The organism is Klebsiella sp. JB_Kp031, assembly GCF_040064295.1.
Taxonomy (GTDB): Bacteria; Pseudomonadota; Gammaproteobacteria; order Enterobacterales; family Enterobacteriaceae; genus Klebsiella; species Klebsiella quasipneumoniae.
Map to the genome: position 1 here is coordinate 1 of NZ_JBEAJW010000027.1, position 57,671 is coordinate 57,671.

The 57,671-nt window shown below is 56.4% G+C and carries 51 protein-coding genes, 1 rRNA gene and 1 pseudogene (1 of these 53 running past the window's edge); 29 read left to right on the top strand and 24 right to left on the bottom strand.

Going from position 1 to position 57,671, the window contains the following annotated elements; all coding sequences use genetic code 11:
* Positions 1–90 precede the first annotated feature (90 nt).
* Positions 91–206, top strand: a 5S ribosomal RNA gene (gene rrf / locus ABLV64_RS11740).
* Positions 207–432: 226 nt separating this feature from the next.
* On the opposite strand, the gene ABLV64_RS11745 is transcribed toward rrf, so the two are convergent.
* From ABLV64_RS11745 to ABLV64_RS11755, 3 genes are all read right to left on the bottom strand, one after another.
* Entirely contained in the window at positions 433–654 is a 222-nt protein-coding gene (locus ABLV64_RS11745; protein ID WP_004206262.1) for a membrane protein, read from the bottom strand.
* 293 nt (positions 655–947) lie between these two features.
* Positions 948–4,058 (bottom strand): efflux RND transporter permease subunit, encoded by a 3,111-nt coding sequence (locus ABLV64_RS11750; RefSeq protein ID WP_217324660.1) that lies wholly within the window; start codon positions 4,056–4,058, stop codon positions 948–950.
* Positions 4,059–4,070: 12 nt separating this feature from the next.
* Positions 4,071–5,210 carry an efflux RND transporter periplasmic adaptor subunit gene (locus ABLV64_RS11755; protein WP_017899939.1) on the bottom strand — a complete coding sequence of 380 codons (1,140 nt, stop codon included), beginning with the start codon at positions 5,208–5,210 and terminating at the stop codon, positions 4,071–4,073.
* Positions 5,211–5,585: 375 nt separating this feature from the next.
* On the opposite strand from ABLV64_RS11755, the gene envR reads away from it, so the two are divergent.
* Complete coding sequence (gene envR, locus ABLV64_RS11760) at positions 5,586–6,239, top strand: acrEF/envCD operon transcriptional regulator (RefSeq protein ID WP_004206257.1); 654 nt, start codon at positions 5,586–5,588, stop codon at positions 6,237–6,239.
* Between the two features lie 84 nt (positions 6,240–6,323).
* Here the strand turns inward: envR and fis are convergent, their stop codons facing one another.
* The 10 genes and pseudogenes from fis to msrP all read right to left on the bottom strand — a co-directional run bounded on the left by fis (position 6,324) and on the right by msrP (position 14,790).
* The gene (gene fis, locus ABLV64_RS11765; protein ID WP_000462905.1) at positions 6,324–6,620 is read right to left on the bottom strand and encodes a DNA-binding transcriptional regulator Fis; all 297 of its coding nucleotides are present in this window, start codon (positions 6,618–6,620) and stop codon (positions 6,324–6,326) included.
* Positions 6,602–7,610, bottom strand: a pseudogene (gene dusB / locus ABLV64_RS11770) (tRNA dihydrouridine synthase DusB). The gene fis and the pseudogene dusB overlap by 19 nt, the downstream one beginning before the upstream one ends.
* A 357-nt stretch (positions 7,611–7,967) precedes the next feature.
* Positions 7,968–8,849, bottom strand: a complete 882-nt coding sequence (gene prmA, locus ABLV64_RS11775; protein WP_004144971.1) for a 50S ribosomal protein L11 methyltransferase — start codon at positions 8,847–8,849, stop codon at positions 7,968–7,970.
* An 11-nt stretch (positions 8,850–8,860) separates the two neighbouring features.
* Positions 8,861–10,312, bottom strand: a complete 1,452-nt coding sequence (gene panF, locus ABLV64_RS11780; protein ID WP_004206255.1) for a sodium/pantothenate symporter — start codon at positions 10,310–10,312, stop codon at positions 8,861–8,863.
* Positions 10,302–10,544 carry a DUF997 family protein gene (locus tag ABLV64_RS11785; RefSeq protein ID WP_004206253.1) on the bottom strand — a complete coding sequence of 81 codons (243 nt, stop codon included), beginning with the start codon at positions 10,542–10,544 and terminating at the stop codon, positions 10,302–10,304. Before ABLV64_RS11785 ends, panF begins: the two co-directional genes overlap by 11 nt.
* A 110-nt stretch (positions 10,545–10,654) precedes the next feature.
* On the bottom strand, positions 10,655–12,004 hold the full coding sequence (gene accC / locus ABLV64_RS11790) for an acetyl-CoA carboxylase biotin carboxylase subunit (protein WP_004174096.1): 1,350 nt from the start codon (positions 12,002–12,004) through the stop codon (positions 10,655–10,657).
* A gap of 10 nt (positions 12,005–12,014) precedes the next feature.
* On the bottom strand, positions 12,015–12,482 hold the full coding sequence (accB, locus tag ABLV64_RS11795; protein WP_004206250.1) for an acetyl-CoA carboxylase biotin carboxyl carrier protein: 468 nt from the start codon (positions 12,480–12,482) through the stop codon (positions 12,015–12,017).
* A 22-nt stretch (positions 12,483–12,504) separates the two neighbouring features.
* Positions 12,505–12,957, bottom strand: a complete 453-nt coding sequence (gene aroQ / locus ABLV64_RS11800; RefSeq protein ID WP_004206246.1) for a type II 3-dehydroquinate dehydratase — start codon at positions 12,955–12,957, stop codon at positions 12,505–12,507.
* A gap of 232 nt (positions 12,958–13,189) precedes the next feature.
* Positions 13,190–13,789, bottom strand: coding sequence for a protein-methionine-sulfoxide reductase heme-binding subunit MsrQ (gene msrQ, locus ABLV64_RS11805; protein WP_004206245.1), 600 nt, complete (start codon positions 13,787–13,789; stop codon positions 13,190–13,192).
* A complete protein-coding gene (gene msrP, locus ABLV64_RS11810) occupies positions 13,789–14,790 on the bottom strand; it encodes a protein-methionine-sulfoxide reductase catalytic subunit MsrP (protein ID WP_217324661.1) in 1,002 nt (333 codons plus the stop codon). Before msrP ends, msrQ begins: the two co-directional genes overlap by 1 nt.
* Positions 14,791–15,021: 231 nt before the next feature.
* On the opposite strand from msrP, the gene ABLV64_RS11815 reads away from it, so the two are divergent.
* From ABLV64_RS11815 to tldD, 9 genes are all read left to right on the top strand, one after another.
* Positions 15,022–15,213 (top strand): hypothetical protein, encoded by a 192-nt coding sequence (locus ABLV64_RS11815; protein WP_017899936.1) that lies wholly within the window; start codon positions 15,022–15,024, stop codon positions 15,211–15,213.
* A gap of 79 nt (positions 15,214–15,292) precedes the next feature.
* Positions 15,293–17,233 (top strand): RNase E specificity factor CsrD, encoded by a 1,941-nt coding sequence (csrD, locus tag ABLV64_RS11820; RefSeq protein ID WP_004206243.1) that lies wholly within the window; start codon positions 15,293–15,295, stop codon positions 17,231–17,233.
* Positions 17,234–17,538: 305 nt separating this feature from the next.
* Complete coding sequence (mreB, locus tag ABLV64_RS11825; RefSeq protein ID WP_002918653.1) at positions 17,539–18,582, top strand: rod shape-determining protein MreB; 1,044 nt, start codon at positions 17,539–17,541, stop codon at positions 18,580–18,582.
* A 70-nt stretch (positions 18,583–18,652) separates the two neighbouring features.
* Positions 18,653–19,645, top strand: coding sequence for a rod shape-determining protein MreC (mreC, locus tag ABLV64_RS11830; protein ID WP_004206242.1), 993 nt, complete (start codon positions 18,653–18,655; stop codon positions 19,643–19,645).
* Positions 19,645–20,133: a rod shape-determining protein MreD gene (gene mreD, locus ABLV64_RS11835; protein WP_002918648.1), complete on the top strand. Its 489-nt coding sequence runs from the start codon at positions 19,645–19,647 to the stop codon at positions 20,131–20,133. Before mreC ends, mreD begins: the two co-directional genes overlap by 1 nt.
* Before the next feature lie 7 nt (positions 20,134–20,140).
* Positions 20,141–20,722 carry a nucleoside triphosphate pyrophosphatase gene (locus ABLV64_RS11840; RefSeq protein WP_004206240.1) on the top strand — a complete coding sequence of 194 codons (582 nt, stop codon included), beginning with the start codon at positions 20,141–20,143 and terminating at the stop codon, positions 20,720–20,722.
* Positions 20,723–20,724: 2 nt separating this feature from the next.
* Positions 20,725–22,194 carry a ribonuclease G gene (gene rng / locus ABLV64_RS11845; RefSeq protein ID WP_004206239.1) on the top strand — a complete coding sequence of 490 codons (1,470 nt, stop codon included), beginning with the start codon at positions 20,725–20,727 and terminating at the stop codon, positions 22,192–22,194.
* Between the two features lie 37 nt (positions 22,195–22,231).
* Entirely contained in the window at positions 22,232–26,029 is a 3,798-nt protein-coding gene (gene yhdP / locus ABLV64_RS11850; protein ID WP_062913572.1) for an AsmA2 domain-containing protein YhdP, read from the top strand.
* A gap of 88 nt (positions 26,030–26,117) precedes the next feature.
* Positions 26,118–27,563 (top strand): metalloprotease TldD, encoded by a 1,446-nt coding sequence (gene tldD, locus ABLV64_RS11855; RefSeq protein WP_065905115.1) that lies wholly within the window; start codon positions 26,118–26,120, stop codon positions 27,561–27,563.
* Between the two features lie 35 nt (positions 27,564–27,598).
* Here the strand turns inward: tldD and aaeR are convergent, their stop codons facing one another.
* Positions 27,599–28,528: an HTH-type transcriptional activator AaeR gene (gene aaeR / locus ABLV64_RS11860; RefSeq protein WP_004206235.1), complete on the bottom strand. Its 930-nt coding sequence runs from the start codon at positions 28,526–28,528 to the stop codon at positions 27,599–27,601.
* A gap of 131 nt (positions 28,529–28,659) precedes the next feature.
* Between aaeR and aaeX the strand changes: the two genes are divergently transcribed.
* The 4 genes from aaeX to ABLV64_RS11880 all read left to right on the top strand — a co-directional run bounded on the left by aaeX (position 28,660) and on the right by ABLV64_RS11880 (position 32,131).
* A complete protein-coding gene (gene aaeX, locus ABLV64_RS11865; protein ID WP_002918640.1) occupies positions 28,660–28,863 on the top strand; it encodes a p-hydroxybenzoic acid efflux pump operon protein AaeX in 204 nt (67 codons plus the stop codon).
* A 7-nt stretch (positions 28,864–28,870) separates the two neighbouring features.
* The gene (gene aaeA, locus ABLV64_RS11870; RefSeq protein ID WP_004206234.1) at positions 28,871–29,803 is read left to right on the top strand and encodes a p-hydroxybenzoic acid efflux pump subunit AaeA; all 933 of its coding nucleotides are present in this window, start codon (positions 28,871–28,873) and stop codon (positions 29,801–29,803) included.
* 5 nt (positions 29,804–29,808) lie between these two features.
* A complete protein-coding gene (gene aaeB / locus ABLV64_RS11875; RefSeq protein ID WP_032456666.1) occupies positions 29,809–31,776 on the top strand; it encodes a p-hydroxybenzoic acid efflux pump subunit AaeB in 1,968 nt (655 codons plus the stop codon).
* Between the two features lie 79 nt (positions 31,777–31,855).
* Entirely contained in the window at positions 31,856–32,131 is a 276-nt protein-coding gene (locus tag ABLV64_RS11880) for a barstar family protein (RefSeq protein WP_004206232.1), read from the top strand.
* A gap of 50 nt (positions 32,132–32,181) precedes the next feature.
* On the opposite strand, the gene yhcN-B is transcribed toward ABLV64_RS11880, so the two are convergent.
* The 3 genes from yhcN-B to argR form a co-directional block, all read right to left on the bottom strand.
* The gene (yhcN-B, locus tag ABLV64_RS11885; RefSeq protein ID WP_002918627.1) at positions 32,182–32,448 is read right to left on the bottom strand and encodes a DUF1471 family stress response protein YhcN-B; all 267 of its coding nucleotides are present in this window, start codon (positions 32,446–32,448) and stop codon (positions 32,182–32,184) included.
* Positions 32,449–32,547: 99 nt separating this feature from the next.
* The gene (gene yhcN / locus ABLV64_RS11890; protein ID WP_017899932.1) at positions 32,548–32,811 is read right to left on the bottom strand and encodes a peroxide/acid stress response protein YhcN; all 264 of its coding nucleotides are present in this window, start codon (positions 32,809–32,811) and stop codon (positions 32,548–32,550) included.
* A gap of 373 nt (positions 32,812–33,184) precedes the next feature.
* The gene (gene argR / locus ABLV64_RS11895; protein WP_002918625.1) at positions 33,185–33,655 is read right to left on the bottom strand and encodes a transcriptional regulator ArgR; all 471 of its coding nucleotides are present in this window, start codon (positions 33,653–33,655) and stop codon (positions 33,185–33,187) included.
* A gap of 414 nt (positions 33,656–34,069) precedes the next feature.
* Between argR and mdh the strand changes: the two genes are divergently transcribed.
* Positions 34,070–35,008: a malate dehydrogenase gene (gene mdh, locus ABLV64_RS11900; protein ID WP_004206230.1), complete on the top strand. Its 939-nt coding sequence runs from the start codon at positions 34,070–34,072 to the stop codon at positions 35,006–35,008.
* Between the two features lie 135 nt (positions 35,009–35,143).
* On the opposite strand, the gene degS is transcribed toward mdh, so the two are convergent.
* The 3 genes from degS to zapG all read right to left on the bottom strand — a co-directional run bounded on the left by degS (position 35,144) and on the right by zapG (position 38,230).
* Entirely contained in the window at positions 35,144–36,202 is a 1,059-nt protein-coding gene (gene degS, locus ABLV64_RS11905) for an outer membrane-stress sensor serine endopeptidase DegS (protein WP_002918568.1), read from the bottom strand.
* An 87-nt stretch (positions 36,203–36,289) separates the two neighbouring features.
* Positions 36,290–37,657, bottom strand: coding sequence for a serine endoprotease DegQ (degQ, locus tag ABLV64_RS11910; RefSeq protein WP_017899931.1), 1,368 nt, complete (start codon positions 37,655–37,657; stop codon positions 36,290–36,292).
* A gap of 174 nt (positions 37,658–37,831) precedes the next feature.
* Positions 37,832–38,230, bottom strand: a complete 399-nt coding sequence (zapG, locus tag ABLV64_RS11915; protein WP_004206227.1) for a Z-ring associated protein ZapG — start codon at positions 38,228–38,230, stop codon at positions 37,832–37,834.
* Between the two features lie 190 nt (positions 38,231–38,420).
* Between zapG and zapE the strand changes: the two genes are divergently transcribed.
* The 12 genes from zapE to nanQ all read left to right on the top strand — a co-directional run bounded on the left by zapE (position 38,421) and on the right by nanQ (position 47,679).
* Positions 38,421–39,548 (top strand): cell division protein ZapE, encoded by a 1,128-nt coding sequence (zapE, locus tag ABLV64_RS11920; protein ID WP_004206226.1) that lies wholly within the window; start codon positions 38,421–38,423, stop codon positions 39,546–39,548.
* A gap of 265 nt (positions 39,549–39,813) precedes the next feature.
* Positions 39,814–40,242: a 50S ribosomal protein L13 gene (gene rplM, locus ABLV64_RS11925; RefSeq protein WP_002918559.1), complete on the top strand. Its 429-nt coding sequence runs from the start codon at positions 39,814–39,816 to the stop codon at positions 40,240–40,242.
* 15 nt (positions 40,243–40,257) lie between these two features.
* On the top strand, positions 40,258–40,650 hold the full coding sequence (gene rpsI / locus ABLV64_RS11930) for a 30S ribosomal protein S9 (RefSeq protein ID WP_000829818.1): 393 nt from the start codon (positions 40,258–40,260) through the stop codon (positions 40,648–40,650).
* Between the two features lie 57 nt (positions 40,651–40,707).
* Positions 40,708–40,992, top strand: coding sequence for a hypothetical protein (locus ABLV64_RS11935; RefSeq protein WP_136023330.1), 285 nt, complete (start codon positions 40,708–40,710; stop codon positions 40,990–40,992).
* The gene (gene sspA / locus ABLV64_RS11940; protein ID WP_002918467.1) at positions 40,962–41,600 is read left to right on the top strand and encodes a stringent starvation protein SspA; all 639 of its coding nucleotides are present in this window, start codon (positions 40,962–40,964) and stop codon (positions 41,598–41,600) included. Before ABLV64_RS11935 ends, sspA begins: the two co-directional genes overlap by 31 nt.
* A gap of 3 nt (positions 41,601–41,603) precedes the next feature.
* The gene (gene sspB / locus ABLV64_RS11945) at positions 41,604–42,098 is read left to right on the top strand and encodes a ClpXP protease specificity-enhancing factor (RefSeq protein ID WP_002918465.1); all 495 of its coding nucleotides are present in this window, start codon (positions 41,604–41,606) and stop codon (positions 42,096–42,098) included.
* A gap of 93 nt (positions 42,099–42,191) precedes the next feature.
* The gene (gene nanR, locus ABLV64_RS11950) at positions 42,192–42,971 is read left to right on the top strand and encodes a transcriptional regulator NanR (protein WP_004206225.1); all 780 of its coding nucleotides are present in this window, start codon (positions 42,192–42,194) and stop codon (positions 42,969–42,971) included.
* Positions 42,972–43,119: 148 nt separating this feature from the next.
* Positions 43,120–44,013, top strand: a complete 894-nt coding sequence (nanA, locus tag ABLV64_RS11955; RefSeq protein WP_004206223.1) for an N-acetylneuraminate lyase — start codon at positions 43,120–43,122, stop codon at positions 44,011–44,013.
* Between the two features lie 104 nt (positions 44,014–44,117).
* The gene (locus ABLV64_RS11960) at positions 44,118–45,605 is read left to right on the top strand and encodes an MFS transporter (RefSeq protein ID WP_004206222.1); all 1,488 of its coding nucleotides are present in this window, start codon (positions 44,118–44,120) and stop codon (positions 45,603–45,605) included.
* Between the two features lie 49 nt (positions 45,606–45,654).
* Positions 45,655–46,344, top strand: a complete 690-nt coding sequence (locus ABLV64_RS11965; protein WP_004206221.1) for an N-acetylmannosamine-6-phosphate 2-epimerase — start codon at positions 45,655–45,657, stop codon at positions 46,342–46,344.
* Positions 46,341–47,225, top strand: a complete 885-nt coding sequence (locus ABLV64_RS11970; protein ID WP_023319220.1) for an N-acetylmannosamine kinase — start codon at positions 46,341–46,343, stop codon at positions 47,223–47,225. Before ABLV64_RS11965 ends, ABLV64_RS11970 begins: the two co-directional genes overlap by 4 nt.
* Positions 47,212–47,679 carry an N-acetylneuraminate anomerase gene (gene nanQ / locus ABLV64_RS11975; RefSeq protein ID WP_032431149.1) on the top strand — a complete coding sequence of 156 codons (468 nt, stop codon included), beginning with the start codon at positions 47,212–47,214 and terminating at the stop codon, positions 47,677–47,679. The genes ABLV64_RS11970 and nanQ overlap by 14 nt, the downstream gene beginning before the upstream one ends.
* 71 nt (positions 47,680–47,750) lie before the next feature.
* Here the strand turns inward: nanQ and gltD are convergent, their stop codons facing one another.
* Both gltD and gltB read right to left on the bottom strand, forming a co-directional pair.
* Positions 47,751–49,169, bottom strand: coding sequence for a glutamate synthase subunit GltD (gene gltD / locus ABLV64_RS11980; protein WP_004206218.1), 1,419 nt, complete (start codon positions 49,167–49,169; stop codon positions 47,751–47,753).
* A gap of 9 nt (positions 49,170–49,178) precedes the next feature.
* Complete coding sequence (gene gltB / locus ABLV64_RS11985) at positions 49,179–53,639, bottom strand: glutamate synthase large subunit (protein WP_017899925.1); 4,461 nt, start codon at positions 53,637–53,639, stop codon at positions 49,179–49,181.
* A gap of 673 nt (positions 53,640–54,312) precedes the next feature.
* Between gltB and ABLV64_RS11990 the strand changes: the two genes are divergently transcribed.
* Positions 54,313–55,248 carry a TIGR01212 family radical SAM protein gene (locus ABLV64_RS11990; RefSeq protein WP_004206216.1) on the top strand — a complete coding sequence of 312 codons (936 nt, stop codon included), beginning with the start codon at positions 54,313–54,315 and terminating at the stop codon, positions 55,246–55,248.
* A gap of 52 nt (positions 55,249–55,300) precedes the next feature.
* Here ABLV64_RS11990 and ABLV64_RS11995 read toward each other — a convergent pair whose 3' ends face one another.
* Positions 55,301–56,584, bottom strand: coding sequence for an MFS transporter (locus ABLV64_RS11995; RefSeq protein ID WP_004206215.1), 1,284 nt, complete (start codon positions 56,582–56,584; stop codon positions 55,301–55,303).
* Between the two features lie 76 nt (positions 56,585–56,660).
* Positions 56,661–57,671, bottom strand: the 3' portion of a protein-coding gene (locus ABLV64_RS12000) for a Zn-dependent oxidoreductase (RefSeq protein WP_080936108.1). It continues 6 nt past the right edge of the window; 1,011 of the gene's 1,017 nt are visible here — the last part of the coding sequence; the start codon falls outside the window, past its right edge; its stop codon occupies positions 56,661–56,663.

The window sequence follows — 57,671 nt, forward strand, 5'->3', positions numbered from 1 at the left end:
CGCACCCTTGGTAAGGGTGAGGTCCCCAGTTCGACTCTGGGTATCAGCACCACTTTTTAGGTTAAAGTTCGGCACGTTGTAAAGAATTTGCCTGGCGACAATAGCGCGGCGGTCCCACCTGACCCCATGCCGAACTCAGAAGTGAAACGTCGTAGCGCCGATGGTAGTGTGGGGTCTCCCCATGTGAGAGTAGGGAATCGCCAGGCATCAAATAAAGCAGAAGGCCCAGTCGAAAGACTGGGCCTTCTGCTTTTGTGTTATCTGTTATCTGTTGATAAACAGTCCTGCCACCAGGGGAAACCCGTCAAAGTCGATTTGCTCGTAATGCAGCAAGGGACAGAGAGTTTATTTGCCCGGTTGTCATGTGGATGATGCGCAGAAGAGCAGATACAGGTTCGACGCTAGCCCCAGTATCTGCTGGTCGGGGGTGAATTAGCGGGTCAACGCAACGATCCCTAACGTGAGACCGGCTACCGCGGCGGCCCCCCCGGCGATCGCGCCTGCCGTGTCCCAATTGTCTTCTGTTGTGCCCTTCATACAGGTATTGGTGTGGACTAAGCGGCCTTGCGAGTCATAAACCGGCACGCAGGGAGAGTCATGGGCACAGCCTGCCAGCAGAGAGGCCAGCAGCGCCACGATTAAATACTTTTTCATGATATTACCTCTGGATAATCCGCAGGGTTGTACTGAAAGCCAGTGCAGAACGGAATGGCTTATTTTATCACCGCGGATTGTCCGGCCCGGATGCCGAAATCATCTCAATATATGAGCCACGTAAATATCGTGAAGATAAGCAGGGGAATATGCAGAAAAGATGGAGAGAAAGATCGTCTCCCCGCGCTGCCGCACGCGATAGAGGTTGTCAGATAGCGGGAAGCTGAGCGGGTTGCTAATATGCCAGGCGAAAAAAAAGCGCCCGCAGGGGGCGCCTTTAAAACCAGGCCGGGTTATTCAGCGTGCCGGGTAAAACGTCGTCTGACGACCACAAAGAAGACCGGAACAAAGAAGATCGCCAGCAGTGTCGCGGTTAGCATCCCGCCCATGACGCCGGTACCTACCGCATTCTGCGCCCCGCTGCCGGCACCATGGCTAATCACCAGCGGCATGACTCCGAGAATAAAAGCCAGAGAGGTCATCAGAATGGGTCGCAGGCGCATCCGCGATGCCTCCAGGGTTGCTTCAATGCTCCCTTTCCCCTCTTTCTCCATCAGATCCTTGGCGAATTCGACGATCAGGATCGCGTTCTTCGCCGACAAACCGATCGTGGTCAGAAGGCCTACCTGAAAGTACACGTCATTATTCAGCCCACGCAGCGTGGCGGCTAACAGCGCGCCGATCACCCCCAGCGGAACCACTAACATGACTGAGAATGGAATCGACCAGCTCTCATACAGCGCCGCCAGGCACAGGAAGACGACAATCAGCGAGATGGCATAAAGCGCGGGAGCCTGGTTGCCGGAAAGGCGTTCCTGGTAAGACATCCCGGTCCAGTCGTAACCAATGCCGCCCGGCAGCTTACTGGCCAGCGCTTCCATCAGCGCCATGGCTTCCCCGGTACTTTTACCCGGCGAGGCTTCACCGAGGATTTCCATGGAGGGTAAACCGTTGTAGCGTTCCAGACGCGGCGAGCCATAAATCCAGCGCGAAGTGACGAAGGCGGAGAACGGGACCATTTCGCCATTGGCGCTACGAACATACATATTGTTAATGTCGCTCGGCAGCATACGGAAATGGGCATCAGCCTGGACGTACACTTTCTTGACGCGACCACGGTCAATAAAGTCATTGACGTAGTACCCGCCCAGCGCGGCTGATATCGTTTCATTGATATCGGAGAGCGATACGCCCAGCGCCTGCGCTTTTTCCTGGTCGACATCCAGTTTGAACTGCGGCGTATCTTCCAGCCCATTAGGCCGTACCCGCACCAGCTGATCCGGATGCTGTTTCACCATGCCCAGCAGTTGATTGCGCGCCTGCGTCAGGGCGGTATGACCTAGCCCGCCCTGGTCGATCAGCTCAAAGTCGAAGCCAGTGGCGGTACCCAGCTCAATAATGGCAGGCATGTTGAACGGGAAAACCATGGCGTCCTTGATCTGGCTGAAGGCCACAGTGGCTCGCTTGATGATGGACTCCACGCTGTTTTCATCACCGCTGCGCGCCTCCCAGGGTTTCAGGCTGACAAACGCCATGCCGGAGTTTTGCCCCTGGCCGCTGAAGCTGAAGCCGTTCACGGTAAAGACGCTTTCGACGTTAGCCTTCTCGTTATGCAGATAGTAGTCGGTCACGGTATCCAGCACTTTCTGTGTCCGCTCCTGGGTGGCGCCGGAGGGCAGCTGGATCATGGTCAGGAAGACCCCCTGGTCTTCATCGGGTAGAAAGGATGTCGGGAGACGCATAAACAGCACGGCCATTCCCACGACGATCAGCAGATAGATCACCAGGTAACGGCCGGTTCCACGCAAAATACCGCTGACGCTGTTGGTGTAGTGGTTAACGCTCTGGTCAAAGCGGGCGTTAAACCAGCCGAAGAAGCCTTTTTTCTCATGGTGTTCGACCGAGGACGGCTTTAACAACGTGGCGCAGAGCGCTGGCGTCAGGACCAGGGCAACCAGCACGGAGAGCGCCATGGCGGAAACGATGGTGATCGAAAACTGGCGATAAATCGCGCCGGTGGAACCGCCGAAGAAGGCCATCGGCACGAATACCGCAGAGAGCACCATGGCGATACCCACCAGCGCCCCCTGGATCTGCGACATCGACTTTTCCGTCGCTTCTTTTGGCGAGAGTTTTTCCTCAACCATCACGCGCTCAACGTTTTCCACTACGACGATAGCGTCATCGACCAGCAGACCTATCGCCAGCACCATGCCAAACATCGTCAGGGTGTTGATGGAGTAGCCAAACATCGACAGTACGGCGAAGGTGCCCAACAGCACGACGGGCACGGCAATGGTCGGAATGAGCGTTGCGCGCATGTTCTGCAGGAACAGATACATGACAAGGAAGACGAGAATAATCGCTTCAAATAGCGTTTTGACCACTTCGTGAATAGAGATTTTAACGAAAGGGGTCGTATCGTACGGATAGACCACCTTCATTCCCTGGGGGAAGTAAGGCTGCAGTTCGGCCAGCTTCGCTTTAATCGCCGTGGCGGTATCCAGCGCGTTGGCGCCGGTCGCAAGCTTAATACCCAGACCAGAGGCGGGCTTACCGTTAATTCTGGCGACGACGTTGTAGTTCTCTCCGCCCAGCTCAATGCGGGCGACATCTTTCAGATGGACGACAGAGCCATCGGCATTGACCCGCAGCGTGACCTTGCCAAACTCCTGCGGATCTTTAAGCCGCGTCTGGGCAATGATCGACGCATTGAGCTGCTGGCCTTTTAGCGCTGGCGTACCGCCCAGCTGGCCGGCGGCGATCTGATCGTTCTGAACCTGCAGCGCATTAATGACATCCACTGGCGTCAGGTTGTATTTGTTCAGCAGGTTGCCATCCAGCCAGATGCGCATGGCGTACTGTGCGCCAAACAGCTGGACATCGCCCACACCGTTGAGGCGGCTGATGGGATCTTTAACATTAGAGGCGACATAGTCGGAAATATCGTCCTGGGTAGTGACCGGGTTATCAGAGATAAAGCCGGCCACCAGCAGGAAGCTGCTGCTGGACTTTTCTACGCTAATTCCCTGCTGCTGCACTTCCTGAGGCAGCAGCGGGGTGGCCAGCTGCAGTTTGTTTTGCACCTGCACCTGGGCGATATCCGGATCGGTGCCGGACTTAAAGGTAAGCGTGATGGTTACTGAGCCGGCGGAATCGCTGGTCGACGACATATACATCAGGTTGTCGATACCGTTCATGTTCTGCTCAATAACCTGAGTGACCGTGTCCTGCACGGTCTGGGCATCCGCACCAGGATAGGTAGCGGAGATCGCCACCGCAGGGGGCGCTATCGTCGGATACTGCGCTATCGGCAACTGCAGAATGGCCAGACCTCCGGCAATCATCATGATGATCGCCAGCACCCAGGCAAAGACTGGTCGATGGATAAAAAACTTAGACATGGCTGGGTATCCTTATTGTGCGACCGGTGCCGCACGCTCCGCTTCTGCTTTCACGGTGACGCCTGGACGGACTTTCTGTAAGCCGCTGATAATCACCTTATCGCCCGGCTTCAGCCCGCTGGTGATAAGCCACTTATCGCCCACGGCCTGGGAAGCTACCACCTGACGGGTTTCAACCTGGTTTTTGTCATTCACCAGCATGACGGAGGCATCGCCCCGCGGCGTACGGGTCACCCCCTGCTGCGGCACCAGGATGGCCTGCGGATCGGTGCCTTCATCGATGCGGGCGCGAACGAACATTCCCGGCAGCAGGACATGCTGTGGGTTAGGGAAGATAGCGCGCAGGGTAATTGAGCCTGTACTTTCATCGACAGTCACGTCGGAGAACTGCAGCGAACCCTTAAGCGGATAGGCCTGACCGTTCTCCATCACCAGCTCAACGCTTTTGGTGTCGCCGCCGCGTTGCAGGCTTTCCTGCTTAAGGCGCATGAAGTCATTGCTGGATTCCGTCACGTCGACGTAGATCGGATCGAGCTGCTGGACGGTAGCCAGGGCATCCGACTGACCGTTGGTGACCAACGCTCCCTCGGTGACGCTCGATTTACCGATGCGTCCGCTAATGGGAGAAGTCACTTTGGTGTAGGCCAGGTTGATGCGGGCGCTTTCCACGGAGGCTTTGGTGGCGATGACGTCAGCGTCGGCCTGGCGGGCGGTGGCCACCGCCTGATCGTATTCCTGCTGACTGATATACTTGGTGCCCAGCAGCGGAACGTAGCGTTTCACCGTTAAGTGGGCGATGGCGGCTGCGGCTTCGGCTTTTGCCTCATCGCCCTTGGCGCTGTTCCACGCCGCCTGGTAGGTTGCCGGATCGATCTGATAGAGCGACTGGCCTGCTTCGACATCGCTTCCTTCAACAAAGTTACGCTTCAGGATGATACCGCTTACCTGAGGGCGGACTTCCGCCACGCGAAAAGCTGAAGTTCGGCCTGGCAGTTCGGTGGTGACCGACAGCGGCGCGCTGTTCACGACATGGACCGTCACCTGCGGCGCCTGGGCATGGGGTTGCGGGTTGTCCGAATTATCGCAGCCGGTAAGCAATAAGGCCGAGATAATTAAACCGGATAAAAGTGTCACTCTGGCGTGAGTTGTCATGGCGGTTCCTTATAGATTACGTGCCAAATTCGGCGGCGAATCTTTGAAAGAAAGAGGGAATTAAAAAGCAGTTTGCCATCCTACAAATAAACGCCGCTGGATGTAAGGGATACTTATTTTTGAGCAATCAGCAAGGCACGCAAAAACAAAAAAGCGCGCAGGATTTTTTTGCTATTTACCTCAATTGTAAAACTTAATAAATAGACATCAATTCAGTGAATGGGTTATTTATTAATATTGTTTTGGGTAATTTATTTGGCGGCAGCTTCAGAATTAACTTGTCTGCATTTTTGCTAAAAAATATTCCATGACAAATGTTAGGTTAAGCGATCTTCAGAAAATCCTGAATAACCTGTCTGACGGGAAGGGGCTTGTATGGCTAGAAAAACGAAAGAAGAGGCGCTACGCACGCGGCAGCTCCTGATTGAGTCCGCGATCCAGCAGTTCGCCCTGCGGGGGGTGACCAACACAACCCTGACGGATATTGCTGATGCGGCGGGAGTGACCCGCGGCGCCGTATACTGGCATTTTGCCAGTAAGACTGAGCTGTTTAATGAAATGTGGCAGCAGCAGCCACCGCTCAGGGATTTGATTCAGCATAGCCTCGTAACAGAGAATGAACAGGAGCCGTTAAATGCATTGCGCGAGCGGTTTATTACCGGGCTCCGCTATATTGCTGCGAATCCTCGCCAGCGCGCGCTGATGCAAATTCTTTATCAGCGCTGCGAGTTTGCCAATGATATGCTTTCGGAAAACGAAATTCGCCAGCGGATTGGTTTTAATTATTCGCTGATTGGCGGCATGCTTCAGCGCTGTGTGCGTAACAATATATTGCCAGCCGAAACAAATATTGAAGTGATATTAATTGTTTTACACAGCGCCTTTTCCGGGCTGATTAAAAACTGGCTGCTCGATCCGCAACGCTTCGATCTTTATCAGCAGGCGCCTGCGCTGGTGGATAATGTTATGGCGGTAGTCTGTGCTGCTCATGTATCGGAGGCGCCGGTACTGCGGGCGGTGAATCAGTGATGTGTCCCGCTGTCGCAGGTAATAAAAAAGGCGCTTCCCCATGCCGAAGAGCGCCTTTTATATCAAGCAAGCAACTGACTAGTATCAGTTCATGCCGTATTTTTTCAGTTTTTTACGCAGCGTACCGCGGTTGATGCCCATCATCAGGGCAGCGCGGGTCTGGTTACCACGGGTGTATTGCATCACCATGTCCAACAGGGGCTGTTCAACTTCAGCCAGTACCAGCTCATACAGGTCATTCACATCCTGACCGTTCAGTTGAGCAAAATAGTTCTTCAGTGCCTGTTTAACCGAGTCACGCAGGGGCTTTTGAGTTACCTGATCCTGAGAGTTAACGGTAGAAACGGTCAGTACGTCAGAATTTACGCGTTGTTCGAACATAGTTCTGTCAGCTCTTTATTTCTATTACGCAAAATTTTCGAAGTATGCCTCCAACGCCTCCAGCTGTTCGCTGGCATCCTCAATGGCGTTGAATGTGCGCCGAAACTGGTCATCTGGAGCATGTTCCTGAAGATACCAGGAGACGTGTTTACGCGCGATTCGGTACCCTTTTGCCTGACCATAAAAGTCATGCAATTCCCGAACGTGCGCACAAAGCAAGCGCTTGACCTCTGCCAGCGGCAGCGGGGGCAGCAGCTCTCCAGTGTCCAGATAATGCTGGATTTCCCGAAAGATCCAGGGTCTTCCCTGAGCTGCACGGCCTATCATCAGGGCATCAGCCCCTGTATAGTCGAGCACAGCTCTGGCTTTAAGCGGGTCAGTAATGTCGCCATTCGCGATAATCGGAATGGAAACTTTCTGCTTAACTGCCCGAATACTGTCGTACTCAGCGTCTCCGTTAAACAAGCAGGCGCGGGTGCGTCCGTGAATAGTCAGAGCCTGAATGCCACACTCTTCGGCCAGTTGGGCAATCTCTACGCAGTTACGGTGTTCCGGTTCCCAACCGGTGCGAATCTTGAGAGTCACAGGAACGTCCACCGCATTCACGACCGCCGTCAGGATCGACTTCACCTGGTCGGGGTACTGCAAGAGGGCTGAACCTGCAAGCTTGCGATTCACCTTTTTCGCCGGGCATCCCATATTGATATCAATAATCTGGGCGCCGCTTTCCACGTTAATCCGCGCGGCGGCAGCCATCTCTTCCGGCACGCTACCGGCGATTTGCACGGTACGAATACCGGGCTCATCAATATGCACCATCCGTAAACGGGACTTGTCGCTCTCCCACACCTGTGGGTTAGAGGACATCATCTCGGAAACGGTTAAACCCGCTCCCATCTCGTAGCACAGCGTCCGGAATGGTCTGTCAGTAATGCCAGCCATGGGCGCTGCGATCAGGCGATTTCTGAGCTGGTGGTGTCCGATGCGCATGAGTTAAGAAATGACCATACTGTGACTGCAAGGCGGCGTATATTACGCATTTTTTGCACGAGATGAAAGGCCAAACTTTGAGCAATCCTCTGTTGCAGATCAATGAATCCGGGACTAACGTAAAAGGGATGAATAAATACTTATATTAATCATTGATTTAATGGCTGATGGATAATTTGTGTCCATTTATAAAATCATAAAACTTCTCGATTTTTCTTAGACAAACTCGCTACCAGGCGATATAAAACGCTGTTTTTATAGTCAAAAAAGTGCTCTGTAGTGCGATCTGCCTCTCATTTCCTGGCATTATTTGGTGGCTACTGGAAACAAAAATGCGGCCCACAGGCCGCATTGCACTTAGTTTTTCCGGCCGGTGATCCGGCACCACTCCTCTTTCTCGACCACCGGGTCAAGGGTGAAGAGATCGGCGTAGGCTTCACAGACGCTCTCCGCCTGGCTGGCAAGGATGCCGGAAAGCCCCAGCAAACCGCCTGAAACGGGCAGGACGCTGATTAACGGCGCCAGCTCACGTAACGGGCCAGCCAGGATATTGGCGACCACGACGTCGGCTTTCATCGACTCGGGCTGGTCCTGAGGAAGATAGAGCTCCAGACGCTCAGAGACGCCGTTACGCTGTGCGTTATCGCGGCTGGCCTGAATAGCCTGCGGGTCGATATCAATGCCGATCGCTTTTGCGGCTCCCAGCTTCAGCGCGGCAATCGCCAGGATGCCGGAACCGCAGCCGAAATCAATGACCGTTTTTCCGTTGAGGTCGAGTCCATCGAGCCACTGCAGGCACAGGGATGTCGTCGGGTGCGTGCCGGTACCGAAGGCCAGACCCGGATCGAGCATCACGTTGACGGCATTTTCATCCGGAACGTCGCGCCAGCTCGGGCAGATCCACAGCCGCTCACCGAAGCGCATCGGATGGAAGTTATCCATCCATTCCCGCTCCCAGTCTTTATCTTCCAGCTGCTCGATCTTATGCGCGAATCCGGCGCCCAGCAGCGGGTGCTGCTCCAGTTGGGCAACGACCGCTTTCATATCGGTTTCGGCATCGAACAGGCCGATCACGTCGGTGTCGCCCCACAGCCGGGTTTCCCCGGGTAACGGCTCAAATACCGGCGTATCGTGCGTATCCTGGAAGGTGATCGAGACCGATCCGGCCTCCATCAGCGCATCGCTAAGATCTTCAGCGTTCGCGCCGGTGGTATTTAGTTTCAGTTGGATCCATGGCATAGCAAAACTCTTTATTTATCAGTAGTCAAAATAGGTGGCTGTGGTGCGGGACGGCCGAAACGATTCCCTGCCACAAACGCCAGTAAACTCAGCAGCAGCGCGGGAACGATCGGATGGAAGCCGAGAAACTGCACTTTCAGCGTGGCAAGTACGGCATACAGTACACCACCCACGATCATCGCGCTCAGCGCGCCAGCCGCGTTGGCACGTTCCCAATACAGGCCCAGCACCAGCGGCCACAGAAAGACGGCTTCCAGGCCGCCGAAGGCCAGCAGGTTCAGCCAGATAATCATCTCTGGCGGTCGCCAGGCCGCGAGCAGCAGCAGGACACCCAACAGGAGCGTAATGCCGGCGGACATGCGTTTTAGCCGCTTTTCGTTAGTCGCCTGATCCGGACGCCAGTTCAGATACAGATCCTTGATGATCGTAGCGGAACTTTGCAGAAGTTGGGCATTGATCGTCGACATAATCGCCGCCATCGGCGCGGCCAGAAAGATCCCTGCCGCAAAGGGCGGGAGCACTTTGACCATCAGCGTCGGGATCACCAGATCCGGTACGGTGAGGTCAGGGATCACCGCCCGACCTAACGCGCCGGCCAGGTGCATGCCAAACATCAGGATCGCCACCACGATGGTGCCGATAATGATGCCGCGATGCACGGCTTTGCTGTCTTTGTAGGAGATACAGCGCACGGCGGTATGCGGGAGGCCTATCACGCCGAAGCAGACCAGCACCCAAAACGAGGCCATAAAGGTTGGCGAGAGGATATCTTCCGCCCCCTGAGGGGACACCAGCTTGACATCGATCGACTGCAGGGTCTCTACCGCATGGCCAATCCCGCCGGCGGCGTGGATCACCCCCACCAGCAGCACGATCGTGCCGATCAGCATCACCATGCCCTGCATGGTGTCGTTGAGCACGCTGGCGCGAAAGCCGCCATAAGCGGTATACAGCGCGATGCTGATGCCGAAGATCAGCAGACCGGTATCGTAGGGAATACCCGCAGCCGTCTCCAGCAGGCGGGCACCGCCGATAAACTGGACGGTCATGGCGCCAACGAAGGCTACCAGCAGACTCAGGCTGGCCAGCCAGACCAGTAGACGACTCTGGTAGCGCGCAAACAGCATGTCATTGAGGGTGACGGCGTTGTAACGGCGCGCAAGAATGGCGAATTTTTTTCCCAGTACGCCCAGCGACAGCCAGATGGCGGGAAGCTGGATCATTGCCAGCAGCACCCAGCCCAGGCCGTATTTATAGGCGGCGCCGGGTCCGCCGATAAATGAGCTGGCGCTGATATAGGTGGCGGTTAGCGTCATGGCCAGCACGAAGCCGCCCATCGAGCGGCTGCCGAGAAAGTACTCATTCAGAAAGCTTCCTGAGGCTCGTTTTCGCATGGCGTAAAGGGATAAGCCGAACACCACCACCAGATAGGCGATCAGGGGAATAATGACCTCAAACTGCATCATCGTCCTCCAGAGGAATGTCGCGAAAAACCAGTTTGACCATCGCCCAGCACAGCAGAATAAACAGCAGCGGAACCAGCAGGCAGGCCATTTCAAACCAGTGGGGCAGGCCGGTAAAACCGATAGCCACCCCCGGCAGATAGGCGGCGGCCAGCCAGGCTGCAAGATAGAGAAGGGTCAGCCACAGCGCCCAGCGCGCTTCTTTGTGGGCCTGAACAAAGCGTTTGTCCATTTTTTGTCCCTTGAGGATGAAGAAAGCGGGGATTGTACCGCATGGTATAGATGAGGAGAGAGAAAAAGAAAAAAGGCCGGAAAATCCGGCCTTTTGCTGAGAATGCAGAGTTATTTTTCCTGCAAGCCGAGTTTTTTCTCCAGATAGTGGATGTTGGTGCCACCATGCTGGAAGTTCTCGTCGCTCATAATGCGCATCTGCAGATCGACGTTGGTCTTGATGCCATCGATGATCAGCTCCTGCAGCGCATTCTTCATGCGGGCAATCGCCACGTCACGGCTTTCGCCGTAGCAGATCAGTTTGCCGATCATGGAGTCATAGTACGGCGGTACGGTGTAACCGGCGTAAATATGGGACTCCCAGCGCACGCCAAAGCCGCCCGGCGCGTGGAAACGGGTAATTTTACCCGGGCTCGGCAGGAAGGTGTTCGGGTCTTCGGCGTTGATACGGCATTCCACCGCATGGCCGCGAACCACCACTTCATCCTGCTTGATGGACAGCGGCTGACCGGCTGCGATACGCAGCTGCTCTTTGATCAGGTCAACGCCGGTGATCATTTCAGTTACCGGATGCTCTACCTGGATACGGGTGTTCATTTCAATGAAGTAGAACTCGCCGTTTTCGAACAGGAACTCAAAGGTACCCGCCCCGCGGTAGCCGATATCGACACAGGCTTTCGCGCAACGCTCGCCGATGTAGCGACGCAGTTCCGGGGTGATGCCCGGCGCCGGCGCTTCTTCGACCACTTTCTGGTGACGGCGCTGCATGGAGCAGTCACGTTCAGCCAGATAGATAGCGTTACCCTGACCGTCCGCCAGCACCTGAATTTCGATGTGACGCGGGTTTTCCAGGTATTTCTCCATGTAGACCATGTCGTTGTTGAAAGCCGCTTTGGCTTCCGCTTTGGTCATGGAGATGGACTGGGCCAGTTCAGCATCGCTGCGCACAACGCGCATACCGCGACCGCCGCCGCCGCCGGAGGCCTTGATGATCACCGGATAGCCGATGCGTTTGGCATGGGCGCGGTTAGCGTCCATGTCGTCGGTCAGCGGGCCGTCAGAACCGGGTACGGTCGGGACGCCGGCTTTTTTCATGGCGGTGATCGCGGACACTTTGTCGCCCATCAGGCGGATGGTGTCGGCTTTCGGGCCGATGAAGATAAAGCCGGAGCGCTCAACCTGCTCAGCAAAGTTGGCGTTCTCAGAGAGGAAGCCATACCCCGGGTGAATTGCTACCGCGCCGGTGATCTCAGCGGCGCTGATGATAGCCGGGATGTTCAGATAGCTTTTTACGGACGGAGCCGGACCGATGCAGACCGTCTCATCCGCTAACAATACGTGTTTTAGATCGCGATCCGCGGTGGAATGCACAGCAACGGTCTTGATGCCCAGTTCTTTACAGGCACGCAGGATGCGCAGTGCGATCTCGCCACGGTTAGCGATGACAATTTTATCCAGCATGTTCGCCTCGTTACTCGATAACTACCAGCGGCTCGTCGAATTCTACCGGTTGGCCGCTTTCGATCAGAATGGCTTTCACCACGCCGGCTTTGTCGGCTTCGATCTGGTTCATCATTTTCATCGCTTCGACGATGCACAGGGTGTCGCCCACGTTAACTTTCTGGCCAACTTCCACAAACGCTTTCGCGTCTGGGCTTGGCGTACGATAGAAAGTACCAACCATCGGGGAACGTACGATGTGACCACTGATTTCCGCTTTTGCCGGCGCTTCTGCTGCTGCAGCTGGCGCGGCAGCCGCGGCGGCAGGTGCCTGAGGCTGCATCATCGGCGCAGCATAAGCCTGCTGCATAACCGGATAGCTTGCGGCCGGTGCAGAGCGGCTGATGCGAACAGACTCTTCGCCTTCAGAAATTTCCAGTTCGGAGATACCTGATTCTTCAACCAGCTCGATCAGTTTTTTAATCTTACGAATATCCATGAGTGGGTTCCGTACTCTTTGTTTAGTGTGATTGTGACAGGCGTTTTACCGCCGTCTGTAAAGCGTATGAATAGCCGTCCGCCCCCAGTCCGCAGATAACGCCAGCGGCGATATCTGACAGATACGAATGCTGGCGGAAGGGTTCGCGTGCATGCACATTGCTCAGGTGAATCTCGATAAACGGGATGTTCACGGCAAGCAACGCGTCACGGATTGCTACGCTGGTATGCGTGAACGCGGCCGGATTAATCAGGATATAGTCCACGTTGTCTTTAGCCTGATGAATTCGGTCGATTAACGCATGCTCCGCGTTGGACTGCAGGTGATCCAGGCTCACATTCAGCGCCGCTGCTTCAGATGTTAAATGGTTAACAATCTCAGCCAGCGTGAGAGATCCATACTTCTCTGGCTCGCGGGTACCGAGCATGTTAATGTTTGGACCATTCAAAAGCAAAATGTGAAACTTGTCTGCCATCGTGTGGCGATCTCCTGCCATTTTCGGGTAAAAAACAACATATACCTTCAATGCGCCCTTGTCACCTTTTCAGGGTCAGAAAACCCTGTCAGGAAAGCCAAAGTCGCACATTATAACGATTTCGTAGCAATTGGCAGCTAAATACTGGTCTTATCAGGGAAGATTATCAACCGCTATCTTAAAAAGAGTCGCGGTTGATAAAGGATCTGCGGGAAACTGCACATTACCGGATTCAGCGCCACCACTGGCGAAACTTCTTGTAACGCCATGCCAGGAGCGCGACTGCCAGCAGGGCATAAATGATGGGCTGCGGTGAGAGGATCTTCACTGACCACAGGTAGTGAATCGGCGCGAGGATCGCCACCAGATAGACGAAGTTGTGTAAAAGTTGCCAACGGCGGCCCAGTTTTCGCTGCATCGCCTGCGTCGACGTCGCCGCCAGCGCCAGCAGGATCGCCCAACTGACCATGCCTAACGTCAGATAGGGGCGGTTGATAATCTCCGAGCCCAGCAGCGCCAGATTGTTAATGCCCAGCTCCAGCAGGGTATAGCTGGTCAGGTGCAGGGTCGCCCAGGCGAAACACCATAAACCTAACAGGCGGCGAACGCGAATCAATAATGGCTGTTTCGCGTAGCGCGCCAGCGGGGAGACCAGCAGCGTCGCCAGCAGAAACTTCAGCGCCATCCTGCCGGTAAAATGCTGGATATCCTTGGCCGGATCGGCGCTAAAGTAGCCCTGGTGCCCGGCCCAGAATAACCAGACCAGCGGCAAAAACCCCGCCAGATGAAGTAAAACCTTCAACCAGGCGATCTGTTTGACGGTGAAACGCACTAGAAGTTCTCCCGCAGATTCATGCCGCGATACAGCGACGCCACCTCGTCGGCATAGCCGTTAAACAGCAGCGTCGGTTGACGTTTCACATCGAGCACGCCGCCGGCACCGATAAACCGCTCGCTAGCCTGTGACCAGCGGGGGTGATCGACGTGCGGATTGACGTTGGCGAAGAAGCCGTATTCGTCCGGCGCCGCGAGGTTCCAGGTGGTCGGTGGCCGCTCGCGGGTCAGTTCAATGCTGACGATGGATTTAATGCCTTTGAAACCGTACTTCCACGGCACGGTAAGGCGGACCGGCGCGCCGTTTTGCGGCGGCAGCGCTTTGCCATACACCCCGACGGTGAACAGCGTCAGCGGGTGCAGCGCTTCATCCAGCCGCAACCCCTCCACGTAAGGGTAAGCGAGCCCGCCGCCGATAAACCGATCTTTCTGCCCGGGCATTTGATCCGGGGCATAGAGGGTTTTGAAGGCCACATAGCGCGCGTTGCTGGTGGGCTCCACCAGCGCCAACAGCTTATGCAGCGGGAAGCCGACCCAGGGGACCACCATCGACCAGGCTTCCACGCAGCGCATACGGTAAATACGCTCTTCCAGCGGGAAGCGTTTGGTCAGATCGTCATGGTCAAGGGTCAGCGGCTTCGCCACCTCACCGCCGATGGTCAACGTCCAGGGATCGGTGCGCAGGCTACCCGCGTTCGCCGCCGGATCGGCTTTATCGAGGCCGAATTCATAAAAGTTATTGTAGCCGGAGACTTTATCTTCCGGAGTAAGCGTCAGGTTAGCCTGCCATTCAGCGGGTTTAGCAAAGTCCAGGGCCTTGCCCGCCGGGGCTGGCGGACGGTCGTGGCCTTTAAACCAGTCCAGCAGGTCGGCCTGTGCGGCGGCGGGAAGCGAAAGGGCGGTCGCGCTGATGCCCAGCATTTTCAGCACCTGGCGCCGCTGGAGCATAAAAACGGATTCGGCCGTGACGTCGGCTTCCGTCAGTTTTTTTCTTTTCATGGTGTCCTCCGTCATGCGTTTCCCTAAGCATGACGGAGGCGGCGATGAATCGCGAATATGTCACGAAAAATTGCACATTAGGCGCATTCGCCACCGCCGAAGCTGGGGCGCGGTCGTCCAGGAATCATCGGAAAGTGGCGCAAGACGTTTCCTTTAACGCGCCTGACCCGGCATCTTTAGCAGGGGAAAAAAGCGGGCGGGAGGCTGGCAGGATGGAAAATTAGCAATAATGTGCGCCGCTGGCGCGGGTTTGCCATCCAGCGTCTAAAATTAAAGCGCTTCTGGCGCAGGCCGCAGGCGGGCGGCGTTTGGCAAATTTTTTCTGCCGACTATACTCGCTATCGGCATACTTTCGCCGATAATACGCATTCCATTGCCAGACTCGCCATCTTTGATAGTATGCGTCGCGCTTTAAAAGGTTAATGCTAGCGTCAAGGCGCGCGCCGGCACGGGAGCCTGATGGTTCATCGGGCAGTCATTCACTCGCGGAGTTAACACAGGGATGCGATTAACGACGAAGTTCTCAGCCTTTATCACGCTGCTAACTAGCCTGACCATCTTTGTCACGCTGATTGGCGCTTCGCTGAGTTTTTACAACGGCATTGAGAACAAGGTCGAAAACCGGGTTCAGGCGGTGGCGACCATGCTGGATAACCGGCTCATCACCACCTCTTTTGATAAGCTTGAGCCGCAGCTGGATGAGCTGATGACGCCGATAGAGATCGTGCATATCGATTTCATGCTTAACGGTAAACCGCTCTACAGCCACTCCCGAACCGACAGCTACCGCCCGCTGGGCAGTCATGAGCAATTCCGTGAGATCACGGTCCCGTCGTTGAAACATCCCGGTATCACCCTGCATCTGGTCTACGTTGACCCGATGGTGAACTATTTCCGTTCGCTGTCAATCACCGCCCCGCTGTCGATCTCCATCGGCTTCATGGTGGTGATTATTTTCTTCGCCGTCCGCTGGATACGCCGCCAGCTGGCAGGTCAGGAGCTGCTTGAGCTTCGTTCCACGCGCATCCTGAGCGGCGAGCGCGGGCCGCAGGTGCGCGGGTCAGTCTATGAATGGCCTGCCAGCACCAGTAGCGCGCTGGATATGCTGCTGTCGGAGCTGCAATTCGCCAGCGATCAGCGCAGCCGGATGGATACGCTGATTCGCTCCTATGCGGCACAGGATTCCAAAACCGGGCTGAACAATCGCCTGTTTTTTGACAATCAGTTGGCCACGCTGCTGGAAGATCAGGAGAAGGTGGGGGCGTACGGCATCGTGATGATGATCCGTCTGCCGGAGTTTGATCTGCTGCGGGACAACTGGGGACGAGCGGCGGCCGAAGAACATTACTTCACGCTAATCAACCTGCTCTCTACCTTTATTATGCGTTACCCTGGCGCGCTGCTGGCCCGCTATCACCGTAGCGACTTCGCCGTGCTGCTGCCGCACCGCACGTTAAAAGAGGCGGATAGCATCGCCGGACTGTTGCTGAAGGCCATGGACGCGCTGCCTCCGACGCGCATTCTCGATCGTGACGATATGATGCATATCGGCATCTGTTCTTTCCGCAGTGGACAATCGGCGGCGCAAGTGATGGAACATGCTGAAGCAGCAACGCGCAACGCGGTGCTGCAGGGCAGCAACAGCTGGTCGGTCTATGACGATACCCTTCCGGAGAAAGGCCGCGGCAACGTTCGCTGGCGGACGCTGATCGAACAGATGCTGAGCCGCGGCGGGCCGCGGTTGTATCAGAAACCCGCCGTCACTCGCGATGGCCGGGTGCATCACCGTGAACTGATGTCGCGGATGTACGACGGTAAGGAAGAGGTGATCGCCGCCGAGTATATGCCGATGGTGCTGCAGTTTGGCCTGGCGGAGGAGTATGACCGCCTGCAGGTGACGCGCCTGCTGCCGTTTTTAGGCTTCTGGCCCGAGGAGAATCTGGCGCTCCAGCTGTCGGTGGAGTCGCTGATCCGTCCGCGATTCCAGCGCTGGCTGCGTGATGCTCTGATGCAGTGTGAAAAATCGCAGCGTCAGCGGATTATTTTTGAACTTGCTGAGGCAGATGTTTGTCAATATATCGGCCGTCTGCAGCCGGTTATGCGGTTGGTTAACGCGCTTGGCGTTCGGGTGGCGGTGGTTCAGGCAGGGTTAACCCTGGTGGGAACTAGCTGGATAAAGCAGCTGGATGCGGAGCTGATCAAACTGCATCCGGGGCTGGCGCGCAACATCGAAAAGCGCAGCGAGAACCAGCTGCTGGTGCAAAGCCTGGTGGAAGCCTGTAAAGGCATGCCTATGCAAGTTTTTGCGACGGGCGTACGCAGCCGCAGCGAGTGGCTGGTACTGTCCCAATGCGGTGTCACGGGCGGGCAGGGGGAATTTTTTGCCGCCTCACAGCCACTTGACACAAATGTGAAAAAATATTCGCAAAGATACTCGGTTTGATCTGCCGTTTAGCGTGATTTCACGTAGAATAACGCGCGCCATCGTGAAGGGGGTGTGCTTGTCTACCTGCCGGATCATCGCAATGTAAATGCCAGTGACCCTCCTTTGACAGGTTACAAATTCAGGCGTGGAGCGCTGCTGAAGATTTCAGCAATGAACGGAGTCGGAAAAATTTGTAACAAAGGAAATGAACTGCACTAATTTTCACCGCAGCAGGTGATTTTTGCGCCTTGTCGCTGCTGCGTGTGGTTGGTAAAGTAAGCGGATTTTGTTTTCCGCCCCAGCTTTCAGGATTATCCCTTAGTATGTTAAAAAAATTTCGTGGCATGTTTTCCAATGACCTGTCCATTGACCTGGGTACCGCGAATACCCTTATTTACGTAAAAGGACAAGGCATCGTATTGAATGAGCCTTCCGTGGTGGCCATTCGTCAGGATCGTGCCGGATCGCCGAAAAGCGTCGCCGCCGTGGGTCATGAAGCGAAGCAGATGCTCGGCCGTACCCCGGGTAATATCGCGGCGATTCGCCCGATGAAGGACGGCGTTATCGCTGACTTCTTCGTGACGGAAAAGATGCTGCAGCACTTTATCAAACAAGTGCACAGCAACAGCTTTATGCGCCCGAGCCCGCGCGTACTGGTCTGCGTGCCGGTTGGCGCCACCCAGGTTGAGCGTCGTGCTATCCGTGAATCCGCGCAGGGCGCAGGCGCTCGCGAAGTGTTCCTGATTGAAGAACCGATGGCGGCCGCGATCGGCGCTGGCCTGCCGGTTTCTGAAGCGACCGGTTCCATGGTGGTGGATATCGGCGGCGGTACCACCGAGGTGGCGGTTATCTCCCTGAACGGCGTGGTTTACTCTTCTTCCGTGCGTATCGGCGGCGACCGTTTCGACGAAGCCGTCATCAATTACGTGCGTCGTAACTACGGCTCCCTGATCGGTGAAGCGACCGCTGAGCGTATCAAACATGAAATCGGTTCGGCTTATCCGGGCGATGAAGTGCGTGAAATTGAAGTGCGCGGCCGTAACCTGGCGGAAGGCGTGCCACGCGGTTTCACCCTGAACTCAAACGAAATTCTTGAAGCGCTGCAGGAGCCGCTGACCGGCATCGTGAGCGCGGTCATGGTTGCCCTTGAGCAGTGCCCGCCGGAACTGGCGTCTGATATCTCCGAGCGCGGGATGGTTCTCACCGGCGGTGGTGCGCTGCTGCGCAACCTGGACCGTCTGTTAATGGAAGAAACCGGTATTCCAGTCGTGGTTGCTGAAGATCCGCTGACCTGCGTAGCGCGTGGCGGCGGCAAGGCGCTGGAAATGATCGACATGCACGGCGGCGACCTGTTTAGCGAAGAGTAGTCAGCCTGAAGGTCCGGGGTGGCTTACCCGCTGCCCCAGGTCTTTACTGACACGAGAATACGCATAGCCTATGAAGCCAATTTTTAGCCGTGGCCCCTCGCTACAGATTCGCCTTATTCTGGCGGTGCTGGTGGCGCTTGGCGTGATTATCGCCGACAGCCGCCTGGGTACGTTCAGTCAAATCAGAACGTACATGGATACAGCCGTCAGCCCTTTCTACTTTGTCTCTAATGGTCCCCGGGAACTGCTCGACAGCGTATCGCAGACGCTGGCTACCCGTGACCAGCTCGAACTGGAAAACCGCGCGCTGCGTCAGGAGCTGTTGTTGAAAAACAGCGATCTGCTGATGCTGGGCCAGTACAAGCAGGAGAACGCACGCCTGCGTGAACTGCTTGGCTCGCCGCTGCGCCAGGACGAGCAAAAAATGGTGACCCAGGTCATCTCAACGGTCAACGACCCCTACAGCGATCAGGTGGTTATCGATAAGGGCAGCGTCAACGGCGTCTACGAAGGCCAGCCGGTTATCAGCGATAAAGGCGTGGTGGGGCAGGTCGTGGCGGTAGCGAAAATGACCAGCCGGGTACTGCTGATCTGTGATGCCACCCATGCGTTGCCGATCCAGGTCCTGCGTAACGACATTCGCGTCATTGCCGCCGGTAACGGCTGCACCGACGACCTCCAGCTTGAGCATCTGCCGGCCAATACCGATATTCGCGTCGGCGATGTGCTGGTGACCTCCGGTCTTGGCGGCCGTTTCCCGGAAGGGTACCCGGTTGGGGTTGTCTCTTCAGTGAAACTGGACACCCAGCGCGCCTACACGGTGATCCAGGCGCGTCCGACGGCCGGTCTGCAGCGTTTGCGCTATCTGCTGCTGCTGTGGGGCGCCGATCGCAATGGCGCTAACCCGATGACTCCGGAAGAGGTTCATCGCGTGGCTAACGAACGCCTGATGCAGATGATGCCGCAGGTGTTGCCTGCGCCGGATGCGATGGGGCCGCAGATGCCGGCGCCCGCCACCGGGCTGACGCCGTCTCAGCCGTCGCAGCCTGCAGGGGGGCAATAGTGGCAAGTTACCGTAGCCAGGGACGCTGGGTTATCTGGCTCTCGTTTCTTATCGCGCTATTGCTGCAAATTATGCCCTGGCCGGCGGACATCAGCGTTTTCCGGCCCAACTGGGTATTATTGATCCTGCTGTACTGGATCCTCGCGCTGCCGCACCGGGTGAACGTGGGGACGGGCTTCGTGATGGGGGCTATTCTTGATCTCATCAGCGGCTCGACGCTGGGCGTTCGCGCGCTGTCCTTAAGCATCGTCGCCTATCTGGTGGCGCTGAAGTATCAGCTGTTCCGTAACCTGGCGCTGTGGCAACAGGCGCTGGTGGTCATGCTGTTATCCCTCGCCGTGGATATCATTGTTTTCTGGGCAGAGTTTTTAGTGATCAACGTCTCTTTCCGTCCGGAAGTATTCTGGAGTAGTGTAGTAAACGGTATCCTCTGGCCATGGCTCTTCCTGCTGATGCGTAAAGTGCGTCAGCAATTTGCAGTGCAATAAGGTTGATATGACAACTCTGTATCTTGCTTCTGGTTCCCCGCGTCGGCAGGAACTGCTGACTCAGCTTGGTCTCGCGTTCGAGCGTCTGGTTCCTGGTATCGAGGAGCAGCGCCAGCCGCAGGAGAGCGCACAGCACTATGTCGTCCGTCTGGCGCGTGAAAAGGCGCAGGCCGGAGTGGCGCTGGCATCGCGGGATTTGCCGGTGTTGGGAGCGGATACGATTGTTATTTTGAACGGCGAAGTGCTGGAAAAACCGCGCGACGCCGAACACGCTGCAGCGATGCTGCGCCTGCTTTCCGGCCAAACCCATCAGGTCATGACCGCGGTGGCGCTGGCGGATAAGCAGCAGACGTTGGATTGTCTGGTGGTCACGGAAGTGACCTTCCGAACGCTCAGCGAGCAGGATATCGCCGATTATGTGGCCAGCGGCGAGCCTTTAGATAAAGCAGGTGCATACGGTATTCAAGGGTTGGGTGGCTGCTTCGTCAGGAAGATTAATGGCAGCTATCACGCCGTAGTCGGCTTACCGCTGGTGGAAACGTATGAGTTGCTCAGTAACTTTAACTCACTGCGTAAAGAAAAGGGATAAAGATGACGGCTGAATTATTAGTGAACGTAACGCCATCCGAAACGCGCGTTGCGTATATTGATGGCGGTATTCTGCAGGAAATCCATATTGAGCGTGAAGCGCGACGCGGAATAGTAGGCAATATCTACAAAGGTCGTGTTAGCCGAGTGCTGCCGGGAATGCAGGCGGCTTTTGTAGATATTGGTCTGGATAAGGCGGCGTTCCTCCACGCCTCCGATATCATGCCGCATACCGAATGCGTTGCCGGTGAGGAGCAAAAGCAGTTTACCGTGCGCGATATTTCGGAGCTGGTGCGTCAGGGCCAGGACCTGATGGTTCAGGTGGTTAAAGATCCGCTCGGTACCAAAGGCGCGCGTCTGACCACCGATATTACCCTGCCTTCCCGCTATCTGGTTTTTATGCCAGGCGCCTCCCACGTGGGGGTCTCTCAGCGGATTGAAAGCGAAGCCGAGCGCGAGCGGCTGAAAAAGGTCGTGGCAGAGTACTGCGACGAGCAGGGCGGGTTTATCATTCGCACCGCCGCGGAAGGGGTCCACGAGCAGGAGATGGCCGCCGATGCCGCCTATCTTAAGCGCGTATGGACCAAAGTGATGGAGCGCAAAAAGCGCAACCAGACCCGCTATCAGCTGTACGGCGAGCTGGCCCTGGCTCAGCGCGTGCTGCGGGATTTTGCCGATGCGCATCTCGATCGTATTCGCGTCGACTCGCGGCTGACCTATGAGGCGCTGCTGGAATTTACCGCCGAATATATCCCGGAAATGACCAGCAAGCTGGAACACTACAGCGGCCGTCAGCCGATATTCGATCTCTTTGACGTTGAGAACGAAATTCAGCGCGCGCTGGAGCGTAAAGTCGAGCTCAAGTCCGGGGGCTATCTGATCATCGACCAGACCGAGGCGATGACCACCATCGATATCAACACCGGGGCGTTTGTTGGGCACCGCAATCTTGACGATACTATCTTCAATACCAATATCGAAGCCACCCAGGCGATAGCCCGCCAGCTGCGTTTGCGTAACCTCGGCGGCATTATCATCATTGATTTCATCGACATGAACAATGAAGACCATCGCCGGCGGGTGTTGCACTCCCTGGAGCAGGCCCTCAGCAAAGACCGGGTGAAGACCAGCATCAACGGTTTCTCCCAGCTGGGTCTGGTGGAGATGACGCGGAAACGCACCCGCGAAAGCGTGGAGCATGTGCTGTGCAACGAATGCCCGACCTGCCACGGACGCGGAACGGTAAAGTCCGTGGAAACGGTATGCTATGAGATTATGCGTGAGATCGTTCGCGTGCATCATGCTTATGATTCCGATCGCTTCCTGGTCTATGCTTCCCCTGCGGTGGCGGAAACCCTGAAAGGGGAAGAGTCGCATGCGCTGGCGGAAGTGGAGATCTTTGTCGGCAAGCAGGTGAAGGTACAAATTGAGCCGCTCTATAATCAAGAGCAGTTCGATGTGGTTATGATGTAATACACCGCGTCATTGTGCGGCTGACAAGGAGAGAGGCGTGAGGCGACTGCCCGGGATTTTATTGCTCACCGTGGCAACATTGATTGTTATCGTCGCGCTGCTGGTGAGTGGCTTGCGTCTCGTGTTGCCGCAGCTCGACGCCTGGCGTCCGCAGCTGCTGGAGAAAATCTCCGCCCTCACCGGCACGCCGGTGGATGCCTCGCAGATCGCCGCCAGCTGGCAAACTTTTGGCCCAACATTAGATGTCCGCGATATTCATGTTGGGCTGAAGGATGGCGGGACAATGGCGGTCAAGCGCGTGACCCTGGCGCTGGACGTCTGGCAAAGTCTGCTGCATATGCGCTGGCAGTTTCGCGATCTCACCTTCTGGCAGCTGCAGGTCCATACCAATACCCCGATTCAGACCAATGACGGCGGCGAAAGTCTGAAAACCGACCGCATCAGCGATCTCTTTTTACGTCAGTTCGACCACTTTACTCTGCGCGACAGCCATCTGAGCTTCCTGACCATTTCTGGTCAGCGGGCGGAGCTGGCGGTCCCGCAGCTGACCTGGCTTAACGGCAGGAACCGTCACCGCGCCGAGGGGCAGCTCAGCCTTTCCAGTCTCACCGGCCAGCATGGCGTCATGCAGGTGCGGATGGATCTCCGCGATGAGGATGGCCTGCTGAATAAAGGCCGGGTCTGGCTGCAGGCTGACGATATTGACGTCAAACCCTGGCTAGGCCGCTGGATGCAGGACAATATCGCGCTGAAAAGCGCCCGCTTCAGCCTCGAAGGCTGGATGACTATTGAAAAAGGCGATGTAGCCAGCGGCGACGTATGGCTGAAAAAAGGGGGCGCCAGCTGGCAAGGGGATAGCGAGGTTCATCATCTGTCAGTGGATAACCTGACGGCGCATCTCTCTCACGACAAGCAGAGCTGGGGCTTCTATATTCCCGATACGCGGATCGCGATCGACGATAAACCGTGGCCAAGCGGCGCGCTGGCGATGGCGTGGATCCCGGGGCAGGATGTCGGTGGCGACGGTCATCAGCGTAGCGATGAATTACGTATTCGCGCCAGCAATTTAGCGCTCAGTGGCCTGAGCGGATTGCAGCCGTTTGCCGATAAGCTGGCGCCTTCTTTGGGCGAACTCTGGCGCACCACGCAGCCCAGCGGCAAAATCAATCTGCTGGCTCTCGATATTCCCCTGCAGGCGACGGAGAAAACGCGCTTTCAGGCGCAGTGGAGCGATCTGGCGTGGAAGCAGTGGAAACTCCTGCCGGGAGCGGAACACTTTTCCGGCAGCCTGAATGGCAGCGTGGAGCACGGGGAACTGCGCGCCCGCATGACGAAGGCGCAGATGCCGTATGCCGGAGTTTTCCGGGCCCCGCTGGAGATCGCCGCTGGCGAAGCCACCCTCAGCTGGGTGAAAAATGACAAAGGCTTTATGCTTGATGGCCGCGATATTGACGTGCAGGCGACGGGGGTACGCGCCCGCGGCGGCTTCCGCTATCTGCAACCGCAGGGGGACGAGCCGTGGCTGGGCATTCTGGCGGGGATCAGCACCAACGATGGCGGCCAGGCGTGGCGTTACTTCCCGGAAAACCTGATGGGCAAAGCGCTGGTGGACTATCTCAGCGGCGCGATTAAAGCCGGGCAGGCCCGCGATGCGACGCTGGTGTATGGCGGTAACCCACATCTGTTCCCGTATCCGCACAATGAAGGCCAGTTCCAGGTTTACGTCCCGCTGAAGAATGCCACTTTCGCTTTTCAACCGGACTGGCCGGCGCTGACCGGGCTGAATATCGACCTCAATTTTATCAACAGCGGCCTGTGGATGCGGGCGGATAAAGCGATGCTCGGCAATGTGACCGCCAGCAATCTCGATGCCGTGATCCCGGATTATGCGCAGGAAAAACTGCTGATTGATGCTGACATCAAAGGCCCGGGCAAAGAGGTGGGCCCTTATTTCAACACCACGCCATTGAAAGCGTCGCTCGGGGCAGCGCTGGATTCCCTGCAGCTGGATGGGGATGTGAGCGCTCGCTTACATCTGAATATCCCCCTCGATGGCGAGATGACCACCGCGAAAGGCGATGTACGGCTGCAGAATAATAGCTTGTTTATCAAGCCATTAGATACTACGTTGCAGAACCTGAGCGGTAATTTCAGCTTTGTGAATGGCGATCTCAATAGCCAAACGTTGAGCGCGACCTGGTTTAATCAGCCGCTGAACCTCAATTTTTCCACCCGCGAAGGCGAAAAAGCGTTTCTGGTGGATGTCGGGATGAACGCCAGCTGGCAGCCGTCGCGCACCGGACTGCTGCCGAAAGCGGTTAATGAGACGCTGAGCGGTAGCGTTCCGTGGGATGGCAAGGTCGCTATCGAACTGCCGTACCATGGCAATGCCAGCTATAAGGTTGATATCAATGGCGATCTGAAGAATGTGAGCAGTCACTTACCTTCACCGGTCAACAAGTCCGCTGGCGAACCCCTGCCGGTCAAAATTAACGTCGCCGGCGGTCTGAGCAGCTTCGACCTGACCGGATCCGTTGGCGCGAAGAATCATATCAACAGCCGCTGGTTGCTGAACCGTAAGCTGACGCTGGACAGAGCGATCCTCACGACGGATAGCAAAGGCCTCTCTCCGCTGCCCGACCAGCCCGGCGTTGAACTCAATCTGCCGCCGATGGATGGCGCGCAATGGCTGGCGCTGTTCCAGAAGGGCGCGGCGAATGAAGTCAGCAGCAGTGTCCTCTTTCCACCGCGCATTGTGCTGCGTACGCCGTCGCTGGCGCTGGCCGGCCAGCAATGGAACAACGTCAGTCTGATGTCGCAGCCGGTCGCCGGCGGCTCGCAGGTTGAGGCGCAGGGGCGTGAGATCAACGCCACCCTGACGATGCGCGACAATGCCCCGTGGCTGGCAAATGTGCGTTATCTCTATTTCAACCCGGCCAGCGCCAGCGGCAAGGGCGGAACGGAGAACGTGACTTCTCAGGCGGAGACGCGGCTGGATTTCCACGGCTGGCCCGATCTGCAACTGCGCTGCGCGGAATGCTGGCTGTGGGGGCAAAAATATGGCCGCATCGACGGCGATGTGACGATCAAGGGCGATACCTTAACGCTCTCCAACGGCCTGGTGGATACCGGGTTTGGCCGGCTGACGACCGACGGCGTGTGGGTTAACGCCCCTTCCGGGGTGCGCACCTCGCTGAAAGGCAGACTGCATGGCAATAAAACGGATGAATTTGCGGATTTCTTTGGCGTTTCCACACCGGTGAAGGATTCGCCGTTTGATATCGACTACGATCTCCACTGGCGCGCGCCGCCCTGGTCACCCGATGTCGCCTCGCTCAATGGGATCATTAAAAGCCACCTCGGCAAGGGGCAGTTTACCGACCTGAGTACCGGACATGCAGGCCAGCTGCTGCGTTTGCTGAGCGTCGATGCCCTACTGCGCAAACTGCGCTTCGACTTCAGCGATACCTTCAGCGAAGGTTTTTACTTTGACTCGATTAACAGTACGGCATGGATTAAGGATGGCGTACTGCATACCGATGATACGCTGGTGGATGGTCTGGAGGCGGACATTGCCATGAAAGGGTCGGTCGATCTGGTGCGTCGCCAGCTGGATCTGCAGGCGGTGGTCGCGCCGGAGATCTCCGCGACCGTCGGCGTGGCGGCGGCTTTTGCTGTCAACCCGATTGTCGGCGCGGCGGTGTTTGCCGCCAGCAAGGTGCTGGGGCCGCTGTGGAACAAAGTCTCGATACTGCGCTATCGCATCACCGGCCCGATTGACCAGCCGCAGATCAATGAAGTGCTGCGCCAGGCGCGCAGCAACAAAAAGCAATGATTTGACGATTGCCGGGAATTGCCGCAATCTCAATAGATAGCCTTCTGTATTTCCGCCTGTCAGGCGGCAACAAACGAGTAGCATAACGATGAGTCTGAACCTGGTAAGTGAACAATTACTGTCGGCAAATGGCCTGAATCATCAGGACCTGTTTGCCATTCTTGGTCAACTGACCGAGCGCCGCCTCGATTACGGCGATCTTTATTTTCAGTCGAGCTATCACGAATCCTGGGTTCTGGAAGACAGCATCATTAAAGATGGGTCGTACAATATCGACCAGGGCGTAGGCGTGCGCGCCGTCAGCGGCGAAAAAACGGGCTTTGCCTACGCTGACCAGATCAGCAAGCTGGCGCTGGAGCAGAGCGCCCAGGCGGCGCGGACCATTGTGCGCGAGACCGGCAATGGCAAAGTACAGACCCTCGGCGCCGTAGAGCACAGCGCCCTCTATACCAGCATCGACCCGCTGCAGAGTATGAGCCGGGAAGAGAAGCTGGATATTCTCCGCCGGGTCGACAAAGTCGCTCGCGCGGCGGATCAGCGTGTGCAGGAGGTTTCGGCCAGCCTGAGCGGCGTCTATGAACTGATTCTGGTGGCCGCCACCGACGGCACTCTGGCCGCGGACGTTCGTCCGCTGGTGCGCCTCTCGATCAGCGTACTGGTGGAAGAGGACGGCAAACGCGAGCGCGGCAGCAGCGGCGGCGGCGGGCGTTTTGGCTATGACTATTTCCTTGCCTCTCAGGAGGGCGAAGTGCGGGCCGATGCCTGGGCGAAAGAAGCGGTGCGCATGGCGCTGGTTAACCTCTCAGCGGTCGCCGCCCCGGCGGGAATGCTGCCAGTGGTGCTCGGCGCCGGCTGGCCTGGCGTCCTGCTGCACGAAGCGGTCGGTCACGGCCTGGAAGGCGATTTCAACCGTCGCGGCACCTCGGTCTTTAGCGGTCATATGGGGGAATTAGTCGCCTCTGAACTGTGCACCGTCGTGGACGACGGCACCATCGTCGATCGTCGTGGCTCAGTGGCTATCGATGATGAAGGCACGCCGGGTCAATACAATGTGCTGATCGAAAACGGCATCCTGAAAGGCTACATGCAGGATAAACTCAATGCGCGTCTGATGGGCGTCGCGCCGACCGGCAACGGCCGCCGTGAATCCTATGCCCATCTGCCGATGCCGCGTATGACCAACACCTATATGCTGGCGGGCCAGTCCACGCCACAGGAGATTATCGAGTCGGTGGACTATGGTATCTTCGCGCCTAACTTCGGCGGCGGGCAGGTGGATATCACCTCCGGTAAGTTTGTCTTCTCCACCTCCGAGGCCTATCTGATCGAAAAAGGCAAGGTCACGAAGGCGGTGAAAGGGGCTACCCTGATCGGCTCCGGGATTGAGACCATGCAGCAGATTTCGATGGTGGGTAACGATCTGCGTCTGGATAACGGCGTCGGCGTCTGTGGCAAAGAGGGCCAGAGCGTGCCGGTGGGCGTTGGCCAGCCGACCCTGAAGGTCGATAATCTTACCGTCGGCGGCACCGCCTGATCCTGACCGGGTTCCCGGCGTCGCCGGGAACCGCTTCAGCGGGCGATCCCTCTCCCGTGCATCCCCTGATAGATCTTCGCCACGTCGACAAAATATTCCGTCAGATAGTTGATACAGACCTGCACTTTCAGCGGCAGTTTATCCTTTTCGGTGTACAGGGCGTAAACCGGCCGCGGATCGGACTGGTAGCTCGGCAGCAGGATCTCAAGCTCACCACGATTGATCTCTTCGATCGCCCACATCAACGGCACATAGGCGATACCCACCCCGGCGGTCAGCCAGCGCACCAGCGTCATGGGGTCGTTGGTCACAAAGCGCCCCTGTGGGGTCAGGCGGGTTGAGATCCCTTCCGGCGCGATAATGACAAACTCATTGTCCGGCCGCACGCTATATTCCAGCCAGGCATGCCCGGTAAGATCGGCCGGTTTCTCCGGATTGCCAGCCTGCGCCAGATAGCTTTTCGCGGCGCATAATACCATCGGCATTGATCCCAGGCGGCGGGAAAAAAGGCTGGAATCCTGCAGGGCACCCACGCGGATCACCACGTCAAGACCGTCGGCGATCAGGTCCGGCGCAGGTATGCCGGTGACCAGATTGACGGAGAGCCCGGGGTATTCTTTCAGCATTTTCGCCGTTATGCGCGCCAGAACATTCTGTGCCATAGTTGAAGAGCAGCCGATACGCAGCGTCCCGATGGGGGTGTTGTTAAATGCGTATAATTGCTCATGGACATCCTGCGCTTCAAACAGCATCCTACGGCAGCCCTGATAGTAAATTTTACCCGCTTCCGTTAAGCCAAGGCTGCGGGTGCTGCGGTTGAGCAGCTTCACCTGCAGTTCATCTTCCAGTTTGGCGACGGTCTGACTGATTGAGGAAACGCTCATCTGAAGCTGGCGGGCCGCTGCGGTGAAGGAACCTAATTCGACCACTTTGGCGAAAACGGACATGCGCTTTAATCGTTCCATTATTCACTCTGGCTTAAAAGTGATTTAGATCACACATTGTAGATAATGCGGCAATCGTTACGTTAATATATTGTTAGCTACATAATAAACGCATCTGCTCACTACCTGTACGCTTCTTATTCAAGGTCATCATGAGTCTGTTTCCTGTCATCGTGATTTTCGGCTTATCGTTTCCGCCGATCTTCTTCGAGTTGCTGTTGTCGCTGGCCATCTTCTGGCTGGTGCACCGATTGCTGGTTCCGACCGGCATTTACGATTTTGTCTGGCACCCTGCACTGTTTAATACGGCGCTATATTGCTGCCTTTTTTATTTGATATCGCGCTTGTTCGTTTGAGGTTGATGTGAAAACACTAACAAGAAATATCCTCCGTACTGCTATTACCGTGATACTGGTCATTTTGGCCTTCGTAGCGATTTTCCGCGCCTGGGTTTACTACACCGCCTCGCCGTGGACGCGGGATGCGCGCTTTAGCGCCGACATTGTGGCCATTGCCCCCGACGTCTCCGGGCTGATCTCCCAGGTAAACGTCAAGGATAACCAACTGGTTAAGAAAGACCAGGTATTGTTCGTTATTGACCAGCCTCGTTACCAAAAAGCGCTGGCGCAGGCGGAAGCCGATGTCGCCTACTACCAGACGTTAGCCCAGGAAAAACGTGTCGAAGCCGGTCGGCGTAATAAGCTTGGCGTCCAGGCGATGTCGCGGGAAGAGATTGACCAGGCGAACAATGTGCTGCAGACGGTTGAGCATCAGCTGGCGAAAGCGGTGGCCAGCCGCGACCTGGCCAGACTGGACCTGGAGCGCACGGAGATTCGCGCCCCTGCGGATGGTTGGGTAACCAACCTTAACGTCTATACCGGGGAATTTATCACTCGCGGCTCCACGGCGGTGGCGCTGGTGAAAGAGAATACATTTTACGTCATGGCCTATCTGGAAGAGACCAAACTGGAAGGCGTCCGTCCTGGCTATCGGGCGGAAATTACCCCGCTTGGCAGCAGCAAAACCATTAAAGGCACGGTGGACAGTATCGCTGCGGGGGTAACCAACGCCAGCAGCAGCAGCGACTCGAAAGGGATGGCCTCGGTGGATTCCAACCTTGAATGGGTGCGTCTGGCGCAGCGTGTGCCGGTACGTATTCGTCTTGACCACCAGCAGGGGAATCTGTGGCCATCGGGCACCACGGCGACGGTGGTGATCACCGGTAAAGAAGACCGTGATACCAGCCAGGCCAACTTCTTCCAGAAACTGGCTATGCGCCTGCGCGAATTCGGTTAATCGCTATGGGGACATATACTATTGCTCCCCAGCATCTCCGCTTTGCCATTAAGCTTGCATGCGCGGTGGTGCTGGCGCTGTTCGTCGGCTTCCATTTTCAGCTCGAAACGCCACGCTGGGCGGTGCTGACCGCGGCAATCGTCGCCGCTGGCCCGGCCTTTGCCGCCGGGGGAGAGCCGTACTCCGGCGCGATCCGCTATCGCGGCATGTTGCGTATTGCCGGGACCTTTATCGGCTGTATTGCGGCGCTGGTTATCATCATCCTGATGATCCGCGCCCCTCTGCTGATGATGCTGGTATGCTGCCTGTGGGCAGGGTTTTGTACCTGGGTTTCGTCGCTGGTCAAGGTCGAAAACTCCTATGCCTGGGGGCTGGCCGGCTACACCGCGCTGATTATCATTATTACCATCCACACCAATCCGATGCTGGCGCCGCAGTTTGCCGTTGAGCGCTGCAGCGAAATTGTCATCGGGATTGTCAGCGCCATCGTCGCCGATCTGCTTTTCTCCCCGCGTTCGATTAAAAAAGAGATCGACCTTGAGCTGGATAACCTGCTGATTGCACAGTATAAGCTGATGCAGTTATGCGTTGCGCACGGCGAAAAAGAGGAAGTGGATCAGGCCTGGGGTGCGCTGGTGCGTCGCACCACCGCGCTGGAAGGCATGCGCAGTAACCTGATTATGGAATCCTCTCGCTGGGCTAAGGCGAATCAACGCCTGAAGGCGATCAATACCCTCTCGCTAACGCTTATCACCCAGGCTTGCGAAACCTACCTGATTCAGAACTCGCGACCGGAAATGGTGACGGACGACTACCGCGAGCTGTTTGCTGAGCCGGTTGAGACAGTGCAGGATGTTCACCAGCAGCTGAAGCGTATGCGTCGCTTCCTGACCTGGAAAGGCGAGCATAATACGCCGGTCACCATCTACAGCTGGGTAGGCGCAGCCACCCGTTACCTGCTGCTTAAGCGTGGCGTGGTGGGCAATACCAAAATCAGCCGTATCGAAGACGGTGTATTGCGCGGCGAAACGGTGGTTAAAGTGGAGTCCGCCGAGCGTCACCACGCGATGGTGAACTTCTGGCGCACCTCCGTCTCCTGTATCCTCGGGACGCTGTTCTGGCTGTGGACGGGCTGGACCTCAGGCAGCGGGGCGATGGTAATGATTGCCGTGGTTACCGCGCTGGCGATGCGTCTACCTAACCCGAGAATGGTGGCGATAGACTTCCTCTACGGTACTCTGGCGGCGTTACCGCTGGGTACCCTGTACTTTCTGGTGATCATGCCGGCGACGCAGCAGAGTATGCTGCTGCTCTGTATCAGCCTGGCGGCGATGGCGTTTTTTATCGGTATCGAAGTGCAGAAAAGGCGCCTCGGATCGCTGGGAGCGCTGGCGAGCACCATCAACATTCTGGTGCTGGATAACCCGATGCAATTCCAGTTCAGTCAGTTCCTCGACAGCGCGCTGGGGCAGATCGTCGGCTGTTTCCTCGCTCTGATGGTTATTCTCATTGTCAGGGATAACTCCCGGGCCAGAACCGGTCGGGTGCTGCTGAACCAGTTTGTCTCCGCGGCGGTCTCTTCGCTGACCACCAACTCGGCGCGTCGCAAAGAGAATCATCTGCCCGCGCTCTATCAGCAGCTGTTTTTGTTGCTCAACAAATTTCCCGGCGATGTCGCCCGTTTCCGTCTGGCGTTGACGTTAATCATTGCCCACCAGCGCCTGCGCGATGCGCCCGTGCCGGTGAACGAGGATTTGTCGGCGTTCCATCGCCAGCTGCGACGTACTGCGGATCATGTCATCTCCGCCGGGAGCGATGATAAGCGTCGGCGCTACTTTACCCGGCTGCTGGCGGAGCTTGATGTTTATCAGGAGAAGCTGCGGGTCTGGGAGGCTTCGCCGCAGGTGACCGAGCCGGTACGGCGACTGGTTGAGATGTTGCACAAGTACCAGCATGTGCTGACCAGCAGTTAACCCATAAACCGACGCCCAGGCGTCGGTTTTTTTATCGCTATACTTAACGGCGACAGGAAGAGAAGCGGGAGGGGCTGTCATGACCACCTATACGTTTGATTTTGACGAAATCGCCGAGCAACAGGATTTCTACCGGGAGTTCTCCCGGACCTTCGACCTGGCTCAGGATAAGGTCAACAACCTTGATTCGCTATGGGACGCGGTGACCGGTGGGCTGCTGCCGCTGCCGCTGGACATTGAGTTCATCCATTTAAATGACAAGCAGCGTCGGCGCTTTGGGGCATTAATTTTATTATTTGATGAAGCAGAGGAAGAGCTGGAGGGGGAGTTACGTTTTAACGCCCGGCAGGCATAAAAAAGCCCCCGGCAGGCGGGGGCAAGTCGTCGAAATAAGACGACGAGGGTTTATTTGTACAGCTCAGCGGTGGCGTGCCAGCTATCGCCGGTACGTGCTTCAATAATACGGTAGCTGCTGGCGCCTTCTTTCTCGGCTTTAGCGGCCAGTTCCTGACGCATGTCCATTGGCGCACTACCTACCTGGGAAACCGAGATGGTGCCCATGGACTGCAGGTTTTGTGCTTGTTCAGCGTTCACTTGTTGAACGGCCGCACTTGCGCCGAAAGAGAGAAGGGAAGCCAGGCCAAGGGATGCGATGATCATTGCGCGTTTCATAATCTTTACTCCAGTCTTTGTTTTACCGCGGCGGGGCGATGAATGAGGCCGGGCCGCGGTAGAGAATTTTTGTCGGGTTAATCGTTGACGATCTAAAACTTATTTATACAGCTCAGCAGTAGCATGCCAGTGGTCGCCAGTGCGGGCTTCGATAATGCGGTAAGAAGAAGCTCCTTCTTCCTGCGCTTTTTTGTTCAGCATTTCATGCATATCCATCGGGGATGATGCTACCGCGCCGACGGATACTGTGCCGATGGCCTCGCGGCCCTGGGCCTGCTCGCTGTTGATAACGTCAGCGGCGAAAGCGCCAAACGACATGACGGACAGGATGCTGAGAGCTGCTACAGTGGTTTTGATTTTCATGATGTTCACCTCGTCGAATCTTTTTGTTGAGGGTCTTTGTTTCGTGACCCTCATCACAAAAACAAGTATACACTAATCACCAAAAATATTAATACCATGCTAATTGTTTTGTGCGTTAATAGTTACAATGGATTGCGCTTTTTATAACCGATAAGAATTAAAAATGACAAGTCGTAGACGGAGATAAGTTTTATTTCTAATAAAATCATAAAGGTATACGATTTTGATCTTTTGTGCGTTTTAGGCGTTTGCCTTACGTAAAAGAACGTATAGACAGGCTAAATCACACAAAATGTTAAATTTTTGTTGAGTTGAAAGGGGGGGGAGAGAAGAGGGAGTAATCCACCCTCTGACGGTTGCCAGAGGGGAATGCTCAGAGTTCCTGTTCGAACAGCACCAGGATAGCGTCGTGCAGATCTTTCACTGTGAAACCACGCGCTGGCGTGGTGAAGATGGTGTCATCCCCGGCGATGCTGCCAAGAATACCTTCCGCCTTGCCCAGCGAGTCGAGAAGACGGGCGATCAGCTGCGCTGCACCGGGGCTGGTATGGATCACCACGACGGCATCGTTATAGTCGATATCCAGCACCAGATTTTTCAGCGGGCTGGAGGTGGTCGGCACGCCAAGCTCGGCAGGCAGGCAATAGACCATTTCCATTTTGGCGTTACGGGTACGAACCGCGCCAAATTTGGTGAGCATGCGGGAAACCTTCGATTGGTTGATATTCTCGAAGCCCTCTTCCTGCAGCGCCTGAACGATCTCTCCCTGCGAGCTGAATTTCTCTTCTTTAAGCAGCGCTTTAAACGCTTTAACCAGTTCTTCTTGTTTTGCCGAACTTCGCATAAGTCACCCAGATTATGGTGGTAAAATCAACATCATTATGCATAACCGTGAATTTTTATGCAAATAATCCGCGAAGGGATAGGTCAATAATGTTATGAAGGGGGCATATTTTAGCAAAAAAACCGTATAAGGAACATGTTCTCATCACAACGCTTAAAGCCATGTAAAAGTAAATGAAATGTTATTGAGTTGGTGTTGTTTTGCGCAACTGGCTGGGTGTATTGTAACCAATAGTCGATCCGGTACTTCGCTTTGCTGGATGGTCAGTCAGGAAGCATAACGTGCGCCGCTGTTCTATTGCTACGCACAATCATGCATTCTTCAGCCATAATCATTGTAATTGTTCATCTTGTGAATTAAGGTCCAGGCGACGGAATAACGAAAGACTAAATTAACCATAATAAGGAGTTTAGGATGAAAGTTGCAGTCCTTGGCGCTGCCGGTGGTATCGGCCAGGCGCTTGCCCTACTACTTAAGACCCAACTGCCTTCAGGTTCAGAGCTCTCGTTGTACGACATCGCTCCGGTTACGCCGGGCGTGGCGGTAGATCTAAGTCATATCCCCACAGATGTAAAAATTAAAGGATTTTCCGGTGAAGATGCTACCCCAGCGCTGGAAGGCGCTGATGTGGTGCTGATCTCCGCGGGCGTAGCGCGTAAGCCCGGCATGGATCGTTCAGACCTGTTTAATGTGAATGCGGGTATCGTTAAGAACCTCGTGCAGCAGATTGCCAAAACCTGCCCGCAGGCCTGCATCGGCATTATCACCAACCCGGTGAATACCACCGTGGCTATCGCCGCCGAAGTGCTGAAAAAAGCTGGCGTGTACGATAAAAACAAACTGTTCGGCGTGACTACGCTGGACATCATCCGCTCCAATACCTTTGTGGCGGAGCTGAAAGGTAAATCGGCAACCGAGGTGGAAGTCCCGGTTATTGGCGGTCACTCCGGGGTCACCATTCTGCCTTTACTGTCGCAGATCCCGGGCGTCAGCTTTAGCGATCAGGAAGTGGCCGATCTGACTAAACGCATTCAAAACGCCGGTACCGAGGTCGTAGAAGCGAAAGCGGGCGGCGGGTCGGCGACTTTGTCGATGGGTCAGGCGGCTGCGCGCTTTGGTCTCTCTCTGGTTCGCGCCATGCAGGGAGAAAAAGGTGTAGTGGAGTGTGCCTACGTGGAAGGCGACGGCGAGTATGCGCGTTTCTTCTCCCAGCCGCTGCTGCTGGGGAAAAACGGCGTGGAAGAGCGTCAATCTATCGGCAAACTCAGCGCCTTTGAGCAACAGGCGCTGGAAGGCATGCTGGACACCCTGAAGAAAGATATCGCGCTCGGTGAAGACTTCGTTAACAAGTAACCTCGCACGTGCAAAAAAGCCGGAACCGTTGTTCCGGCTTTTTATTGCCTTGCATTCATGGTGACCGGGTTTCTGGTCAGATTCCCGGCCGATCCGGCATTTAGCAAATAACGTAGCCCCCAGCCGGAGAGCCGCTTAGTTGGTGGCCGGGTATTCCTGGACGGCGATATGGAGCGTGATTTTCTTATCATCACGCATGATGACTACCGGAATTTCCGATCCCGGACGGATCTCGGCCACCTGATCCATCGTTTCCAGTGCAGAGACCGCAGGTTTGTCATTCACGGAGATGATCACGTCGTTGGCGCGGATCCCCGCCTGTGCGGCCGGTCCGTCCGGCGCGACATCGTTAACCACGATCCCCTGGATCTGATCGATCCCGCCGCCCTGCGCGTGTAGCGGGGCGATCTCCCGGCCGCTAATGCCGATATAGCCGCGGATCACCCGGCCATCGCGGATCAGCTTATCCATAATTTTGGTCGCTAACTGGAACGGGATCGCAAAGCCAATGCCTTCCGGCGTTTCGCCGTCGTTGCTCTTATCAAAGGAGAGGGTGTTAATGCCCATCAGCTCGCCGAGGGAGTTCACTAGCGCCCCGCCGGAGTTACCGTGGTTGATCGACGCGTCAGTCTGCAGGAAATTCTGGCGCCCGGTGGGGTTGAGGCCAATGCGCCCTGTGGCGCTGATGATCCCCTGGGTGATGGTCTGTCCCAGGTTATAGGGGTTGCCAATCGCCAGCACCACATCGCCAATATGCGGGGTGCGTTTCGGGTTGATCGGGATCACCGGCAGCCCGCCGGTGGCGTTGATCTTCAGCACCGCGAGGTCGGTCAGGGAATCGGAGCCTACCAGCAGCGCTTCGAAGACCCGGCCGTCCTGCAGCGCGACGATAATCTGGTCGGCATCGTTAATCACATGCTTGTTGGTCAGGATATAGCCGCGCTGGTCCATGATCACCCCGGAGCCAAGCGTCAGCTGATTATGGCTGGTGCTGTTCAGGGCGCGGTTATAGACGTTCACTACGGCGGGCGCCGCGCGGCGTACGGCGGCGTTATAGCTCGCAGGGGAGTCGTCTGCCGTATCGTTCTGAGTGGTCGGCGCCAGCTGCCACTGGCGCAGCGAAGGCATCAAGGCCAACAGCAGGCCCCCGACAAGCAAACCGATGAGTACTGAACGTAATAACTTTCCAGGCATGATGCAGATATCGTTAATGAATGGTCAGGCGCAGCATAGCATGAGTTGTTCGGACATCGCACATGGCGGCGATGTCCGGGGAGACAATCAGCGCAGCAGCAGATAGATGCTTTCGTTGCCGCGGATCACGTTCAGGGCGATGACCGGCGGTTTGCCTTCGAGCACTTTGCGTAGTTCGGCAATCGAATGAATACGCTCCCGGTTAAGGCCAATGATAATGTCATCCTTATGCAGGCCGACCTGGGCGGCGGCGCTGCCTTTATCGACATTATCGATCACCACCCCTTTGGTACCATCTTTCATCTGACCGTCGCTAAACGAGGCACCCTGCAGAGCCGGGATAATCAGCTCAGCGCTGGCGGTGGAGGAGGTGCTCTTATCCAGCGTCACTTCGACATCGACCGGTTTTCCGTCGCGCAGCAGGCCCAGTTTGACTTTGGTCCCCGGCTCGGTAGTGGCAATGCGCGAGCGCAGCTCGGCAAAACTGTTCAGCGGTTTGCCGTTCAGGCTAACGATGACGTCGCCGGATTTGATCCCCGCTTTGGCGGAGCCGGAGTTTGGCAGCACTTCACTGACGAAGGCGCCGCGCTGAACGTTGAGGTTCATCGCCTTGGCGATATCGGCGCTCATTTCCATGCCTTTAATGCCCAGCAGGCCGCGCTTGATTTCGCCAAACTGAATGAGCTGGTCGGCGAGGGTTTTCGCCATGTTGCTCGGGATGGCGAAGCCGATGCCGATGCTGCCGCCGCCCGGCGCCAGGATCGCGGTGTTGATCCCGATAAGCTCGCCGTTGAGGTTCAACAGCGCGCCGCCGGAGTTGCCGCGGTTGATGGAGGCATCGGTCTGGATGAAATTCTCCAGCCCTTCAAGGTTCAGGCCGCTACGGCCAAGGGCAGAGATAATGCCGGAGGTGGCGGTCTGGCCAAGGCCGAACGGGTTGCCGACGGCGACGGCGAAGTCGCCGACGCGCAGTTTATCGGAGTCAGCAATGGCGATTTGCGTCAGGTTTGACGGCTTAATCAGCTGCAGTAGAGCAATATCGCTCTGTTCATCGCTGCCGACCAGTTTGGCATCAAATTCACGGCCATCGTTCAGCTGGACGCTAATCTTCTGCGCCTGATTGATGACGTGATTATTGGTCAGCACGTAGCCTTTCGCTGCGTCGATGATGACGCCGGACCCGAGCCCTTCGAAAGGCTGCGCCTGTTCTTGCGGGGCGTTATCGCCAAAATATTTCTTCAGCTCTTCCGGCATATTGAGCGTCGGCGAGGCAGTGCCTTCCACCTGCACGCTGACTACCGCCGGCAGGACCTTTTCCAGCATCGGCGCCAGGCTTGGTAACGCGCCCTGGCCGGGCACCTGAGTCGGTAAGGATGCTGCTGCCGGAGGCAGAACCGACAACGATAACCCAATGCTTAACGCTAACGCACTCAACAGCAAAGTCTGTTTCTTCATTAGATGCTGGCTCTCGTAACCTGAGGTGTATGGAAAAATGTCCTGAATAACCTGATGTTATTGAATTTTTGCGCAGGTAACAATGTGGGGACTGGTTTAAATTGTAGCCGGGAAGTGGGGGAAGGAGCGGGCGCGATGGGCGCGCCCGGAGAATATTTTAGCAGAGGCGATCGATTAATCGCGTTTTGCGCCACCGCGCAGTAAACCGGATGCGCCTTCGGAGTAGTCGCGCGGCATCTGGACCGGCGCCTGATCGTTGCTGGCTTCAGACTCTGCCAGGCGGTTGCGGAACGGGTTGGCGTCTGCCATGGAATCCGGCAGCAGGTTGTTAGAGCTTTTCGCCATATGCTGATACAGCTGACGGTAGTCGTGCGCCATGTTATCCAGCAGCTCGGCGCTGCGCGCAAAATGGCTGACCAGCTCTTCACGGTACTCTTCAAGCTCGGCTTTATTCTTTTCCAGTTCGAACTGCAGCGCCTGCTGCTGGCGCAGTTTGCGGTTGCCGAAACGCATGGCGACGGCACCAATGATGATACCGACGACTAACCCAATTAGCGCGTATTCCCAGGTCATGAACATCTCCCGTTGTATTGTGGTTCCGTAGGGTGGCTCTTAGGCTCTCCGCCTGCGCCCGATAGTGCCACTATAACCGCTAATTCCACAGAAGTGGAATCCTGGCGTATCATCGCGTAGTGTAGAACGGCCTTTTTTTCGTCAATCGTGAGCTTCGACATCACGGTTTTCAAGGAATAACAATTAGATCATGCAAAGCCTGTCTCCAACATCGCGTTACCTTTCAGCCCTGAAAGAGGGCAGCCATCAACCCGACGACGTCCAACAAGAAGCGGTGAGCCGCCTTGATACCATTTACCAGGAGCTGCAGACTCAGCCCGCGCCCGTCGCGTCAGGCGGCGGTTTGCGCGCGAAATTCGGCAAACTGCTGGGTAAGCGCGAACCAGCAGCCGAGGCGACGCCTGTCCGCGGCCTGTATATGTGGGGCGGCGTGGGGCGAGGGAAAACCTGGCTGATGGACCTGTTTTACCAGAGCCTGCCGGGCGAGCGTAAGCAGCGTCTGCATTTCCATCGCTTTATGCTGCGGGTGCACGAAGAGCTGACCACCCTGCAGGGCCATAGCGACCCGCTGGAGATTGTCGCCGACCGCTTTAAAGCGGAAACCGACGTGCTCTGTTTCGACGAGTTTTTTGTCTCCGATATTACTGACGCCATGCTGTTGGGCGGTCTGATGAAAGCCCTGTTCGCCCGCGGCATCACGCTGGTGGCGACTTCCAATATTCCGCCAGATGAGCTCTATCGCAATGGTCTGCAGCGCGCCCGTTTTCTGCCCGCTATCGACGCCATCAAGCAGCATTGCGATATTATGAACGTTGATGCCGGCATCGATTATCGCTTGCGTACCCTGACCCAAGCGCACCTGTGGCTGTCGCCGCTGAATAACGACACCCGCGAACAGATGGATAAACTGTGGCTGGCGCTGGCCGGCGCGCCGCGCGCTGCCGGGCCGACGCTGGAGATCAACCATCGCGAGCTGCCGACCCTCGGCGTGGAAAACCAGACGCTGGCGGCGTCGTTCGCCACGCTGTGCGTGGATGCCCGCAGCCAGCATGACTATATCGCGCTCTCCCGCCTGTTCCACACCGTGATGCTGTTCGACGTGCCGGTGATGACCGCGCAGCTGGAGAGCGAAGCCCGGCGCTTTATCGCCCTGGTGGATGAGTTCTATGAGCGCCACGTGAAGCTGGTGGTCAGCGCGGCGGTGCCGCTGTACGACATTTATCAGGGAGAGCGGCTGAAGTTTGAGTTCCAGCGCTGTCTGTCGCGTCTGCAGGAGATGCAGAGCGAAGAGTACCTCAAGCGCCCGCATATGCCCTGACAGGACACTTTTCCCGGCGAATTCAGGGCCGCAGGGCCGCTCCGGGAGCTGCCTGAAAAATCTCATAAAGGGGTCGATCTTTGACCCCGACTTCTCTATAATCTTGCGACCCCACGTTACGAGAAGGTTTTTTTCCCGAAACTTTCTATGTGCCGGCATAGGCTATTCGAAGGGGTAGGTTTGCTGGACAATGTCGTGTGAACCTCAACTGACTAAACGTTTGGGTGTTCACCAACGTGTAACTTATTATTTGGGTAAGCTTTTAATGAAAACTTTTACAGCTAAACCAGAAACCGTAAAACGCGACTGGTATGTTGTTGACGCGACCGGTAAAACTCTGGGCCGTCTGGCTACTGAACTGGCTCGTCGCCTGCGCGGTAAGCACAAAGCGGAATACACTCCGCACGTTGATACCGGTGATTACATCATCGTTCTGAACGCAGAAAAAGTTGCTGTTACCGGCAACAAGCGCGAAGACAAAATGTACTACCACCACACCGGCCACATCGGTGGCATCAAAGAAGCGACCTTTGAAGAGATGATTGCCCGCCGTCCTGAGCGTGTGATTGAAATCGCGGTTAAAGGCATGCTGCCAAAAGGCCCGCTGGGTCGTGCTATGTACCGTAAACTGAAAGTTTACGCGGGTAACGAGCACAACCACGCGGCACAGCAACCGCAAGTTCTTGACATCTAATCGGGATTATAGGCAATGGCTGAAAATCAATACTACGGCACTGGTCGCCGCAAAAGTTCCGCAGCTCGCGTTTTCATCAAACCGGGCAACGGCAAAATCGTTATCAACCAGCGTTCTCTGGAACAGTACTTCGGTCGTGAAACTGCCCGCATGGTAGTTCGTCAGCCGCTGGAACTGGTCGACATGGTTGAGAAACTGGATCTGTACATCACTGTTAAAGGTGGTGGTATCTCTGGTCAGGCTGGTGCGATCCGTCACGGTATCACCCGCGCTCTGATGGAGTACGACGAGTCCCTGCGTTCTGAACTGCGTAAAGCTGGCTTCGTCACTCGTGACGCTCGTCAGGTTGAACGTAAGAAAGTCGGTCTGCGTAAAGCACGTCGTCGTCCGCAGTTCTCCAAACGTTAATTGTTTTCTGCTCACGCAGAACAATTTGCGAAAAAACCCGCTTCGGCGGGTTTTTTTATGGATAAAACGACTGTTATCCACAAGCTTACCGCCGGTTCTCGCCACTTTTTCAGCATTTCCAGAATCCCCTCACCACAACGTCTTCAAAATCTGGTAAACTATCATCCAATTTTCTGCCCAAATGCTGGTGATTGTTCATTTTTTGTTTTATTCGTGAACGAAGGTGACATCGCGCTAATGGGGTTTTTACATCTGGCTGGCCATGAGTGGCTGGCAGCAGTACAAAATTCTGAATATACCTGGAGGTTTTCATGGCTGTCGCTGCCAACAAACGTTCGGTAATGACGCTGTTTTCTGGTCCTACTGACATCTATAGCCATCAGGTCCGCATTGTGCTGGCCGAGAAGGGTGTCAGTTTTGAGATAGAGCACGTGGAGAAGGACAACCCGCCTCAGGATCTGATTGACCTCAACCCGAATCAAAGCGTACCGACGCTGGTGGATCGTGAGCTCACTCTGTGGGAATCCCGCATCATTATGGAATACCTGGATGAGCGTTTCCCGCACCCGCCGTTAATGCCGGTTTATCCGGTGGCGCGTGGCGAAAGCCGTCTGTATATGCAACGTATCGAGAAGGACTGGTATTCGCTGATGAACACCATCCAGAGCGGTACCGCAGCGCAAGCTGATGCTGCGCGTAAGCAGCTGCGTGAAGAACTGCTGGCCATCGCGCCGGTCTTCACCCAGAAACCTTACTTCCTGAGCGATGAGTTCAGCCTGGTGGATTGCTACCTGGCGCCGCTGCTGTGGCGTTTGCCGGTTCTCGGTGTGGAGCTGGTTGGCGCAGGCGCGAAAGAGCTCAAAGGCTATATGACTCGCGTATTTGAGCGTGATTCCTTCCTCGCTTCTTTAACTGAAGCCGAGCGTGAAATGCGCCTCGGTCGGGGCTAAATAATGGATGTATCACAGCTGACGCCGCGTCGCCCGTATCTGCTGCGGGCGTTTTATGACTGGCTGCTGGATAACCAGCTGACGCCGCACCTGGTGGTGGATGTCACACTGCCGGGCGTGCTCGTGCCGATGGAGTACGCGCGCGACGGGCAAATCGTTCTCAATATTGCTCCGCGTGCGGTAGGTAATCTTGAGCTGGCGAACGACGAAGTGCGCTTCAACGCGCGCTTTGGCGGCGTGCCGCGCAACGTGTCTGTCCCGCTGGCTGCGGTACTCGCCATCTATGCCCGTGAGAACGGCGCTGGCACGATGTTTGAACCGGAAGCGGCCTATGACGAAGACGTCAGCAGCCTCAACGATGATGACGTCGCGCCTGAGAGTGAAAGCGAAACGGTGATGTCGGTGATTGATGGCGATAAGCCGGACAATCACGACGACGATCCTGACGACACGCCGCCGCCGCGCGGCGGTCGCCCGGCGCTGCGCGTCGTGAAGTAATCCTTACCAGGCCCTTCGGGGCCTGTTTTATGCTCTCTGCAATATTCTTGTGTTAAGATGGAACAGCCGTCACATGCTGTCACAAATCACGCAATGGTCCCTATGAGCGCATTTGATCCACAAGCCGAAGATACCCCGTCCTCCATTGGCAACAGCCTTGGCCGCCGTCCTCTGGCGCGCAAAAAACTGTCTGAAATGGTGGAAGAAGAGCTGGAGCAGATGATCCGGCGCCGGGAGTTTGCGGAGGGTGAACAGCTGCCGTCCGAACGTGAGCTAATGACCTTTTTTAACGTCGGACGTCCTTCGGTTCGTGAAGCGCTGGCGGCGCTGAAGCGTAAGGGACTGGTGCAGATCAGCAACGGCGAACGCGCTCGCGTTTCCCGGCCTTCAGCGGACACCATCATTGGCGAGCTTTCCGGCATGGCGAAAGACTTTTTGTCTCACCCTGGCGGTATCGCGCATTTTGAACAGCTGCGTCTGTTTTTTGAGTCCAGTCTGGTTCGCTATGCCGCAGAACACGCCAGCAATGAGCAGTTGGAAAAGCTGACGCAAGCGCTAAAGATCAACAGTCAATCGCTGGATGACAATGCGCTGTTTATCCGCTCTGACGTTGAATTTCACCGCGTGCTTGCGGAAATCCCCGGTAATCCAATCTTTATGGCTATCCATGTGGCCCTGCTGGACTGGCTAATCGCCGCCCGGCCAACGGTGCCCGAGCGCGAACTGCACGAACATAACAGCGTCAGCTATCAACAGCATATCGCTATTGTTGATGCTATTCGTCGTCGCGATCCTGACGAAGCCGATCGCGCCCTCCAGACCCACCTCAATAGCGTATCCGCCACCTGGCACGCCTTAGGTCAGAAAGCCTGATCTCATAGTTTACCCTCACGATCCTGAGGATCGTTTAGTGAAGTAGATCGCATTATAAGCGTTCTCTATTACTCTGCTGCTTATTTGATCTGGTATAACAGGTATAAAGGTACATAGTTAATCATTAAAAATTCACAAAGAGGTAGATATGGCGGTCAATTTACGTGGGGTTATGGCGGCGTTGCTTACGCCGTTCGATGGGCAGCAAAAACTGGATAAAGAGAGCCTGCGTCGACTGGTGCGATTTAATCTGCGCCAGGGTGTTGATGGACTATATGTTGGAGGATCTACCGGTGAAGCCTTTGTCCAGAGCGGCACAGAGCGTCAGGAAGTGCTGGAGATCGTAGCGGAAGAGGCGAAAGGCAAAATGACTCTTATCGCCCATGTCGGCTGCGTGAGTACCCTCGAAAGCCAGCAACTGGCAAGGGCTGCGGTAGGTTATGGCTACGATGCTGTCTCCGCCGTCACGCCGTTCTATTATCCGTTTAGTTTCGAAGAACACTGCGCGCATTATCAGGCCATTATTGAGTCGGCTGATGGCTTGCCGATGGTGGTGTACAACATCCCGGCGCTAAGCGGCGTGAAGCTGACCCTCGATCAAATCAATACCCTGGTGACGCTGCCTGGCGTCGGTGCGCTAAAGCAGACTTCAGGCGATCTATTCCAGATGGAACAGATCCGACGGGCTCATCCGGATCTGGTGTTGTACAACGGTTACGATGAGATATTTGCCTCAGGCCTGTTGGCAGGAGCTGATGGCGGTATTGGGAGTACTTACAACATCATGGGCTGGCGTTACCAGGGAATGGTCGCGGCGCTGAAAGTGGGTGATGTTGCCAAAGCACAGCAGCTGCAATGTGAGTGCAACAAGGTAATCGACCTGTTGATTAAAACCGGCGTATTCCGTGGTTTGAAAACCGTATTGCACTATATGGATGTGGTCTCTGTGCCGCTGTGCCGTAAGCCGTTTGCACCGGTAGACGAAAAATTCTTGCCGGAGCTGAAAGCGCTGGCGCAGCAGCTAATGCAGGAACACGGCTGATCGGTAGCCGGGTGGCGACAGTGCTTTCCGGCCTGCGGTTGCTCTTTCCTGGCCGGGCAAGCGAAGCCCCCTGGCGCGACAACAAACATCGTCGGGAGAGTAAAATGAGTACACTGCCCCAGAACATCCCGTGGTACCGCCATCTTAGCCGTCCCCAGTGGCGGGCTTTTTCCGCCGCCTGGCTCGGGTATTTGCTTGATGGTTTTGATTTTGTATTAATCGCCCTGGTGCTCACCGAAGTGCAGGGGGATTTTGGCCTGACGACCGTTCAGGCTGCAAGTCTCATCTCAGCGGCTTTCATTTCTCGCTGGTTTGGCGGTCTGATGCTTGGCGCGATGGGCGATCGCTATGGTCGACGCCTGGCGATGGTGACCAGCATTATTCTGTTCTCTCTCGGTACTCTGGCCTGCGGTTTTGCGCCGGGTTACACAACAATGTTTATCGCGCGTCTGGTTATCGGTATGGGAATGGCTGGAGAGTACGGCTCCAGCGCCACTTACGTTATCGAAAGCTGGCCGAGGCATCTACGCAATAAGGCCAGCGGTTTTCTGATTTCCGGGTTTTCCGTTGGTGCAGTTATCGCCGCACAGGTTTATAGCCTGGTGGTACCCGTCTGGGGCTGGCGCGCGCTTTTTTTCATCGGCATTGTTCCCATCGTATTTGCCCTCTGGCTGCGGAAAAATATTCCGGAAGCCGAAGACTGGAAAGAGAATCATGAAGGCAAAGAACCGGTACAGACTATGGTCGATCTGCTTTATCGCGGCAAGCATCGGGTGATTAACATCCTGATGACCATCGTGGCGGCGACTGCCCTATGGTTCTGTTTTGCCGGTGGCTTGCAAAATGCAGGTATCGTTCTGCTGCTGGGCGTAATGTGCGCGGTGATATTTATCAGCTTTATGGTGCAGAGCAGCGGTAAACGCTGGCCTACGGGCGTGATGCTGATGGTGGTGGTACTTTTCGCCTTCCTTTATTCATGGCCAATTCAGGCGCTGCTGCCGACTTATCTGAAAACCGAGCTGGCCTATGACCCGACGACGGTGGCAAAGATTTTGTTTTTCAGCGGGTTTGGCGCGGCGGTTGGCTGCTGTGTGGGCGGATTTCTCGGGGACTGGCTGGGCACCCGCAAGGCCTATGTTTACAGCCTGCTGGCTTCACAGTTGTTGATTATTCCGGTCTTTGCAATTGGCGGCACAAACATCTGGGTTCTTGGCCTGCTTCTGTTTTTCCAGCAGATGTTAGGGCAGGGGATCTCCGGGATCTTGCCAAAACTGATTGGCGGCTATTTCGATACCGATCAGCGGGCGGCTGGACTTGGTTTTACCTACAACGTGGGGGCGCTGGGAGGCGCGATTGCGCCGGTGCTTGGTGCCTTAATTGCCCAGCGTTTGGATTTGGGTACCGCGTTGGGATCGCTCTCTTTTGGTCTGACCTTCGTTGTAATCCTGCTGATTGGGCTGGATATGCCGTCCCGCGTACAGCGCTGGATTCGGCCGGAAGCGATACGAACTCATGATGCGATCGATGGTAAACCTCTAATCGGAGCGGTGCCTTTTGGTGGTAACAAAAGCGGCTTAGTTAAGACCAGATAACAACAGCCCGGCTGCGGTGCCGGGTATTCATATTTATCAGGGAGCGAGTATGTCTTTGCTTAAAGAATTGGATTTACGCATTAGCGCTAACGGCGGTCTTATTGTTTCCTGTCAACCGGTACCCGGCAGCCCATTGGATAAGCCGGAGATTGTTGCCGCGATGGCGCTGGCGGCGGAGCAGGCCGGGGCGGTCGCGTTGCGCATTGAAGGCGTAGAGAATCTGCGCGCGGTACGCGCGCAGGTAAAGGTGCCGATTATCGGCATTATTAAACGCGATCTGGATGATTCGCCGGTAAGGATCACGCCCTATCTGGAAGATATCGATGCATTGATGCAGGCTGGCGCCGATATTATCGCCGTTGATGGCACAGAGCGAGCGCGCCCTGTTCCAGTGGCAACGCTACTGGCGCGTATCCACCAGCATAAGCTGGTGGCGATGGCCGACTGCTCCTCTCTTGAGGATGGCCTGGCCTGTCAGGCTCTTGGCGCGGAAATCATCGGCACTACGCTGTCGGGCTATACCATGGCGTATACCCCGGATGAACCAGATCTGGAGCTGGTGAAAGCGCTGGCGGAGGCCGGCTGCAGGGTGAATGCGGAAGGGCGCTACAACACACCGGCTCAGGCAGCGGAAGCCATACGCCACGGTGCGTGGGCGGTGACCGTTGGTTCTGCGATTACCCGCCTGGAACATATTTGCCAGTGGTATAACACGGCGTTAAAAGAGACGAAGTCATGACGACGCTGGCGATAGATATTGGCGGTACGAAGCTTGCTGCGGCGCTGGTAACGGATGACCTGCTGCTCTGCGATCGTCGCGAGCTACCCACTCCTGCCAGCAAAACAGCGGATGCTCTGAACACGGCGCTGGAGGCGCTTGTCAGGCCTCTGTGCATGCGGGCAAAGCGCGTCGCGATAGCCTCGACCGGGATTATTCGTGAAGGAAACCTGATTGCAATTAATCCACAGAATCTTGGCGGACTCATGCACTTCCCGCTGGTAAAAACGTTACGCGAAATAACCGGTCTGCCAACGCTGGCGATAAATGATGCTCAGGCGGCAGCCTGGGCGGAATACCAGGCGATGGCTGATAAGGTCAGCGATATGGCGTTTATTACCGTTTCTACCGGGGTTGGCGGCGGCGTGGTGAGCAACGGTACTTTACTTACCGGGGCCGGAGGCCTGGCCGGACACCTGGGGCACTCGTTAGCCGATCCTGACGGACCGCTTTGCGGCTGCGGTCGCGTCGGCTGCGTAGAGGCTATTGCTTCCGGACGGGGAATCGCCGCGGCGGCAACTGACGATCTCTGCGGACTGGATGCGAAATCTATTTTTACTTTTGCGGCGCAAGGCCACCCGCAGGCGCGTTTACTCATTCAGCACTCGGCACAAACTTTGGCGCGGATGATTGCCGATCTTAAAGCGTTGACCGATTGCCAGTGCGTGGTCGTTGGCGGCAGTATTGGCCTGGCGGATGGGTACTTACCGTTGGTGAAGGACTATCTGGCGCAAGAACCGGCTATTTACCAGGTTCCATTATGCGCAGCACACTATCGCCATGATGCTGGCCTGCTGGGAGCGGCGCTATGGGGCAAGGAGAGAAGCCATGATAATCGGTGATGTAAACAACCCATTGTTGGCTGGCGTGTCGTCGGGACTACAACAGGCGATATCCCTCGCCCTGGATCATGATTTATCGAGTCTTTCTCCCGGAAGCGTTGAACTTCAAGGGGATAATGTCTTTATGAATGTGATGCAGTTTATGACGGAGTTACCGGCAGATAAAAAGGCTGAACTACATACGAAGTTTATCGATATCCAGATATTACTGGCGGGCGAAGAGCAGATTTTTTTCGGTGTAGCCGGCTCCGCAATGCAGTGCGAGGAGATGCACGTTGAGGAGGATTATCAGCTGTGTAACGCGATTGATGGCGAACAGTCGGTCATTCTGAGGCCAGGTATGTTCGCGATCTTTATGCCGGGTGAACCGCATAAGCCAGGATGCGTAATAACCGAGCCCGCAGAGATAAAAAAAGTGGTGATTAAAGTAAGCGCAAATTTGTTAAGCGCATAAATAAGCCCGATGGGATTAACCATCGGGCCTGAGTCCCATACCCGGATAAAACCGCTATCCGGGTATTCGCATTACACTTCCAGGTAGTTCAGGATCCCGTCCGCCGCTTTACGTCCTTCGGCAATCGCGGTGACCACCAGGTCGGAACCGCGCACGATATCGCCACCGGCGAAGATTTTCGGGTTGCTGGTCTGGAAGGCGTTCTCGCTGCCTTCCGGGGCAATGATGCGGCCTTGGGAGTCCAGCTCGACGCTGTGCTTCGCCAGCCACTCCATGCTGTGGGGACGGAAGCCAAACGCCATGACGACGGCGTCTGCCGGCACCACGTGCTCAGAGCCGGGAACGATCTCCGCGCGACGGCGGCCTTTTGCATCCGGCTGGCCCATCTCGGTGCGCGCCATCTTCACGCCGCACACTTTGCCGTTGGCATTCACTTCCACACCCAGCGGCTGGACGTTGAACTGGAACTCCACGCCTTCTTCACGCGCGTTTTTCACTTCGCGTTTTGAACCCGGCATGTTCTCTTCGTCACGACGATAGGCGCAGATCACGTGAGCCGCATTCTGACGGACGGAGGTGCGTACGCAGTCCATTGCGGTGTCGCCACCGCCGAGAACCACCACGCGTTTGCCTTCCATGCTGACGTAGGGCTCATCGGCGGTTTCGCCAAAGCCCATGATCTGCTTGGTATTGGCGATCAGGAACGGCAGCGCGTCGTAGACGCCCTGGGCGTCTTCGTTGTCCAGCCCGCCGCGCATTGACTGATAGGTGCCAACGCCGAGGAACACCGCATCGTACTCTTTCAGCAGGTCGTCAAGCTGCACGTCACGGCCCACTTCGGTATTGAGTTTGAACTCAATGCCCATGCCGGTGAAGATCTCCCGGCGGCGGGTCATCACCTCTTTTTCCAGCTTGAACGCCGGGATACCGAAGGTCAGCAGGCCGCCGATTTCCGGATGGCGGTCAAACACCACCGCCTTGACGCCGTTACGGGTCAGGACGTCGGCACAGGCGAGGCCCGCCGGGCCAGCGCCGATGATAGCGACGGTTTTACCGGTCGGTTTCACGCCGGAGAGATCCGGACGCCAGCCCATCTCGAATGCTTTATCGTTGATATAGCGTTCGATGTTGCCGATGGTCACCGCGCCGAACTCATCGTTCAGCGTACAGGAGCCTTCACACAGGCGGTCCTGCGGGCAAACGCGCCCGCAGACTTCCGGCAGGGTGTTGGTCTGGTGCGACAGCTCAGCCGCCTCAAAAATACGTCCCTCGTTGGCCAGCTTCAGCCAGTTCGGGATGTAGTTATGCACCGGGCACTTCCATTCGCAGTACGGGTTGCCGCAGGACAGGCAGCGATCTGCCTGCGCCTTGGCCTGGCCTTCTGAAAACGGCTCGTAAATTTCCACAAATTCAATTTTACGGATCTTCAGCGGTTTCTTTGGCGGATCAACGCGCTGCAGGTCGATAAATTGATAAACGTTCTGACTCATCTTAACCCCTTACTGCGCCTGCACCCGCAGCTCAGCTGCGGAACGACTACGGTGACCCAACAGTGCTTTAACATCGCTGGACTTCGGTTTAACCAGCGCAAACTTCGCGGAGAAGGCCGGCCAGTTGGCGAGGATCTCTTCGCCGCGTTGCGAACCGGTAAGCTGTACATGCTCGGTGATTAAACCGCGCAGGTGCTCTTCATGGATGGCCAGAGAGTCAACGTCCAGCACTTCCACCAGCTCCGGATTCACGCGCTTGCGGAAGTCGCCATCTTCATCCAGGACATAGGCAAAGCCGCCGGTCATCCCTGCGCCAAAGTTGACGCCGGTTTTACCGAGCACGCAGACGATGCCGCCGGTCATATATTCACAGCCGTTGTCGCCGATGCCTTCCACCACGGTAATGGCGCCGGAGTTACGCACCGCGAAACGCTCACCTGCGCGGCCTGCGGCGTACAGACGACCACCGGTCGCGCCGTACAGGCAGGTGTTGCCGATAATGCTGGCTTCGTGACTGCGGAAAGCGGAGCCCACCGGAGGACGAATGGCCAGCAGACCGCCCGCCATGCCTTTGCCGACATAGTCGTTGGCGTCGCCCGTCAGATGCAGTTCCACGCCGCCGGCGTTCCACACGCCGAAGCTCTGGCCCGCGGTGCCGCTAAAGTGAGCGACGATCGGGTCGCCCGCCAGTCCCTGGTCGCCATGGGTCTGGGCGATATACCCGGACAGCGAGGCCCCCACGGAGCGGTCGGTGTTGCGGATATCGAACCAGAACGTTTTGCTCTGCTTTTCATCAACGTACGGTTTCGCCTGCTGCAGCAGCTGGGCGTTGAGCACGCCGTTATCGAACGGCGGGTTATTTTCGGTGCAGTACAGCGCTTTGCCAGGATGCGGCTCTGCGGTCTCCAGCAGTTTACCCAGATCCAGTTTCTGCTGCTTGGCGGTGAACCCATCCAGCTCTTTGAGCAGATCGGTGCGGCCAATCAGATCCACCAGTCGCTTGACGCCCAGCTGGGCCATCAGCTCGCGGGTTTCACGGGCGATAAATTCAAAGTAGTTGGTCACTTTGAACGGCAGACCGTGATAGTGGTTCTTACGCAGTTTGTCATCCTGGGTCGCCACGCCGGTCGCGCAGTTGTTCAGGTGACAAATACGCAGGTATTTACAGCCCAGCGCCACCATCGGGCCGGTGCCGAAGCCGAAGCTTTCCGCGCCAAGGATCGCCGCTTTGATGATATCGAGGCCGGTTTTCAGGCCGCCATCCACCTGCAGACGGATCTTGTGACGCAGACCGTTAGCGACCAGCGCCTGCTGGGTTTCCACCAGACCAAGCTCCCACGGACAGCCGGCATATTTCACTGAAGTGAGCGGGCTTGCCCCGGTGCCGCCGTCGTAGCCGGCGATGGTGATCAGATCGGCATAAGCCTTGGCTACGCCGGTGGCGATGGTGCCCACGCCCGGTTCCGAAACCAGCTTGACCGAGATCATCGCTTTCGGGTTAACCTGCTTGAGGTCGAAAATCAGCTGCGCCAGATCCTCGATAGAGTAGATATCGTGGTGCGGCGGCGGGGAGATCAGCGTCACGCCCGGTACCGAATAGCGTAGTTTAGCGATGTACGGGGTGACTTTATCACCCGGCAGCTGACCGCCTTCACCCGGCTTCGCGCCCTGGGCGACTTTGATCTGGATAACGTCGGCATTGACCAGATAGGCTGGGGTGACGCCGAAGCGGCCGGATGCCACCTGCTTGATGCGCGACACTTTGTTGGTGCCGTAGCGCGCCGGGTCTTCACCGCCTTCACCGGAGTTGGAGAAGCCGCCGATGCTGTTCATCGCTTCCGCCAGCGATTCGTGCGCTTCCGGACTCAGGGCGCCGATCGACATCGCTGCGGTATCGAAGCGTTTGAACAGCTCCTTCGCCGGCTCCACGTCGTCGATGCTGATGGCATCTTCGCCCGGGTTGAGCGCCAGCAGATCGCGCAGCGTGGCCGCCGGGCGTTCGTTAACCAGCTTCGCGTATTGTTGATAATCGCTGTACTCACCGCTCTGCACAGCCTGCTGCAGGGTGCGCACCACGTCCGGGTTGTAGGCGTGATATTCGCCGCCGTGAACGTACTTCAGCAGACCGCCCTGAGCCAGCGGCTTGCGCGCCAGCCATGCGCGTTTCGACAGATTCAGCAGATCCTGCTGGAAATCGTCGAAGCCGGCGCCGCCGATGCGGCTGACCACGCCCTGGAAGCAGAGGTCGGAGACATCGCGATGCAGACCGACCGCTTCGAACAGCTTCGAGCAGCGGTAGGAGGCGATGGTCGAGATCCCCATCTTGGACATGATCTTATACAGACCTTTGTTGATACCGTTGCGATAGTTCAGCATCACCGCACGGTACGGTTTATCGATGGCTTTGCTGTCGACCAGCTTCGCCAGCGTTTCATAGGCGAGGTATGGATAGATAGCTGTCGCGCCGAAGCCCAGCAGCACGGCGAAGTGGTGCGGATCGCGGGCGCTGGCGGTTTCAACGATGATGTTGGCATCGCAGCGCAGACTTTTATCGACCAGACGGGTCTGGATCGCGCCAACGGCCATCGGCGCCGGCACCGGCAGGCGGTCTTTGGCGATGTTACGGTCGGAGAGGACCAGCAGCACGGTACCATCGCGTACCATCTGCTCCGCTTTGTCGCACAGGGCCTTCACCGTCTCGCTGAGGGAAGCCTCTGCCGGGTTGAAGGTGATGTCGAGGACGTCGGCACGATAGTGCTCTTCTTCCATCGTCGTCAGCTGTTTGAAATCGGAGTACAGCAGGATCGGCGATTTGAAGCTCAGACGATGCGCCTGGCCTTCCGCTTCGCAGAAGACGTTCATTTCGCGACCGATGCTGGTGGCCAGCGACATGACGTGCGCTTCACGCAGCGGATCGATAGGTGGGTTCGTCACCTGGGCGAACTGCTGACGGAAGTAATCGTAGATAATGCGCGGCTGGCTGGAAAGGACGGCAAACGGCGTGTCATCGCCCATAGAGCCGACCGCCTCCTGGCCATTTTCGCCGAGCACGCGCAGAACCGAGTCCAGCTCTTCCGCGCTGTAGTTAAACTGTTTCTGGTAGCTGGCCAGCAGATCGTCGTCCAGCTGGCGGCTGCCAACCTCTTCGTCCGGCAGATCTTCAAACGGCACCAGGCGACGAACGTTTTTCTCCATCCACTCTTTATACGGATGGCGGCTCTTCAGATCGTCATCGGTTTCCGCCGAGTGCAGAATGCGTCCGGCACGGGTATCGATAACCATCAGCTCGCCCGGGCCCACGCGGCCTTTTTCAACCACTTCGTCCGGCTGGTAGTCCCAGATGCCGACTTCAGAGGCGCAGGTGATGAGCTTATCTTTGGTAATGACGTAGCGCGCCGGGCGCAGGCCATTACGGTCGAGGTTACAGGCCGCGTAGCGACCGTCGGACATGACGATGCCCGCCGGGCCGTCCCATGGCTCCATATGCATGGAGTTAAAGTCGAAGAACGAACGCAGCTCCGGATCCATATCCGGGTTGTTCTGCCAGGCTGGCGGCACCAGCAGACGCATGGCGCGCACGATGTCCATCCCGCCGGCCAGCAGCAGCTCCAGCATGTTGTCCATTGAACTGGAGTCGGAGCCGGTTTCGTTAACGAACGGCGCAGCGTCGTGCAGGTCCGGGATCAGCGGGGTCTGGAACTTATAGGTACGGGCGCGAGCCCACTGGCGGTTGCCGGTGATGGTGTTGATTTCACCGTTGTGCGCCAGGTAGCGGAACGGCTGTGCCAGCGGCCAGCGTGGTACGGTGTTGGTGGAGAAGCGCTGGTGGAACAGGCAGATAGCCGACTCCAGGCGCAGGTCCGCGAGGTCCAGGTAGAAGCGCGGCAAATCCGCCGGCATACACAGACCTTTATAGATGTTGACCAGGTTGGACAAGCTACAAACGTAGAAATCTTTGTCTTCCTGCAGGCGTTTTTCAATGCGACGACGCGCAATAAACAGACGGCGCTCCATATCGCGCGGGCGCCAGCCGGCCGGGGCGTTAACAAAGATTTGCTCAATACGGGGCAGCGAGGAGAGGGCGATTTCACCGAGCACGCCTTCGTTGGTCGGCACATCGCGCCAGCCGACGATCGACAGGGTCTCAAGCTGAAGTTCTTCTTCAACGATGCGGCGCGCCGCTTTCGCCAGTTCAGGATCTTTATTCAGGAACAGCATCCCAACGGCGTAGTTTTTGGCTAAACGCCAGCCGCGCTCTTCGGCAACGATGCGGAAGAAACGATCGGGTTTTTGCAGCAGCAGACCGCAACCGTCGCCGGTTTTACCATCGGCAAGGATTGCGCCACGGTGCTGCATGCGGGCCAGTGCGTGTATCGCGGTTCGCACTACCTTGTGGCTAGGTTCGCCTTCTATGTGGGCGATCAGGCCGAAACCACAGTTATCCCTCTCAAGGGATTTGTCGTACAACATATCAGTGAACCTCCCCAGGCTCTACGGACCCCCTCCGATACCGATTGCGCACAGGCACAGAAAGAGCATGGCGACGGGGTTTGCACCTCGCATTCGCCCTCTTTAAATCCTTTTCGCATCGGTACACAAGTTTGAGGACTTGCTGTTAAGAGGGAATCTCAATTACTGCATAAATATGATGAGCAGAGTGCTCATCCAGAAAGCTTCCAGCGGATTCCCAACTTATCGGGAATCCACACTTACGTCAAATGGCAATCTTATTAATACAAAAATGTGCTATGCAGGTATTAACTTGTTGTTTTTAAAATAAATAATGACATTTTTTATGCTTTGGATACGCCTGCAGCGGGTAAGGCTAGTGTGATCTGTCTCACTGTGCGCGCGGCTTTGCATTACCGATCTACGCTGAAATACATTTCATTATTAGCACATTTGACTGCTGTAAATGTTTGTGATGGATATTAATACTGTTTTTTACCATAAAGCAGATTAGGGCCGCGCGATGATGAAATATAAGGAAAACTCATTACCCTGCTGGTGAATGAAATTGCAGTAATCATGATTGTTTATGCAATGGGGTGATTCGCCGCGCTGACGATTGATCCAGGTCATCGCCGTCGGTGACGAAAAGTGGCAGGCTTGGCCCCCTTTGTTGAGGCCGGTCTATCAGATTATGCAGTTACAGAAATTAGTCAATATGTTTGGTGGGGATCTTCTGCGCCGCTATGGTGAAAAGGTCCATAAGCTAACGCTGCACGGCGGTTTTAGCTGCCCGAACCGCGACGGCACGCTGGGCCGTGGCGGTTGCACATTCTGTAACGTGGCCTCGTTTGCGGATGAAGCGCAGCAGCATCGATCCATCGCCGAACAGCTCGCCCATCAGGCGCAGCTTGTTAACCGGGCAAAGCGTTATCTGGCCTACTTTCAGGCCTATACCAGCACCTTTGCTGAAGTGCAGGTGCTCCGCTCGATGTATCGTCAGGCCGTCAGCGAGGCGAATATCGTTGGCCTCTGCGTTGGCACCCGCCCGGACTGCGTGCCGGAGGCGGTTCTCGACCTGCTCAGTGAATACCACCAGCAGGGGTATGAGGTTTGGCTGGAGCTGGGGCTGCAGACCGCCCATGATAAGACCCTGCATCGCATTAACCGCGGGCATGATTTCGCCTGTTACCAGCGCACCGCGCGTCTGGCGCGTGAGCGCGGACTGAAGGTATGCGCGCATCTGATCGTCGGCCTGCCCGGGGAGAGCCAGGAGCATGGCCTCGAGACGGTGGAGCGGGTCGTGACCACCGGCGTGGATGGCATAAAGCTGCATCCGCTGCATATTGTGAAAGGCAGCATTATGGCAAAAGCATGGCAGGCCGGTCGTCTCGATGGCATCGAACTGGAGGCGTATACCGTCACCGCCGGGGAGATGATCCGCCATACCCCGCCGGAGGTGATCTACCATCGCATATCGGCCAGCGCCCGTCGGCCGACGCTGCTCGCGCCGCTGTGGTGCGAAAATCGCTGGACCGGAATGGTTGAACTGGATCGCTATCTGAATGAGCAGGGCGCTCAGGGTTCGGCGCTGGGCCGCAGCTGGGTCGCTCCCCAGTCGGCGAAATAGTCTAAGAGGATGCCCGGCGTGATGGCTGCGCCGGGCATGGCTTTCCTGTCAACTAAGCCTGACTGGCTTTCATCGTCACACGCGGCGTTTTGATCACGAACAGCACCAGCAGGGCGCCGAGCGCGGCGATAGTGCCGGCGAGGACAAAGGCGCTGTCGAATTTACCGGTAGACTGCACGATATAGCCGGTGACAATCGGTCCCACGATGCCGGAGACGCTGCCGATAAGGTGGATAAAGCCGCTGGTGCCGCCAACGCGGGATTTATGCACCACGTCCTGGATAATCGCCCAGTAGATCGCTCCGGTGACATAGAGGAAAAAGATGGAGACCGACATCAGCAGAACGGCAGGAACGACGCTGCTGACGGTACCGGCAAGCCCCACACAGATGGCGGCCATCAGCAGACATACCACCAGCACAATTTTGCGTGACAGCAGCAGGCGTCCGGTGAGTTTAAAAATTTTATCGGAAATATAGCCCCCCAGCGCCAGACCGACAAAGCCGACTATCCATGGGATCATGGTGGTGAGGCTCATCTGTTTAATATCGAGATGGTGCTGCTGAACCAGATAGGACGGAAACCAGCTGAGAAAGAAAAACAGAATATAGTTGTAGCAAAAGAAGGCAAAGGCCGTCACCAGTATAATAGGTTGTTTGAGATAATAACCCAGCGAGTGGGCGGTTTGATTTTCAGTTGATTCCAGCGCAGACTCCTCTTGCTTCATATTATTAATGAGCATGAGCTCTTCCCGGCTGACATGTTTATGTTTTTCCGGCGAGTTAGCGGCAATAAAAAACCACACTATCATCCACACAATGCCGATGGCGAAAATAATCATAAACGCCGGGCGCCAGCCGAATGCCAGGGCCAGATAACCGACGATGGGGCCGGCAACCGCGCCGCCCAGCGGAGAGCCGGCGCTGAGCAGCCCCACGGCGGTGGCCGCTTGCTTCTTGGGAAACCAGCCGTTGATCATCTTGTTCGCCGACGCGCAAATCGGGCCCTCAGCCATCCCGAAGAGGACTCGCAGCATCAGCATGGAATAAAAGCCGGTGGCAAAGGCAGTTAAGCCGCAAAACAGCGACCACATCCCCACCGCCAGCCCCAGGACCAGCGTTGCGCCAAACTTATCTACGGCCAGACCGCCAATAAAATTAAATACCGCATAGCCGAAGAAAAAACTGCCGAAAATAATACCAAATTGTTCAGCGTTTAGCGCCAGATCCTTTTCAATCATTGGTACCGTAATGGATAACGCCACCCGGTCCAGATAATTAATCATATATACTAAAAATAATAACAGGACGATAATCCAGCGGATATTTTTTCCCATGATGACACCATGATGATTATATTATTGAGCTCTGGCGCGACGGATATCAATATTCACGTCGCCCGTTATTTAGCATTTAACCCAGCTGCAGCAATACCTTGCAGCAAGTTTTCCGATCGTTGGCGAAAATCTCCATCGCCTCTTTTACCTGCTCCAGCGGCATGCAGTGGGTGATTAACGCCTCAGGCTGGATAAGGCCTTTCTCCATCCAGTCGATAACCAGCGGAAAACGCCCGCTGTTCAGCCGGGAGGAGAAAATGGAGATCTCTTTGCTGGTGATGCTTTGCTGGGTCAGGGTGGACGGCTCGCCGGAGAAGCCGAGTATGCCGATGCGTGCGGCGGGAGAGGCGAGGAGAATGGCCTCCTGAAGGATCGCCGGATGGCAGGCGGCATCGATGATCAGCGTGGGGGCTATCTGCCGCTGCGCCAGCTGTTCCGCCAGCGGCTGGTGAGTGTTATCCAGCGTCAAATCGGCGCCGTTGTCCCGCGCCATCTGCAGACGTTCGGCAATGCGGTCCACTACGATCACCTGCTTAACGCCATACACCCCCTTCAGCGCCTGGATCACCGTCAGACCCATCGGACCTGCGCCGTAGATCAGGGCGATATCCTGCACCGTGGGCTGCAGCTGGGCGGTAATGTTTGCCGCAATGGTAAAAGGCTCAACCATCGTCGCCTGACGATCGCTGATGGCCTCCGGAATGCGCCAGGCGTTTTTCGCCGGCACGCAGGCGTAGTCGCTGAATCCGCCGTCGCGGTGAACCCCGATGACCTGGAGCCGCGCACAGACATTCGGCCGCCTCACCGAGCAGGGATAACAATGGCCGCAGCTGACGACAGGGTCGACCGCGACGCGCTCGCCGATGCGTGCCGAAGAGACCTGCTCGCCGACGGCATCAATGATGCCGAAGAATTCATGGCCGATAACGCGGGGATATTTCGCGAAGGGGTTATGGCCTTGATAGATATGCACATCGGACCCGCAGATCCCGGCAAAGGCGATTTTCACCCGGACTTCGTGGGCGCCCGGAGCGGGAACCGGACGGGATTCGATGTTCAGTTGGCCTGGCTCTTTGACAACGACGCT

Bases quoted from the DNA above. Each gene is read 5' to 3' on its own strand.
- ABLV64_RS11745 (WP_004206262.1), bottom strand. From the start codon at position 654: ATGAAAAAGTATTTAATCGTGGCGCTGCTGGCCTCTCTGCTGGCAGGC.
- ABLV64_RS11750 (WP_217324660.1), bottom strand. From the start codon at position 4,058: ATGTCTAAGTTTTTTATCCATCGACCAGTCTTTGCCTGGGTGCTGGCG.
- ABLV64_RS11755 (WP_017899939.1), bottom strand. From the start codon at position 5,210: ATGACAACTCACGCCAGAGTGACACTTTTATCCGGTTTAATTATCTCG.
- envR (WP_004206257.1), top strand. From the start codon at position 5,586: ATGGCTAGAAAAACGAAAGAAGAGGCGCTACGCACGCGGCAGCTCCTG.
- fis (WP_000462905.1), bottom strand. From the start codon at position 6,620: ATGTTCGAACAACGCGTAAATTCTGACGTACTGACCGTTTCTACCGTT.
- prmA (WP_004144971.1), bottom strand. From the start codon at position 8,849: ATGCCATGGATCCAACTGAAACTAAATACCACCGGCGCGAACGCTGAA.
- panF (WP_004206255.1), bottom strand. From the start codon at position 10,312: ATGCAGTTTGAGGTCATTATTCCCCTGATCGCCTATCTGGTGGTGGTG.
- ABLV64_RS11785 (WP_004206253.1), bottom strand. From the start codon at position 10,544: ATGGACAAACGCTTTGTTCAGGCCCACAAAGAAGCGCGCTGGGCGCTG.
- accC (WP_004174096.1), bottom strand. From the start codon at position 12,004: ATGCTGGATAAAATTGTCATCGCTAACCGTGGCGAGATCGCACTGCGC.
- accB (WP_004206250.1), bottom strand. From the start codon at position 12,482: ATGGATATTCGTAAGATTAAAAAACTGATCGAGCTGGTTGAAGAATCA.
- aroQ (WP_004206246.1), bottom strand. From the start codon at position 12,957: ATGGCAGACAAGTTTCACATTTTGCTTTTGAATGGTCCAAACATTAAC.
- msrP (WP_217324661.1), bottom strand. From the start codon at position 14,790: ATGAAAAGAAAAAAACTGACGGAAGCCGACGTCACGGCCGAATCCGTT.
- csrD (WP_004206243.1), top strand. From the start codon at position 15,293: ATGCGATTAACGACGAAGTTCTCAGCCTTTATCACGCTGCTAACTAGC.
- mreB (WP_002918653.1), top strand. From the start codon at position 17,539: ATGTTAAAAAAATTTCGTGGCATGTTTTCCAATGACCTGTCCATTGAC.
- mreC (WP_004206242.1), top strand. From the start codon at position 18,653: ATGAAGCCAATTTTTAGCCGTGGCCCCTCGCTACAGATTCGCCTTATT.
- ABLV64_RS11840 (WP_004206240.1), top strand. From the start codon at position 20,141: ATGACAACTCTGTATCTTGCTTCTGGTTCCCCGCGTCGGCAGGAACTG.
- rng (WP_004206239.1), top strand. From the start codon at position 20,725: ATGACGGCTGAATTATTAGTGAACGTAACGCCATCCGAAACGCGCGTT.
- tldD (WP_065905115.1), top strand. From the start codon at position 26,118: ATGAGTCTGAACCTGGTAAGTGAACAATTACTGTCGGCAAATGGCCTG.
- aaeR (WP_004206235.1), bottom strand. From the start codon at position 28,528: ATGGAACGATTAAAGCGCATGTCCGTTTTCGCCAAAGTGGTCGAATTA.
- aaeX (WP_002918640.1), top strand. From the start codon at position 28,660: ATGAGTCTGTTTCCTGTCATCGTGATTTTCGGCTTATCGTTTCCGCCG.
- aaeB (WP_032456666.1), top strand. From the start codon at position 29,809: ATGGGGACATATACTATTGCTCCCCAGCATCTCCGCTTTGCCATTAAG.
- ABLV64_RS11880 (WP_004206232.1), top strand. From the start codon at position 31,856: ATGACCACCTATACGTTTGATTTTGACGAAATCGCCGAGCAACAGGAT.
- yhcN-B (WP_002918627.1), bottom strand. From the start codon at position 32,448: ATGAAACGCGCAATGATCATCGCATCCCTTGGCCTGGCTTCCCTTCTC.
- yhcN (WP_017899932.1), bottom strand. From the start codon at position 32,811: ATGAAAATCAAAACCACTGTAGCAGCTCTCAGCATCCTGTCCGTCATG.
- argR (WP_002918625.1), bottom strand. From the start codon at position 33,655: ATGCGAAGTTCGGCAAAACAAGAAGAACTGGTTAAAGCGTTTAAAGCG.
- mdh (WP_004206230.1), top strand. From the start codon at position 34,070: ATGAAAGTTGCAGTCCTTGGCGCTGCCGGTGGTATCGGCCAGGCGCTT.
- degS (WP_002918568.1), bottom strand. From the start codon at position 36,202: ATGCCTGGAAAGTTATTACGTTCAGTACTCATCGGTTTGCTTGTCGGG.
- degQ (WP_017899931.1), bottom strand. From the start codon at position 37,657: ATGAAGAAACAGACTTTGCTGTTGAGTGCGTTAGCGTTAAGCATTGGG.
- zapG (WP_004206227.1), bottom strand. From the start codon at position 38,230: ATGACCTGGGAATACGCGCTAATTGGGTTAGTCGTCGGTATCATCATT.
- zapE (WP_004206226.1), top strand. From the start codon at position 38,421: ATGCAAAGCCTGTCTCCAACATCGCGTTACCTTTCAGCCCTGAAAGAG.
- rplM (WP_002918559.1), top strand. From the start codon at position 39,814: ATGAAAACTTTTACAGCTAAACCAGAAACCGTAAAACGCGACTGGTAT.
- rpsI (WP_000829818.1), top strand. From the start codon at position 40,258: ATGGCTGAAAATCAATACTACGGCACTGGTCGCCGCAAAAGTTCCGCA.
- ABLV64_RS11935 (WP_136023330.1), top strand. From the start codon at position 40,708: ATGGATAAAACGACTGTTATCCACAAGCTTACCGCCGGTTCTCGCCAC.
- sspA (WP_002918467.1), top strand. From the start codon at position 40,962: ATGGCTGTCGCTGCCAACAAACGTTCGGTAATGACGCTGTTTTCTGGT.
- sspB (WP_002918465.1), top strand. From the start codon at position 41,604: ATGGATGTATCACAGCTGACGCCGCGTCGCCCGTATCTGCTGCGGGCG.
- nanR (WP_004206225.1), top strand. From the start codon at position 42,192: ATGGTCCCTATGAGCGCATTTGATCCACAAGCCGAAGATACCCCGTCC.
- nanA (WP_004206223.1), top strand. From the start codon at position 43,120: ATGGCGGTCAATTTACGTGGGGTTATGGCGGCGTTGCTTACGCCGTTC.
- ABLV64_RS11960 (WP_004206222.1), top strand. From the start codon at position 44,118: ATGAGTACACTGCCCCAGAACATCCCGTGGTACCGCCATCTTAGCCGT.
- ABLV64_RS11965 (WP_004206221.1), top strand. From the start codon at position 45,655: ATGTCTTTGCTTAAAGAATTGGATTTACGCATTAGCGCTAACGGCGGT.
- ABLV64_RS11970 (WP_023319220.1), top strand. From the start codon at position 46,341: ATGACGACGCTGGCGATAGATATTGGCGGTACGAAGCTTGCTGCGGCG.
- nanQ (WP_032431149.1), top strand. From the start codon at position 47,212: ATGATAATCGGTGATGTAAACAACCCATTGTTGGCTGGCGTGTCGTCG.
- gltD (WP_004206218.1), bottom strand. From the start codon at position 49,169: ATGAGTCAGAACGTTTATCAATTTATCGACCTGCAGCGCGTTGATCCG.
- gltB (WP_017899925.1), bottom strand. From the start codon at position 53,639: ATGTTGTACGACAAATCCCTTGAGAGGGATAACTGTGGTTTCGGCCTG.
- ABLV64_RS11990 (WP_004206216.1), top strand. From the start codon at position 54,313: ATGCAGTTACAGAAATTAGTCAATATGTTTGGTGGGGATCTTCTGCGC.
- ABLV64_RS11995 (WP_004206215.1), bottom strand. From the start codon at position 56,584: ATGGGAAAAAATATCCGCTGGATTATCGTCCTGTTATTATTTTTAGTA.